The sequence below is a fragment of the Arthrobacter sp. 05N425 genome (assembly GCF_056397125.1).
The window spans coordinates 335634-391358 of sequence record NZ_JBFTMU010000002.1; the positions used below are offsets into that span (position 1 = coordinate 335634).

Genomic DNA, 55725 nt, shown 5'->3' on the forward strand with positions numbered 1-55725 from the left:
TCGCTGTACGTCAACCGCCGCCGCGTCTGGGTCCGCACCGGCACCCACGAGGACGGCCGCACCATGGTGGAGTACGGTCTCCTGGCCCGCGGCGAGGACCACCGCCTGGCCGGGGAAGCCGCCGCCATCCGGGCCCTGCTGTCGGCAGCCTGGCCGCTCGATGATGGGGCCGCGGACGATTCGGGGGAGGATTCCCAGCCTGTTCCCAGCGCGACAGCGGATAATGACCGGGCGGACACCGGCGCACGCGCCGACGCCGGCGCGCAGGCCTCCACGGACCAACCCGCAGCAGACTTCATCCAGTCCACAGTAGGCTGTCCTGAGTCAAAGAAGGATCAGTAATGTTCCCCATCAACGAAACCATGGGCCAGTACAGCGAGCTCTTTATGCTGCTCGCGGCCGGCACCTACACGGTGGCCTTCATCGCCTTCGCCTGGGACCTGGCCAAGAGCAGCAAGACCCTGCGCGCGGTGGACCTGAAGGCGGCAGAGCTGTCCGGAGCCGAGACGGTCCGTGTCCCGGTGGGCGCCGGCGTCGGTGGCTCCTCCGCCGCCGTTGACCGCGCCGCTTCCGACGTCAGCGGCCCTGTCGGACGGGCCGAGCGCCCGACGTCGTCGGTCTCGGGCAGCCGGGCAAGCGGAGCCGGCGTGACCGCCGACGGCGGCATGCGCTACGGCGCCGAACGCCGGGTTCCGGCCCGGGTCGCCGTCGCCCTCGCCGTGCTGGGCGCCGCCATCCACGCGGCCGGCGTCATCACCCGCGCGATCGGCGCGGGCCGGGTGCCGTGGGGCAACATGTACGAGTTCCTGACCACCGGCGCGTTCGTGGCGGTGGCGGTCTTCCTGCTGGTGCTGATCCGCCGCGACCTGCGGTTCCTGGGCACGTTCGTGATCGGCCTGGCCATCATCATGCTGGTCGCGGCCTCGGTCGCGTTCTGGACGCCCGTGGGCCACCTCGTGCCGGCGCTGCAGAGCTACTGGCTGATCATCCACGTCTCCATCGCGGTGATGTCCTCAGCCCTGTTCACCCTGACCTTCGCGATGTCCGCGCTGCAGCTGGTCCAGTCGCACCGGCAGAAGACCATTGCCGCGGGCGGGGCAGACAAGCTGGGCTTCATGCGCCTGGTCCCCAACGCCCTGAGCCTGGAAAACCTGTCCTACCGGATCAACGCGATCGCCTTCGTCGGCTGGACGTTCACGCTGATGTTCGGCGCCATCTGGGCCGAGAAGGCCTGGGGCCGCTTCTGGGGCTGGGACACCAAGGAAGTCTGGACCTTCGTGATCTGGGTGGTCTACGCCGGCTACCTCCACGCCCGCGCCACCCGCGGCTGGACCGGAACCCGCGCGGCCTGGCTCTCGATCGTCGGCTACCTGTGCGTGGTCTTCAACTTCACCATCGTGAACCAGTTCTTCAACGGACTGCACTCCTACTCGGGGCTGTAAGGCACCGGGAGTTCGCTTCGCCAGGGTTGGGCGCTTAGATTCCTCGTCCATTCGCCACAGATGGCCGCTAAGCCACCCTGCTTAGCGGCCATCTGTGTCAGATCGGCCAAACGGCGCCGCACCAACCAGGCCCGCACCCCGAACCGCCGCGATTCGCCACAGTGGCCGCTAACCCTCGGGCCTGAATCGTCGATTCGCCACAAATGGCCGCTAAGCCACCCCGCTTAGCGGCCATTCCTGTCAGATGGACGCCGTGGTGCGTGCGGAACGTCGCCTCCGGGCCGGGCCACGATCGGGCATCCAGCCCCGCTCCACGAGCGCCGCCCGTACCCTGGTGACCGCTGTTGGCTCCATGCCCGGGCCCAACGGGGTCAAGTCCCACTGGGTCAGCACGACTACCCGCCACCCGGCATCCCGCGCGTTTTCGTCCCGGAAAATATCGCTGCGCCGTTGCGCCGGAGTGGCGTGATGCCCGCCGTCGTATTGGATTGCGACCCGTTCCACTTCATAGGACAAATCAGGGTCCTGGATCCAGCGGCCGGTTTCGTCGAACATGGGCACGTTGACTGCGGGTTCGGGGAGGCCATGGCGGAGAAGAAGCAACCGGAGTTCGGTCTCCTTGGGGGAGTCCGTGCCTGAGCGCATCAGGATCCGAGCCCGCGCGGCCTTCTGGTAGCCCGGCTTTCCTTTTCGTCCTTGAAGGTAGGCGTCTAGCTCGTCGAGGGTGGACAAAGGGTTCCTTCGGCGGAGCAGGAAGTCTCCGGCAATCACAAGATCGTCGAGGCTAAGCATGCTGGCCAGGTCGAACCACGTCCGCAGCGGTGACGTGCAGTGGACCCTGGAGCCCGCCACGATCTCCTCGGGTTCAAACGACTGTTGATGGCCCACGACGTTCTTTCGACGCACAGCCCGATTGCCCGGCCGGCTGGTGAGATGAACGACGTCGACGTTTGCCACGGACGCCGGCAGGGGAAAGCCCCACAGCAGGGCAGCGGTTGCATGGCTCACCACCGCGCACGTCACAGCAACCAGGGCATGCATACGGTCAAGGAGGGTGCTCGGCGTCGTGGCGGCGGTGCGCACTCCGTGACAGGGGCTGACAAGATCCCGGCACCGGGTTCGACGCCGGCTCAATCCCGCCGCGCGGGCGTCCGCGAGCGTGAATGGTTTGTCGTGAAGCTGTGGGGGAAGCTCGCTGGGCTGGCGCATAAGAGCATTCTGCGCCCGCCTGGAGCGGGATTTGACGTTGTCCACAGCCCGGGCAGGGTGTGGGGGAAGAGCGGGCCAGTGGAGGCTGGTTTGCAGGTCCGGGTGCGCGGCGTCGATTTGCCGGCTATGGCCGCTACGAGGGTCCGGATTCAGGCCATTTCTGGCAAATGGGAAGGGGAACGCGCCGGCTGAGAGGGAGCGTCTACGCGCCAGGGGGCAGAGCGGCTACTTGACCTCGTCGGTGCCCTGCGTGGGGTCGCCGCTGCCGTGGGCTTCGCCGGATTCCGTGCCGCGGGCGTCTCCGGTGCCGCTGCCCAGCTCGCGCTCCTTGGCGTCCAGCTCGTCCTTCAGCTTCTTGAGCCGGTCAGCCTCCGCCTGGTTGCGGCGGCGCAGCTCCAGGTTGCGGAGGAAGTCGGGATCGTCGTCCGGGGCGGTGGGGTGGCGGTACGTGGCCGGAGCCGCCGCGGCCTCGCCGCGGGGCCGGCCGATGAGGAACCAGAGGATTGCGCCGACCACCGGGAGAACGATCTGCACCACGATCCAGGCCGGCTTGGAAATGCCCTTGGTCAGGCGTGCGTCAGTCCTGATGAGGTCGATCAGTCCGTAGACAAAGACGACCAGTACAACGATTGGTACCACGACACGGAGCATAGCTTCAGTTTAGCCTCCGCGCGAGCTTCCGGCGCCCGGCACCCGCACGGCAGCCGCCCGGAACCCCGCCGCCCGCCGCCCGCTACCCCGCGGCCCGGCGCCGGGCAGCCGCGCTGGTGCCCGCACTCAGCAGCAGACGGACCGCCGGGTCCCCGCCCCGGCCGGGACGGCTAAACTGGGAGCGTGGCTTTCCTGAAATACTCCCTGATCCGTCTGGCACTGTTTGTGCCGTTGTTCGCCCTGTTTGTCTATTTGCAGCTTGGCTGGCTGCTGGCCGCGCTCTGCGCCGGGATGATGGCCTTCGCCATCAGCTTCCTGTTCTTCCAGAAGCAGCGCGACGCGGCCACCGCCTCGATCCACCAGCGTTTCTCCGGCAAAGCCAAGCCGCTGCGCAGTGCCGGGGAGATCGACGACGCCCACGCCGAAGACCGCCTGGTGGACGAACACCCGGACGTCACCGTGCGCACCGACAGCCGGCCCAAGGACTCCTAGAGCCCGTCAGCACCCCCTGGAACCAGCCGGAACCCGCTGGAACCAGCGGAACCAGCCGGACCCCCGGAACCCGCCTTAGAAGCCGCGGCTCAGCACCAGGCCGAGCGAGAACAGCACGGCGTAGCCAAGGTTGATCAGCCCGGTCTGCTTCAGCACCGGGATCAGGCTCTTGCGGCGCCGGCCCGCGATCATCAGCCAGGACGGCATCAGGATGGCCGGGATGAGCAGCAGCACAATCAGCATCCAAGGCCGACCGGGCGCAAGCACAATCACCAGCAGGATCGCCACGGCGAGCATCAGCACGTAGCTTTCCCGGGCGTGCTTGTCGCCCAGCCGGACAGCCAGCGTCTTCTTCCCGGCCACGCGGTCGGTGGGAATGTCCCGGACGTTGTTGGCCATGAGCAGGGCGCAGGCGATGAGTCCCGTGCCGATCGCACCGATGATGGCCGCGAGGCTGAGCTGGCCGGCCTGCGTGTAGGTGGTGCCAAGCGTGGCCACCAGCCCGAAGAACACAAACACGAACAGGTCGCCCAGGCCCAGGTAGCCGTAGGGGTTCTTGCCGCCGGTGTAGCCCCACGCGGCAAGTACGCAGCCCACACCCACGAGGATCAGCCACCAGGCCTGCGTGATAATGACCAGGATCAGTCCGAACAGCATCGCCAGGCCGAACGCCGCGAACGCTGCCCGCTTGACGTGCTCCGGCTTCGCCACCCCGGAACCCACCAGCCGGAGCGGGCCCACCCGGTCCTCATCGGTGCCGCGGATGCCGTCGGAGTAGTCGTTGGCGAAGTTCACGCCGACCTGGAGCAGCAGGGCCACCATGGCGGCCAGCAGGGCGTTGACGGGCCGGAACGCGTTCATCTCATAGGCGGCTGCAGTCCCGATCAGGACCGGCGCGATTGCGGCCGGCAGGGTGCGCAGACGGGCGCCTTGGATCCATTGTGCCGCTGTGGCCACGTTCAGTACCTCGTTGGTTTGGGTGTTGATCTAGTGGAAAGGGTTGCTTGAAGCTTTTCTATTTTCCCTGATGACGGGTGTCCAGCCGAACGGTCATGCCCATTCGGTCCGGTTTTCCGTTCGGAAGCATCAGCAGTTCCGCGGCGGTGAGCACTGTTTTAGGAACCAAGGCCCCCGCCAACGCCCCCGCGCCGCCGGCGGTGAAACGCGCCGTGAAGGCCTCGGCTGCCTCCGGCGAATCGTCCGCCAGCACCACATAGGCCGCCAGCGCCTGGCCCCACTCGGCGGACGGGACACCCGCCACGAACGCCGCCCGCACGCCGTCGAGCTTCTCCAGTTCCGCCTGCACATGCGCGGCGGACACCTTGACGCCGCCGGTGATGACGACGTCGTCGGCCCGGCCCAGCACGGTCAGCGTGCCGTCCGCGGACAGCGCGCCGAGGTCGTTGGTGCGGTACCAGCGGATCCCGTCGTCCTCGACAAATGCCGAGGCCGTGAGCTCCGGCTCGTCGAGATAGCCGGCCGCAATGGTGGCGCCGCCGAGCAGGATCCGGCCGTCCGCGGCGAGTTTCAGCTCGACGCCGTCCAGCGGCACGCCGTCGTACACGCAGCCGCCGCAGGTCTCGGCGGAACCGTAGGTGGTCACCACCCGGACGCCGGCCTCACGGGCCGCGGCGAGCAACTCCGCCGAGGCGGGGGCGCCGCCCAGCAGAACCGCGTTGAAGCGCCGGAGCACGGCCAGCGTCTGTGCCGAGGGCCGCTCCAGGAGCCGCTGCAGCTGCGTGGGAACCAGGGAGGTGAAACGGATCTTGTCCGTGAGCTCAAGGGCTGCGGTGGTGAAGGCCTCCGGGGTGAACCCGCCGGAGAGGTCCATCGCCCAGGGCCGGGTGCCGGCGAAGAGCGACCGGACCAGGACCTGGACGCCGGCCACGAACTGCACCGGGAGCGCCAGCAGCCACTGGCCTTCGCCCTTAAGCGCCATCGCAGTTGCCATGGAGGAAGCCGCCAGGGCATCCACCGTCAGCACCGTGGCCTTGGGCACGCCGGTGGAGCCGGAGGTCCGCACCACGACGGCGGCGTCCTGGAAGCCGGGGGTTTCCACCAGCCCGACGACGGGGGAGCCGTCCGGGCCGGCGGACAGCTCGACGGCGGGACCCTCCCCGCGGAGGGCAGCCGCGAGGGCAGCGAGGGCGGGTTCGATGTTCACCGCTCCGGAAGTCATCGCGGCAGCCTTAGAAGTAGTACGGGAACTTGGACCAGTCCGGATCACGCTTCTCCAGGAAGGCCTCCTTGCCCTCCACCGCCTCGTCCGTCATGTAAGCCAGTCGCGTCGCTTCGCCGGCGAACACCTGCTGGCCGGCCAAGCCGTCGTCGGCGAGGTTGAAGGCAAACTTGAGCATCCGGATGGCCTGCGGGGACTGCCGGGCGATGTCCGCGGCGTAGTCCAGCGCCACCTCCTCGAGCCGCTCGTGGTCCACGGCCTCGTTCACGGCACCCATCCGGACCATGTCCTCGGCGGAATATTCGCGGGCCAGGAAGAAGATCTCGCGGGCGGACTTTTGGCCGATCTGGCGGGCCAGTAGGGCCGAGCCGTAGCCGGCGTCGAAGCTGCCTACCGTCGCGTCGGTCTGCTTGAACTTGCCGTGCTGCCGGGAGGCGATGGTGAGGTCGGAGACGACATGCAGCGAGTGGCCGCCACCGGCCGCCCAGCCGTTCACGACGGCGATGACCACCTTGGGCATGGTCCGCATGAGCCGCTGGACCTCAAGGATGTGCAGCCGGCCGGCGCGGGCGGGGTCGATGGTCTCGGTGGTTTCGCCCTCTGCATACCGATACCCGTCGCGGCCGCGGATCCGCTGGTCGCCGCCGGAGCAGAAGGAGTGGCCGCCGTCCTTGGCGGAGGGGCCGTTGCCGGTGAGCAGGACCGTGGCGACATCGGGGGTCATCCGGGCGTGGTCCATGGCCCGGTAGAGCTCGTCCACGGTGCCGGGCCGGAACGCGTTGCGCACCTCCGGGCGGTTGAAGGCGATCCGGACGGTGGGAAGGTCCCGGACCACGGTGCCGTCCGCGGAGCGCTCCACCTGCCGGTGGTAGGTCATGTCCTGGAAATCGTCGAAGCCGGTCACGGTGCGCCAGCGGGTGGGGTCAAAGACGTCGGATACCTTGGCGGGGATTTCGTTGCTCACAGTCCGAGTCTAGTAATCGGCTCAGCTGATACAGAACTCGTTGCCTTCCGGGTCCGCCATGGTGTGCCAGGAATGCGGGCCCTCGTTGGCGGTCCACAGGTACGTCGCGCCGCGGGCCTCGAGCGCGGCCCGGACCTCGTCCTTGTCAGCGCCGGCCAGGTTCACATCCCAGTGGACGCGGTTCTTGACGGTCTTCGCCTCCGGCGCGGTCTGGAAAAGAATCCGGCGTGAGGCGGGCTTGACGCCCAGGTCCTCGGGCGGCCGGATGGCGGCGCCGTCCCGCCAGACAAGCATTCCGTGGTGCCGCTTGGTCTCCGCGTCCGTCGCGAAACCCTGCTTGATCATGGAACGGATGAAGTCCTCGTCCTGCGGCTCCACGGCCCAGTCCAGGGTTTCGGCCCACCAGTCCGCAAGGGCGTGCGGGTCGACGCAGTCGACAGCGATTTGGATGTTCAGTGCCATGGGAAAAACCTACGACGACGGCGCCCGCGGCGCTAGGGTGCCGCCGGGGCAACTTTCGCTGTTGTTTTTCCGGGCGCTACTGCAGCTGCTCGAGGATTTCCGGCGGGATGGCGTAGATGAAGATGACGGCCAGCAGGTTCTTCGAGGCATGGACGAAGTAGGAGAACATCACATTCTTGCCCGTCCAGACGTAGACGAACACCAGGGTGGCGCCCATGGCGAGATAGGGCATCAGCACGGGCAGCGTCAGCGCCTCCTGGCCCACGACGTGCATGGCCGCGAACAGCACGACGGAGAGCGCGCAGCAGAGCCAGATGTTCAGCTTCCGGCTCAACTTGCCGATCAGCAGGTGCCGGAACATGTACTCCTCCACGAAGGGGCCCACAATCACCAGCAGCGGCACCATTAGCCAGGCCGGGACCTGCTGCATGAGTGCCTGCAGGCCGGCTTGGTTGGCGGAGGTTTGCGGGGTCCCTGCCACGGCCACCAGGATGGCGGTCAGGATCATCGCGGCCACCACGGCCAGCGGCACCGTCAGGAGGGTGAACCAGGGTCTCGTGGCCAGGACGCGGAGATCCCGGCGCGCGACTTGGCGTGCCGCGAACAGGGCGAGCAGGCCGATGACCGCATAGACCAGAAGGTTCACCGCGTAGGACGCCACCGCCGGATTGGGCGAGAGCTGCAGCACGAGCGGCGCCAGCAGGCCTGAGGCGGTGGCGAAGACCGCCCCCACTGCCACGTAAATCCCCGCCGTGATGAGGTCCAGCCGGGAGAATGCGTACAGTTCCGGACGCGGCGCAGGTGGTTGACGGAGAGCGGGACCCATGCCACCAGCCTAGCCCCGCCGCCGAGCGGACACGGCTAACGCCCGGGCCGAGGGCGCCGGGCGTTAGCCGTGTAGCTGCAGAGCCGGGAATCTATCGGAACAGCGCCCCGTAGGTCCCCATGATGATCCGGTCGCCCGGGGTGGACTTGCGGATGTAGTCCACCACCGCCCAGTCATCCAGGGAGATGCAGCCGGCCGTCGGGATCTTGTTCATGTGCAGGAAGATGGCGAAGCCCGCATCCTGGACAATGTTCGGCCGGTTGTAGTTGATGACCACGCCCTGGCGGTAGTAGCCCAGGCTGGCGAACCACCACATGTTCTCGTCCCAGCCAACCCAGGAGGAGGACTCGTGGTACTTGTTGTAGGTGGCCGTCCAGGGGTTGCCGCCCCAGCGTGAGCGCGGGTTGAGCGTGCGGTACGCAAGCTTCGTGCCGGGGTTGCCCAGGCCAAAGGCCTCGGTCACGGAGAACGATCCGGTGGGGGAGAACAGGTTCCGGGTGGGGCCGGACGGAACTCCCGGCGGCTTGAACCCGGACTTACCGACGTACCCGTCAGTCCGCCAGTCCGGCACGTACGTCCCGGCGATCTTCATGCAGTACAGGTTGGTCGCATGGTTCAGTCCGTAGCCCTGGGTCCACGTGAGGAGGACCCGGTTCGCGCCGTAGGTGGGGTACTTGGACTTGCCGTTGTTGAGGTTCTGGCACTCCGACATCCCGAAGACCCGGTATCCCGGCTTCACCGTCCAGCCGATGAACCCCCGCTGGAAGGCCTGGATGCACTGCCCCGGAACGCACTTTTCGTTGGCGAGCGGGTAGCCCAGGCTGCTCCGGGTGGCCCCCACCCGGACGTACCGGGCTCCGAGGCCGCCGCGGGAGATCCAGGACCCGGTTGCCGAGGACCAGTAGACGGTTCCGCCCTGGAACCGCTGCAGGCATCCGCCGGCAGCCTGGCCACAGGTCCTGGGGCCGGTGGGATAGCCCATGACGCCGGCTTGCGCGCCGGCCGCCTTCCACCTGGTGTAGATGGTCCCCTTGAGGACCTGCGCGGGGGTCCTCGGGGACCAGAACACCGCTCCATGGGCGAAGAACTGAGAACAGCCCCGCGCCGTCAGCCCGCAGACCTCGGCGGTGGTCGGCAGCCCGAGCCCGGCGGCCTCACCTTGGGCCCGCCACAGGGCGCCGATGGCGCCGCGTGACCAGATCTGCTGGATTCCCTTGGTGGTCCAGGTGAGGAACCGCCCACTGGAAAACTTCTGGATGGTTCCGCCCGTGACCGCGGTTTCGTCCGTGACCGGATAGCCGTAGAGCGCCAAGCCTCCCTGCGCGTGCCAGCGGGGGCCCGTGTGGCCGGCCGTCCGCAGCACCGGGTGCGCGCCGGTTGCAGCGGTCCAGAAGACGGATCCGCCTTCGAACGCCTGGCTGCAGACGTCGAGAGAGCAGGCCTGGTTGGCGGTCGGTGCGCCGAGGGCACCGGCTGCGCCCTTCAGCGCAGTCCATTTCGCCTGGATGGCGCCCAGGACAACGACGGACGGCGACGTCGGCTCCTCCGTCGGAGTCGGCGTCGGCGTCGGCGTTGGCTCCGCAACAGTGGAGGTCGGCTCCACGGTGGGCTCCGCCGTCGCTGTCGGGGACGTGCTAAGTTCCGGGGCCGGAATGGCGGGGGCCGACGCCGACTCGGTCGGCGCGGCCGTGTCGGKTGCCGTGGGGCTCGCTGTGTCCTGCGGCAGCGATGCGGTCTCGGCGAAGGCCGGTCCGACCGCCAGCGGTCCGGCCGCGAGCCCGAGCACCACCGCTGAGATGACAAGTAGTTTTTTCATGGCGCATCCTCTACGGAGACGACCGGTGTGCAGGTCCCGGCGCTGTCCTTGGTCTTGGCAAAGTTCGGTGCTGCAATCTCGGCCGACTTGCCGGCAGCGACGGTTTTGGTGATGATCGTGTGCCCTGCCACGGCAGGGCCGGCGGTGACCGCGATTGCCACGGTGAACACTTTGTTCTTGTCGCTGCTGTTGACCAGGGTCCCCGTGAAGGACCACGACCCGTCGGCCGTCGCGCGGCAGATGGGCTCGCGCAAGGCCTCGGGTGCGTTAAGCGAAGTGGAAACATCGGCCGGTTCGGACGCGCTCGGCGCCGGAGATCCTGATGATGATGATGATGATGATGATGGTGCCGGCGTTGCTGCGGTGCTGCTGCCGGTGCTGGGTGTGGCCGGACCGGAACCGCCGCTCGAACACCCTGCCAGTACGAGAAGCAGCACTGCGGGCAGTAGCGCTCTCTGTTTCATAGTCCCCCCTGACTCACGGCACTGCTGCCATGGCCTGCAGTGACGTTGCAGGCGAACCAGCGGGAACGTCCCCGCCGGTTCGCTCAGAGTAATGGAAACCTCGGCCTGACCAGCGCTTTTGCGCCAAAACGTTGTTTTAATTTCGTATTTTCGGCGGTTCCGGGTGTAGCCCGCGTCACGGTGCGGCGCCGAAAGCTAGTACTATGGACGTGCCGCGCGACGCTGCGACCCGTTGTGAGTTTCGGTCTAAAACCCTGCCCGTTTCCTGGGCTCAGGGCACAGGCCGGGTCCGTACTTCTGCTCCCGGAGCCGCCTTCCCGTCCCGGCAATACCCCGACCTACAAGGAACTGTTGTGCCACAAAGTACTTCCACAGACGTTAAGAGCGCGCCGGCGCAATCCGCCGTCGTCGACTCGACCCTCAGCGCCGAGGGCTACAAGAAGTCCCTGAACGGCCGCCAGGTCACCATGATCGCCATGGGCGGCGCAATCGGCGTCGGCCTCTTCATGGGCGCCGGCGGCCGCCTGGCTTCGACCGGCCCCGCGCTGATCTTCTCCTACGCCATTGCGGGCGTCATCGCCTACCTGCTGATGCGCGCCCTTGGCGAGCTCATCATGTACCGCCAGACCTCCGGCTCCTTCGTTAGCTACGCCGGTGAGATGTTCGGCAAGAAGGGTGCCTACCTGTCCGGCTGGATGTACTTCATCAACTGGGCCATGACCGGCATCGCCGAGCTGATCGCGATCGGGCTGTACTTCCAGTTCTTCTTCCCCAACGTGCCGGTGGAGCTGACCGCCATCGCGGCGCTGCTGCTCCTCGTCGGAGTGAATCTGCTGAGCGTCAAGGCGTTTGGCGAGTTCGAGTTCTGGGCCTCCGTCCTCAAGGTCGCGGCCATCCTGATCTTCCTGGCCGTCGGCACCTTCATGGTGGTCACCAACGCCAAGGTCGGCGACGGCCACGCCTCGGTGAACAACCTCTTCGCGGCGGACGGCGGCATGTTCCCCAAGGGCGCCCTCGTGATGATCCTCGTGCTGAACGCCGTGATCTTCGCCTACAACGCCATCGAGCTCGTCGGCATCACCGCCGGCGAGATGGAGGACCCGGCCAAGGAGGTCCCGAAGGCGATCCGCGCCGTCGTGATCCGGATCGTCGTGTTCTACGTCGGGTCGGTGACCCTCCTGGCGATGCTGCTGCCCTCGGACCAGTACAAGGCCGGCACCTCGCCGTTCGTCACCGTCTTCGGCCAGATGGGCCTGCCGTGGATGGGCGACGTTATGAACATGATCGTGATCACCGCCGCACTGTCGTCCTGCAACTCGGGCCTGTACTCGATTGGCCGGATATTCCGCACCATGGCCAACAACGGGCATGCCCCGCAGTGGCTGACCCGGATGTCCAAGAGCCACGTCCCCTACGCCGCGATCCTGGCGATCGGCTCGGTCTACCTGGTCGGCATCCTGCTCAACATCTGGCTCGGCGGCTCGCACGCCTTCGACCTCGCACTCAACACCGCCTCGATCGGCGTGATCTTCACGTGGGGCTCGATTTTCGCCAGCCAGATCGCGCTGCGCAAGACCAAGGGCAACGTGTCCTCCCTGCCCATGCCGGGCTCACCGTGGACAAGCTGGGCCGGACTGGTGGCCTTGCTGGCCATCACCGTGCTGATCGGCTTCGACACGATGACCAGCAAGACCGGGGAGGTCTTCCCGCTGGGCCTGTGGACCCTGGCGACCATCCCGTTCTTCGCGGTGGTCCTCTGGCTCGGCTGGCAGAAGGTCAAGAACAACGAACCGAAGAGCCAGCTCTTCAGCTAGGGCTCCGGTCCTGAATGACCAACGACGGCGGCGGCCACCCGAACAAGGTGGCCGCCGCCGTCGTTTGTTCCATCGACTGCTCCGTAACGGCCGTTCCGGGGCTGCAAAAGGCACCGTTGGGGCAGCCGATGCGGGATCTGGCGCCTAGTCCTTCAGGTGCCGGGCGAAATGGTCTTCGATCCTGCGCCAGGCCGCGGGTGCGGCCTGCGGATCGGGCCCGACGCCGAGGACGCGGAACAGCGGACGCAGCGGCCTGGGTTCCGTTTCCTCATCGTTCAGGAACGAGTGGCCGGCGGTCGCGAATTCCTTGATGTCGTGTTCAACGCCGAGGGACTCAAGCACGGAGGTCAGCCGTGCCGCCGCCCCGGAAAGGGAACGGTCCTTCGCGCCGAAGTTGGCCACGATCGGGCAGGCGCCCGCCAGCGCCGTTTCCGGGTCCTTGGGCAGCCTGCCGTAGTTCACCGCCGCGGCATCGAAGCCGTCATTGGCCAGCAGCAGGGCGAAGCCGCCGCCCATGCAGAACCCGATGACGCCGATTTTCCCGGTCGTGCGGCCGGAGTCCAACAGCCACTGCCGCGCCGTCGCCAGGTCCGTGAACGCGCGACCCTGCCCGGCAGCCAGGGAACGCATGGTCGAGACGAGGCAGCGGCGCGCCCCGCCGTCGCTGAACAGGTCCACAGCCAGGGTGAGATAGCCGGCGGCCGCCATCCGCTCTGCGTGCCGGACCGTGATGCCATCCAGGCCAAACGCCTCATGGATCATCAGCACGGCCGGGAAGGGACCGTCCCCTTCCGGTTCCGCCAGGTAGCCGCGGAGCCGCGGGGAGCCGCCGGCGGCGAGGCTGGCCCCGCTGAGGTCGACGTTATGCAGGGCCGGGTCCGGGTCTTCGCCCCGGTTGGCGGCATTCCTGGCCATGGGCACTCCTAGGTCGGGTCGTGCGGGAGTCGTGTTCGGACAGTCTTGCATCCGGGCACAAAAAACGGCGCCGGACATCCCCCAAAGGAATGTCCGACGCCGTCGATTTTTAGGACTAGTCGCGCTTGACGGCGTCCTTGACGTTTTCGCCGACCTTCTTCGCGTCGGCGACGACCTGGTCCTTCTGGCCTTCGGCCTTCAGGCGGTCGTTGTCCGTGGCGTTTCCGGTAGCTTCCTTGGCCTTGCCGCCGAGGTGCTCCGCCTCGTTCTGAATCTTGTCTCCGATACCCATGGTGTACTCCACCTTTCGTTTCCGGTTGAAATTCAACGCAGTTTCACCATAACACGAAGCATGCTTACTAATTCAAGCCCTTTCGCGAGATCATTCGATCCGGTCCGTGCCCAGGGTTTTCGATCCGCCCGGCTAGGCTCGAAACCATGGAGCCCACAACCACCCCTGTCCCAGCCAAGACCGCGGCCAAGGCGGAGTTACAGTGATGGCCAAGCCCTCCGGCGCAGCCAAAGTCACCGCCCCGCGCCTCACGCCGGTCCAGCTGGCGGACCTCGCGGAGGATCCTGCCCCCGATTTCCGCCGCGGGGAGCGCTACGACGGCGTCCGGTACACCCGCGCGGCCGCGGACGGGCTGGAGCTCAGCGGCACGGATTTCGCCGAGTGCGAGTTCTCCGGCGCCTCCTTTAATGAAACCCAGCTGCGCGGCGCGAGTTTCCGCGACTGCGTCCTGGCCGAGATCTACGCCCCGGTCTTCACGGCGGCGCGCTCAAGCCTGCGCGACGTCGAACTCCGCAACCCCCGCTGGGGGTCGGCGGAACTGTATGAAAGCGGCTGGCAGTCGGTGCGGATCGACGGCGGCAAGCTGGACTACGTCAACCTCCGCGGCTCCAAGCTGGTGGACGTGCAGATCAGCGATTGCATCATCAACGAACTGGACCTTGGCTCCTGCACGGCGACCCGGGTGGCGCTGAAGAACTGCACCATCGGCAGCCTGGACTTCAGTGGAGCGCGACTGAAGGACTTCGACCTGCGCGGCACGGAGTTCCGGTCCCTCAGCGGCCTCGGCAGCCTCGCCGGCATCGTGGTCGACGAGCACCAGCTCAGCCTGCTGGCCCCGCTGCTGGCCGGCCACCTGGGCATCACCGTGGCCTGAGTCGACGCCACGTCATCCGGGGCCGTCCGGTTGACCGCCTTGACCCGTTGTGTAATCTTTATAGAACGAACGGTCGGTAATTTACTCTGCTGCCGGCCCTGCTCCCTTGGTGAAGGATGTTCTCATGGTCGAGGCTTTTCTTGTTGGCGGTGCCCGCACTCCCGTGGGACGGTACGGCGGCGCCCTTTCCGCGGTCCGGCCCGATGACCTGGCGGCGCTGGTGGTCCGTGAAGCTGTCGCCCGTGCCGGGATCGACCCGGACGCCATCGACGAGGTCATCCTCGGCAACGCCAACGGAGCCGGCGAGGAGAACCGCAACGTCGCCCGGATGGCCACCATCCTGGCCGGACTACCGCTCCACATCCCCGGCATTACCGTTAATCGGCTCTGCGCCTCCGGCCTGAGCGCCATCATCATGGCCAGCCAGATGATCAAGTCCGGCGCCGCAGATATCGTCATCGCAGGCGGCGTCGAATCCATGAGCCGCGCCCCCTGGGTGCAGGAAAAGCCGCAGACCGCCTTCGCCAAGCCGGGCCAAATTTTCGATACCTCGATCGGCTGGCGCTTCGCCAACCCGCTGTTCCAGAAGGGCGAGCTCTCCCGCGACGGCAAGATGACCTACTCCATGCCGGAGACGGCCGAGGAAGTCGCCCGCGTGGACGGCATTTCCCGCGAGGACGCGGACGCGTTCGCCGTCCGCTCACACGAGCGTTCGCTCGCCGCGATTGCCGCCGGCCGCTTCGCGGACGAAATCGTTCCCGTGACCGTCAAGACGCGCAAGGGCGAGACGGTCGTGGACACCGATGAAGGCCCCCGCGCCGGCACCACCATGGACGTGTTGTCCGGGCTGCGCCCCGTCGTCGCGGGCGGCTCCGTGGTCACCGCCGGCAACTCCTCCACGCTCAACGACGGCGCCTCCGCGATCATCGTCGCCTCCGAGGCCGCGATCCAGAAGCTCGGGCTCACCCCGCGGGCCCGCATCATCGACGGCGCCTCGGCCGGCTGCGAGCCAGAGATCATGGGCATCGGCCCGGTCCCGGCCACCCGGAAGGTCCTCGCCCGAAGCGGGCTCGACGTCGGTGACCTCGGCGCCGTCGAACTCAACGAGGCCTTCGCCACCCAGTCGCTGGCCAGCATGCGCCGGCTCGGCCTCGATCCGGAGATTGTGAACCGCGACGGCGGCGCGATCTCCCTGGGCCATCCGCTCGGCTCGTCCGGGTCCCGGATTGCCATCACCCTGCTGGGCCGGATGGAGCGCGAAGACGCCAAAATCGGCCTCGCCACCATGTGCATCGGCGTCGGCCAGGGCACAGCCATGCTGCTGGAGCGCGTCTAATGGCGGCCCGGCCCGGCGGCCTGGACACCGCAGGCTTCGGCACGCTCCTGGTCGAGGAGCGCGAGGACCGGCTGGTGGTCCTGCTCAACCGCCCGGAGGTCCGCAACGCGATCGACCAGCAGATGGTCGATGAGCTCCACAGCGTCTGCGCGTACCTCGAGCAGACCCCCAAGGTGCTGATCCTTGCCGGCACGGAAGGCGTATTCGCCTCCGGCGCCGACATCGCGCAGCTGCGGGAACGCCGCCGCGACGACGCCCTGCAGGGCATCAACTCCACCATCTTCGTCCGGATCGCCAAGCTGCCGATGCCGGTCATCGCGGCCCTCGACGGCTTCTGCCTGGGCGGCGGCGCCGAATTGGCCTACGCCGCCGACTTCCGGATCGGCACCCCGGGGGTCCGGATCGGCAACCCCGAGACGGGCCTCGGCATCCTCGCCGCCGCCGGGGCCAGCTGGCGCCTCAAGGAGCTGGTGGGGGAGCCGGTGGCCAAGGACATCCTCCTGGCCGGCGCAGTACTCCGCGCCGACCGGGCGCTCGCGGTCGGGCTCATCACCGAGGTGCACGAACCCGCGGAGCTGATGGACGCCGCCCACGCGCTGGCGGACCGGATCGCGCAGCAGGACCCGCTCGCGGTGCGGATCACCAAGTCCGTGTTCCATGCCCCGGCTGAGGCGCACCCGCTGATCGACCAGCTGGCGCAGGGCATCCTCTTCGAATCGCAGGCGAAGTTCGACCGTATGCAGGCTTTCCTGGACAAGAAATCGGACAAGAAATCAGCCAAGAAATCAGCCCAAGAGTCAGCCGCGAAGTGAGCAACAAGCCAGCCGCCACGCCAGGCCCCAATCCAGACCGGAAGAAGTAGATATGAGCAACTCGGTACTCCCCGCCAACCTGCCTGCCACTGGCCTTCCCGACTTTGTCGGGGTGCTCGGCGGCGGCCGGATGGGCGCGGGCATCGCCCATGCCTTCCTGATCAACGGCGCCAACGTGCTCGTCGTCGAGCGTGACGAGGAGTCTGCCGAGGCGGCCCGCGAGCGCGTGGAGTCCGCGGCGGCCAAGAGTATCGAGCGCGGCGCCACCGACGGCAACCTCGACGAGATGGTCTCCCGCCTCTCCGTGACCGTGGACTACGACGACTTCAAGGACCGGCAGTTGGTCATCGAGGCCGTACCCGAGGACTGGGACCTGAAGGTGGCCTCGCTGCGCGGGATCGAGGAGCGGCTCGCCACGGACGCGTACCTCGCCTCCAACACCTCCTCGCTCTCCGTCAACGGCCTGGCCCGCGAGCTGAAGCGCCCGCAGAACTTCCTGGGCCTGCACTTTTTCAACCCGGTTCCCGCGTCCACCCTGATCGAGGTCGTCCTCGGCGAGCAGACAAGCGAGGCCCTCGCCCAGGCCGCCCGCGGCTGGGTCGAAGCGCTCGGCAAGACCGCCGTCGTCGTCAATGACGCCCCGGGCTTCGCCTCCTCGCGGCTGGGCGTCGCAATCGCCCTCGAGGCGATGCGCATGGTGGAGGAAGGCGTCGCCTCGGCCGAGGACATCGACAACGCCATGGTCCTGGGCTACAAACACCCGACCGGTCCGCTGCGCACCACCGACATCGTCGGCCTCGACGTCCGGCTCGGCATCGCCGAGTATCTGGCCTCCACCCTGGGCGAGCGCTTTGCGCCACCGCAGATCCTCCGGGACAAGGTGGCCCGCGGCGAACTCGGACGCAAGACCGGCCAGGGCTTCTTCGACTGGACCGCCTGAGCCGGTCCCGGACGGATGCTCATTGGGGGATCCGTCCGGGCGCCAGCGAGGGGCCGGCATGCCTAGGATGGTGCGGTGACTACCGCCCCGCCGCGCATTGAACCCATCACCCTCACCGGCCAGCACGTGGTGCTGGAACCGCTGAGCCATGCCCACCACGACGGCCTGGTGGAGGCAGTCCGGGACGGCGAGCTCTGGAAACTCTGGTACACGTCCGTCCCCGCCCCGGAGGCCATGGCGGCCGAGATCGATCGACGGCTGGCCCTGCAGCAGGCAGGCTCGATGCTGCCGTTCACCACCCGGCTGCTTGACCCGGCCACCGGCGGCCCCGGGAAAGTGATCGGCATGACCACCTACATGAACATCGACGCCGCCACACCCCGGGTGGAGATCGGTTCCACCTGGAACGCCGCCTCCGCGCAGGGCAGCGGCAGCAACCCGGACTCCAAGCTGTTGCTGCTCCGTCATGCCTTCGAGACGCTCGGCTGCCCCGCCGTCGAATTCCGCACGCACTGGCTCAACCATCAGTCCCGCGAGGCGATTGCCCGGCTGGGCGCCAAACAGGACGGCGTGCTGCGCAGCCACAGCCGCACGGCCGACGGCGTGCTGCGCGACACCGTGGTGTTTTCCATCCTCGAACATGAATGGCCGATGGTACGCAGCGGCCTGGAGTTCCGGCTGGGGAAGCGGCGGGACGAGTCCCGTGGCTAGCCAGCCGGAGGGCGGCGCCGTGAAGCCCATGAACTGGGACGGGGCCGTCAACAGCGACGGGTCTGTCACTTGGGACGGGGCCGTCAACGCGTGGCACGTTGCGGGCAGCGTGTACCGGATGGGCCGCCGCGAATGGCTCACCGAGACCGGCTGGCAGCAGGCATACGGCGGCGGCATCCGGACCGTGATCGACCTCCGCAACCCGGATGAGATCCGCCGCCGCGACACCGATCCACGGGTGGGCGAGGCGACCCTGGCGGCGTTCGACGTCGTGCACGCCCCCACCGAGGATCCCGGCAACGCTGAATTCCGCGCGCTCTGCGTTCCTTACCTGAACAACCCGGCGTCCTATCCGGACAACGCCAGGATCTTCCCCGGCAAGCTCGCCGCAGTGTTCAGGGCCGTCGCGGCAGCCCCCGGCGGCGTCGTGATCCACTGTTCGGCCGGCCGGGACCGCAGCGGCATGATCGCCGCCATGCTCCAGGACCTCGCCGGAGCCGGGGAGGACGCCATCGCCCTGTCCTACGCACGCGCCATGCGGGGCATCAACGAGCACCACCGGCTGTCCGCAACCCCGCATCCGCATGAGCGGTACCTGCCCGAGGAGATCCTCGCGCCTCTGATCGAGGCGCGCCAGGAAAGCCTCCTGCGCTTTGTGCGGCAGCTGAAAACTGCCGAATTTTTGGGCCACAATGGGGTAACGGTTCCTGAGTTGACTGCCATCCGGGGCAAATTGGGGCACTAGAGTAACCGGGTGAAGACTCCCACGTACGCGCTGGTAATCCGGGCAGCGGCGGCTGTCGCCGTTGCGCTCGCGGGGTCGTCTGTGGCTGTCCCCGCCTTGGCAGAGGCCGGGTCCCCCGATCCCGCTACGGCGTCCCCTTCCCCTTCGCCCAGCCCCACTTCGGAGGCGGCCCTCGCGCCGACGGCGCCGGTTGAGCCCGCTGCGTCCTCGCCAGAACCGGGCATCAGCGACGCCGGGCTCGCCGAGGCGATCCGACGGGACCTGGGCATGACCCTGGCGGAGTTCAACGCCGCCGGAGCGCAGGCCAAGCGGGCCGCCGAGGCTGCACCCTCCCTGCGCGGCCTGCCTGGCTATGTCGGGATTGTCCTGCGGGACGGAAAAATCGTGGTCGAAGGCTCCGGCGTGGAGCTCCAAGCCCGGATCGACGAACTGAACCAGGCCGGCCCGGCGGAATTCGCGCTCGAGGCGCCCGCGCTGAAGACTTCCGCGCTGGCCGCTCCCACGGGACCAGGCGCCACGCCGGCCGCAGCCGTGAAGCCGGAACTCGTCGCCGGCAGTGCCGAGCAGCTCTTCCAGGCGTATGTCCGTGAGGTCGGTCCTGCCGGGCTGCAGGCTGTGGCTTACGCCGACGGCCACTTCATCGTCCGCACCGGCGGCACCAACACAGCCGAGGCGTGGACCTCGGCGGCCCTGGCGCCCGGCAGCCTCGACCCGGCGCCGGCGCCCGCCCCCGGAAAGATCTCGGCCGCAGCTTTCGTGTCCCGCTACGCCAACGTGAAACTGGAAAAGGGCGCTCCGATCAAGACCGAAGACGACTACTTCGGCGGGCAGGGTTACGTGATCAACAAGATGACGATCTGCTCTGCCGGCTTCGGGGCTTTTGATCCCGCCGGCCTGCCGCTGGTGCTGACTGCCGGGCACTGCGCCGAAGATGGAACGGCGGCAAAGGCCGACGTCGAGCCGCCCACCGCGGCGCCGGCCGGCGGAGCGACCACCTCACTGCCGGCCGTTCTCGAACCCCTGGGATCGTTCGGGTTCAGCCAGTTCGGCGGACCCGATAACTCGCCGATCACCGGTGCAGAGTCGAGTCCGGGCAACATCGGCACCGACATTGCCGTGATCAAGGATTTGCGGCCCGGGCTCAAGGTGCAGCCCTCCGCCACTACGTGGAAGACCCCGGCCAACCCGGGACAAACCTCCGTCAAGATCATTGGCACCGCAGCGCCGTACCAGGGCCAGGCTGTCTGCCGGTCCGGCCGCACCACCGGATGGTCCTGCGGCGAGGTAGCGGAAACCGGCGTCTACGTGGTGGGAGGACGCACCACCGCGGCAGGAGATGTGAGGGCCTTCAAGGGCTTCTTGTCCTATGACGTCCAATCCAGCGGTGGAGACTCCGGGGGGCCCTGGATCAGCGGAAACTTTGCCGTCGGCACACACTCCGCCGGGGAACCCCGGGGCGCGGCGCAGAACTTTGCGGTCGCGACAACGCTCGACGATGCGCTGGGCTCCATTCCTGGCCCCGTCCAGCTCCAGCTGTTCTTGAACAAGCCCGAACTTGTTGGGACACCGGACACCGGCACGGTGTTGCCGGGCAGCCTCATTCGGGGGCGCGTGCCTGCCGCCCCCGCCTCGGGCGTCGCCGCGAACTCCACGGTCCGCCTGCTTCGCCCGGACCAGGACGCCGTCGAAATCCCGGTGGACGCGGCGGGAAACTGGTCCTTCAACGCGCCAGCGTCGGAAGGAACGTTCCAATTCACGGCTGAGACCGTCAACGGCCACAGCCGGTCAGGGGCCGCAGCGTTCAGGCTCAAGGTCTCCGGGTTGCTCGCGCCGGAGATCAGTGCCCCCGCCTCCGGATCCAGCCTCGCGGCGCTGGATCGCGTCGAAGGAACGGGCACCCCGGGCAACACCGTGGTCCTTTCGGGCCAGCTGACCGGTTCCGCGAAGGTTTCGCCGCAGGGCCGGTGGAGTGTTTCGGTGGGAAGCCAGCGGGTGTACGGCAAGCTCTCGGTCTCGGCGGTCCAGACGGCGCCCGGCCACGTGGACAGCCCGCCAGCCACGCTGGTGTTCACGGTGCCGCCGCCGGCGCCCGCTGTCGCCGGACAGTGGAACGGGGTCTCGTTCCGCCAGGACTTGCTGCCCGATGCGATTTCCGGGACGGGTGTCGACGGCGCAGCGGTCACCGTGCTGATTGACGGACAGCCGATCGGTGCCGTGCAGAAGGGCGGATCTGGCGTGGGGACGAAGTCGGTGTTCCCTTCGCTGGTCCCGCATGTCCTCGTGGCTGGCGGCCGCTGGAGTGTACGGTTCCCCGCCGGCCTGGCCGTGGGGCTGCACACACTGTCCGTAACCCAGTCCGTCGACGGGATCGCCTCGTCACCGCTTAGGGCCAGGTTCACGATCAGCCCGCCGGCGTCCGCAGCCATGGCAGGGAACATTCCTCCGACGGCGGCAGCGGGCGCCCGTGTCTCAACTCCGCAGCAGCCGGGCAGCCCCGCGATGCTCGCCAGCACCGGAGCCAACGGCGTGCTTCCTGCCGCAGCTTTGGCGGCGGCGGCCCTGCTGCTCGGCGGGGCCTGCATCGCACTAGGGCGACGCCGGACGGTGCGTTAGCTGCGCCGGTGCCGGCGGGCGGGGCCGGAAGGCTCCCGCCCGCAGGCGTCCTAACCGAAATCGGCGACGTAGCTGGGCACCCCCACGGCGTCTGTCGAGACGGCTGCGCCGGTGTCATTGACGACGTGGTCCAGGGTCCCGGCGCCGAGGTTGACCGTCAGCAGGCCATGCAGCTTCACGCCGGGCGTTACCGGCACTTCGAATCCGCGGGTGGCGTGGATGGTGGGGTCGACGTTGTTGTAGACGTAGCTGCCGCCGCCCCAGAGTTCGTGCGTCCGAACCGAGTCGGCGACCTTGTAACCAGCCCAGCCCAGTACGCCGTCGTGCTGCCAGGCGGCCTGGTTGGGCGCGTCGTAAGGCAGCTCGTTCTGGAAGAAAATGGTCTTCCCGCGTTCGCCGTTCCAGATCACGTTGTACTGCTGGTAGTGCTCGACGAACAGGCCGGTGGCGGTGACGTTGTCGCCGTTGATGATGACGCCGTTGTCTGCGGTGTTCGTAGTCCAGCCCACGCCGTTTCCGTGGTCGGCGCGCCAGGCCCAGATGTGGTCCAGGAGCACGTCGTCACTGTTGACCTCCAGGCTCAGCGAGGCCTTGCCGACGTGGGGCCCGCCGATCCGGAAGAAGACATCGTGGAGGGTGGTGGGGTTGGCGGGATCGCTCCAGCCGTTGTGGGCGCGGGCGTTGCCTTTTGCGGCACGCTGGGTGCCAACGCGAAGCAGTGCCGGTGAATTCTTCTCGCCGGCGTCCACGGTGACGGCGGCAATTTCGACGCCGGGGACATCCGCGACCGTCAGCGGCACGGAACCGTCGACGGCGGTGAGGGTGGCCATGCCGAGTCCGAGGACGACGGTGTTGGCACGCTTGACTTCGATGCTTCGATCAATGTCGTAGACACCCGGGGTCAGCAGCAGGTTCTTGCCGCGGGCCAGTTGGGAGTTGATGGTCTGGACGGAATCGGTAGGCCTGGCCACGAAGAAGTCGGACAGCGGGATGCTGCGGCCCGCCGTCGGGCCGTTTTCCCACGTGGTTCCTGCGGAATCCTTGCGCACCGAGGGAACAAAAACGTTGTACCCCCCGCCGGAATCCAGCACCAGGTACGGCTTCTCGCGGCTGACCGGGGTGCTGGCCAGGGTGGTGTACGGCGGGTTCGGGAAGGACTGGGCCGGAGCCCCGTTCACCCCGGAGAAGACCTGGTTCCAGACGCCGTTGGACCAGCTGCCAATGCTGCTGTCGCGGACCAGGTATTGCTGCTGCGAACCGTTGATGACCGTGCCGGCTTTTGAATCGGAAATGAAGCCGCCGCTGGCGTACTGCGGGCCGGCGGTGCAGTAGTCCATCAGGGAGAGGTTGCCGCCGGTGATGTTGACCCGCCGCATGGGCGATGCCTGCGAAGCCGCCCAGAAGTTCGCCGAGCTGCGGCAGCCCTCCAGACCGGTGACATTGATGGTGAGGTTGGAGACGGAGCGCCAGAAGTTGTTCAGGGCGATGCAGTTGTCCGCGGTCAGGCACCGGTTGTACGTGTCCACATGGCCGTTGATGGTGACGTCCGTGGGTGAGGCGCCCAGGCCGGCCACTTCGGTCGAATAGCCCACCTGGATGATCAGCGGCGTTTCCGGGCTGCCATAGGTGCCGGGCTTGAACAGCAGGGAATAACGGTTGGTGCCCATCTCGTCGTCGACCTGTTTGGCCGCTATGGCGTCCACCTCGGCCTGGATGGCGGCCACCGGCATGCCGGGATCGAAGATCCGCACGTTGGGGCCGAAGTCGGGGGCCGGCGCAGGCGTGGTCTTCGCCTGGTTCACTGCCGGGTTCATCGCCGGGGGCGGAGCGGCGTTGGCGGCGGGGGCGGCTGCGGCGCCCAGCACGCCAAGCATCACCGCTACCGCGCCGGCCAGCAGCCGTCTCTGGTGGTGCGTTGGCGCCCGGAACGACGTGGATTGGGCCGCGCGGTGGCGGCGGAGGTGGGCTAGCGGCATTGCTTGTCCTGCTCTCGTTGGGGTGCGGTTTTGCACGGGCTGTGGAGTGGAGCAAAAGGGAATCAGGCGCCCGCTGCCGGGAAGGGCACGGTGTGGGAGCGCTCCCGCCGGGAAGCCTAACACCGGCCTCAAGGCCCGGCAAGGGCCCCGATTCCGCCAAGGGCGCCACCTTGACAATTCATTGTGATGTGCGACACCATGCTCGTGGGAGCGCTCCCATGCGAGTCACGGGAGCGCTCCCAGCTCTGGGCGCATCGCCCCGCACTCTTCGTGCCATACCCTGACAAAGGAGTCCCCGCGTGAAATTTTCCCGCAAGCTCGCCGCCCTGTCGGCGTCGGCTGCCTGCCTCACCCTTGCCCTGAGCGCCTGCGGAGCAGACGCCCCCAAAGCCGCGGCACCCACCGGCGAGACGGGGAAGGAGCCTGTAACCCTCACCCTCGCCACGTTCAACGAGTTCGGCTACGAGAGCTTGCTCAAGGAGTACGAATCACTCAACCCCAACGTCAAGATCCAGCACAAGAAAGCCGCCACCACCAACGAAGCGCGCGACAACCTGACCACCCGCCTGGCGGCGGGATCGGGCCTCTCGGACGTCGAAGCTATCGAGGTTGACTGGCTCTCCGAACTCAAGCAGTATCCGGACCAGTTCGTGGACCTGAAGGATCCCGCCGTCGAAGGCCGCTGGCTGGACTGGAAGACCGAGGCGGCGACCACGCAGGACGGCCGCCTGATCGGCTACGGCACAGACTCCGGTCCCGAGGCTGTCTGCTACAACTCGGCACTGCTCAAGGCGGCAGGACTGCCGACGGACCGCGAATCCGTCGCCAAGATGCTCGGCACCACCTGGGACAGCTACTTCGACGCCGGCAAGAAGTTTGTCGCCGCGAAGACCGGCGCGGCCTGGTTCGATTCCGCCGGAGCCATCTACCAGGGCATGAGCAACCAGCTGGAAAAGGCCTACGAAAACGAGGACGGCACTGTCATTGCCGCCGAGAACCCCGCCGTCAAGGACGTCTACACCAAGGTCCTCAACGCCTCGACGAAGGACAACCTCTCCGCGCACCTGGGCCAGTGGAGCAACGACTGGGTGGCCGGTTTCCAGTCCCAGAAGTTCGCCACCACCCTCTGCCCGGGCTGGATGCTCGGTGTGATCGAGGGCAACGCCACCGGCGTCAAGGGCTGGGACGTCGCCAACGTCTTCCCCGGCGGCGGCGGAAACTGGGGAGGTTCGTACCTGACCGTGCCGGCGCAGGGCAAGCACCAGGCCGAAGCCAAGAAGCTCGCCGCCTGGCTGACCGCCCCGGAGCAGCAGATCAAGGCCTTCACCGCCAAGGGCAACTTCCCGAGCCAGGTCAAGGCGCTCGACAGCGAGGCACTGCTGGGGCAGACCAACAAGTTCTTCAACAACGCCCCCACCGGAAAGATCTTCGCCGAGCGGGCCAAGGCCGTGGGCGCCACCCCGTTCAAGGGCCCGAAGTTCTTTGCCATCAACGACGCCATGCAGCAGGCCCTCACCCGCGTGGACGTGGACAAGAAGGACGACGCCGAGTCCTCCTGGGCGAAGTTCCTCACCGCTGTGAAGTCCCTGTAGGTCATGTCGGTAACGGACCGGGTCAGGCCCCAGAGCCAACTGGCTGACGAGGAGATACCCGGCAAGAGGAGCGTCCGGCGGCTCGCGTTCTCGCAACGGATGTCTCGGTGGGACGTCAAACTTTCGCCCTACCTCTACATCTCGCCGTTCTTCCTGCTGTTTGCCCTCACGGGACTCTTTCCGCTGCTCTACACAGCCTGGGTGTCCCTGCACAACTGGAACCTGATCGGCGGGCAGGGCAAGTTCGTCGGGACGGAGAACTTCGGCTTCGTCCTCGCGCAGCCGTACTTCTGGAACGCGGTAGGAAACACGCTGAGCATCTTCCTGCTTTCGTCCGTGCCGCAGGTGGTGCTGGCGCTGCTGATTGCGGCCGCGCTGGACGCCAACCTCCGGGCCAGAACGTTCTGGCGGATGGGCGTCCTGGTGCCCTTTGTCGTCGCCCCGGTGGCGGTCGGGCTGATCTTCAACAACCTGTTCGCCGACCAGTTTGGCCTCGTGAATGAGCTGTTGGCACTCGTCGGCCTTGACCCGGTCCGCTGGCACTCCGAGCAACTCGCCAGCCACATTGCCATCGCCACGATGGTGAATTTCCGCTGGATCGGCTACAACGCACTGATCTTCCTTGCCGCCATGCAGGCCATCCCCCGCGATGTCTTCGAAGCCGCCACCATCGACGGCGCCGGCCGGGTCAGGCAGTTCCTGTCCGTGACGGTTCCGATGCTCCGGCCCACCGTGATTTTCGTGGCCATCACGTCCACGATCGGCGGGCTGCAGATTTTCGACGAGCCGCGGGTGTTCGACCAATCCGGGCTCGGCGGCGCCGACCGGCAGTGGCAGACGCTGACCATGTACATCTGGGAACTGGGCTGGGGACAGCGCAATTTCGGCAGGGCATCTGCGGTCGCGTGGCTGCTGTTCCTGATGATTGTGCTGATTGCCCTCCTGAACTATCTACTCACACGGCGTATCGCCAGCCAGGGAGGCCGCAAATGAGCTCCATCCCCATGATCCGGCAAACCGCCGGCAAAGGTGCGGCCAAGGCGGCGGCCAAGCGGCCGAACCGCATAACCGGCCGGCCGCGCAACCGGGGCGGCGCAGGCGGTCAGCGCCGTCCCGGGGCGCTGACCTACAGTGTCCTCGGCACGGTCCTGCTGGCGTCGCTGTTCCCGCTGTATTGGTCGTTCCTGGTGGGCAGCCATGACAGCACGGTGCTCAGTCGCGGTGTCCCGGTCCTGCCGGGCGGGAACTTCGTGGCCAACGCCGCGAAAGTCTTCGACAGCATCCCGTTCTGGAAGGCCATGGGCAACAGCGTCCTGGTGTCCACGGTCACGGCCGCCTCGGTGGTGGTTTTCTCCACCCTGGCGGGCTTCGCGTTCGCGAAGTTGCGCTTCCGGGGCAGCAGGGGGCTTCTGGTCTTCGTGATCGCCACAATGGCGGTGCCCACCCAGCTGGGCGTGGTTCCGCTGTTCATTGTGATGGCCAAGCTGGGTTGGACCGGTTCCCTCTGGGCGGTGATCCTCCCCGGCGTGGTGACGGCCTTCGGGGTGTTCTGGATGACCCAGTATCTACGGGACGCCCTCCCGGACGAACTCATTGAGGCCGTCCGGGTGGACGGGGCCTCCATGATCCAGGCCTTTTGGTATGTCGGCTTCCCCGCGGCGCGACCGGCCGCGGCGATGCTGGCGCTTTTCACCTTCGTCGCGACCTGGACCAACTTCTTCTGGCCGTTCATTGTGCTGGACCCTTCCAACCCGACCCTCCCGGTGGCGCTGCAGCTGCTGCAGGCCGCACACTTTGTGGACTATTCGGTGGTGCTGGCAGGTGCCGTGCTGGCCACCGTCCCGTTGCTGCTGCTCTTCATCGCCGCCGGTCGCCAACTCGTTTCAGGAATTATGCAAGGAGCAGTCAAAGGATGAGCACCACCGAGCTAACTTTCCCCGACGGATTCCTCTGGGGCGCGGCCACGGCCGCCTACCAGATCGAAGGAGCCGCCCACACCGGAGGGCGGAAGGACTCGATCTGGGACACCTTCGCCCGGGTTCCGGGCGCCGTGGCAGACGGCCACAACGGTGACGTGGCGTGCGACCACTACCACCGCTCGGGCCAGGACGTGGAGTTGATGACGTCGCTGCACCTAAAGGCGTACCGTTTCTCGACGTCGTGGGCACGTTGCATGCCCGACGGCAGGACGCCGAACCCCGAGGGGATCGCGTTCTACTCCCGCTTGGTGGACGAACTCCTCGCCGCAGGCATCACACCCTGGCTGACGCTTTACCACTGGGACCTGCCGCAGGCCCTGGAGGATGAGGGAGGCTGGGCCAACCGCGAGACCGCCCGGCTGTTTGCGGACTACGCGGCCGTGATGCACGAGGCCCTCGGCGACCGGGTCCGCATCTGGACCACGCTCAACGAGCCGTGGTGTTCGGCGTTCCTCGGCTACGCCGCAGGCGTCCACGCCCCGGGACGGCAGGAACCGCGGGCAGCCCTCGCCGCTGCCCACCATCTCCTGCTCGGGCACGGGCTCGCCGTCAGGGAACTGCGCCGGCGTGATCCGGCAGCGAGCCTTGGCATCACCCTGAACCTCACTGTCGCCGATCCTGCCGACCCCGGCTCCGCGGAGGACCGGGATGCGGCCCGCCGGATCGACGGGCTGCACAACCGGATCTTCCTCGACCCGATCTTCCGTGGCCAGTACCCCGCGGACGTGCTGGACGACGTGGCCGGATTCGGCTTCGACACCGTGGTGCAGGACGGTGATTTGGCTGTCATCTCGGCGCCCGTGGATTTGCTGGGGGTCAACTATTACCAGGGCGAGGCGCTGACCAAGGCGGCGGCAGCCGAAGAACGGGTCCAACCGGACACCGTGACCACCACGGCGCAGGCCGCCCCGGCGTCGGCCGACAGGCGTGAGGCAACGCCGTTCGTTTCCGCGGAGGACGTGCACTCCGTGCCGCGCGGGCTGCCGGTGACGGGGATGGGCTGGGAGGTGCAGCCCGAGGGGCTGTACCGGTTGCTGACCCGGCTGCAGCTTGAGTACACCGGCCCGGCCGGCATCCCGATCTACATGACGGAAAACGGCGCCGCGTACCCGGACGCTCCCGACACCGACGGCTTCGTCGATGACCAGGAGCGGTTGGCCTTTTTCGACGCGCACCTGCGCGCAGTGCGCTCCGCGATCGACGCCGGCGCCGACGTCCGCGGCTACCTCGCCTGGTCGCTGCTGGACAACTTCGAGTGGGCGTACGGCTATCACCAACGTTTCGGTCTGGTCCGGGTGGACTATGAAACCCAGCAGCGGATCCCGAAGGCCAGCGGACTCTGGTACTCGGGGGTGGCGGCGGCGAACGCCTTGCCGGCACGGTAGGGCCCGTCCCTGCGGAGACCGGGCATGTCGTATTCTCAAAGTGATGAGCGAACAGAAGCACGCGGGTCTCCGGGCCGGACCGGCGAGACTTAGCCCCACCCTTGAAGACCTCGCGACGGCGGCGGGAGTGTCACGCTCCACCGCCTCCCGGGCCATCAACGGCGGCTCCCGGGTCAGCCCGGAAGCTCAGGCCGCGGTGGACGCTGCGGTCATCTCGCTGGGCTACACCCCGAACCGGGCCGCGCGCAGCCTCGTCACCCGCCGGACTTCCTCGATCGCCCTGGTGATCAACGAACCCGATGCCCGGGTCATGATGGACCCGTTCTTCGCGGCCGTCATCACCGGGGTGACGGAGGCGTTGCGTGAGACCGAAATGCAGCTGGTCCTGCTGATGTCCCGGGCCGGCGGCGATCCCTCCCGGACGCTTCGGTACCTGCGTGGAGGCCACGTCGACGGTGCCATTGTCGTCTCGCACCATAAAGCAGACGGCTGGACCGAGGAGCTTGCCGCCGCGGGGCTGCCCACTGTCTTCATTGGAAGGCCGTGGGATACCGGGCTGGGGATCCACTACGTTGACGTGGACAGCTTCGAAGGCGGCCGCCTGGCCGCGCTTCACCTTGCGGCAGCCGGGCGCACCCGGCTGGCAACCATCACCGGACCGCTCGATATGACGGCAGCCGCGGACCGGCTGGAGGGATGGCAAGCGGGCCTCAGGGAAGCCGGGCTGCCGCCGGGGCCGGTCGCGCAGGGGGATTTCACCCCTGCCGGCGGCACCGAAGCGGCCGAACGGCTGCTGGCCGAGGACAGCAGTGTGGACGGCATTTTCGCTGCGTCCGACCTCATGGCCCGCGGTGCCATAACGGCCCTGCTGGCCGCCGGGCGCACGGTGCCCGGGGATGTCGCCGTCGTCGGCTTCGATGACCACCTGGCCGCGCCGGGCGAGCTGCCCCTGACCACGATCAACCAGCCCACGGTAGAAATGGCAGCCCAGGCGGGCCGCCTGCTTCTTGCGGACATCGAAGATCCGGGGACGGGCCGGGACCCGCTGATATTCCCGGCCCGCCTCGTCGTCAGGGAAAGCAGCACCCCCGGCTAGGCCGGGAATTTCCAGCGAGCAGGCAGGACCGGCCGCTTAGCGGCCGTGCCGGCCGTGATCCCGCCACTTGTCCGAGTCGACTACCTGGACCGCTACGCCGAGGTTGCCCTTCTTGAGGCTGCCCCAGGCGTAGACAATCGTGTTCTTGCCCGCGGCGACCGGAATGTCCGCCGGGCCAATCAGGGGCTTGGTGGTCCCGGCGGCCGCGACCGAGGCGGACACCTTCCCGGCCTTCAGCGTCAGCACTTCCTGGTCCGGGTTCGTCAGGTCCTCGATCACGGCAGTCTTGCCGGCAAGGACGTCGACGGCGGGCGCCGCGGCCACGTGCCTGACCGTCAGCTTCCCCTCACCCCGAGGGCTGGGCGAGGTGTCGTTCTTGAACAGGGTGGCGGTGGGATCCCCGTCCTCATCCAGGTGGGCCACGGCGGTGTAGTTCCGGCCCTCCCTGAGCTTGACCTCGACCGGGCCGATCACCGCGTCGTCGGCGCTCTTGGCGTTGGCGGCCGTGACAGCAATCTTGTAATTGCCGCCCTCGAGCTTCAGCGGGCCCGCGAGCTTGCCGGGCTTGAAGTCGTCCAAGGTGAGCTTGCCATTCACCCATACGTCCACGGTCAGGCCGGGGACTCCGTGCAAAACGGACAGGACGGCATCGTCGCCGTGGTGCCTGCCGCCGTCGTGCTTCCCGCCGGCCTGGGCCGGGGCGGCAAACGCGAGGGCGGCCGCCATCGACACGGCACCGGCGGCATAAACGGTTTTACGCATTTCAAACTCCTCATTGAGTTGCCCGGATCCGGGCGGTGATTTGCTTACACCGTTACTACCGGCCGGCGCCCCTCTTTGGATGCAGACGGTCGGACCTTTTGCCCCGGCCCGCTCAGCCCTTGCGGTCCAGCAGCAGGTTGGTGATCCGCAGCGTGCAGAGCCGCTCCCCGGCCTCGTTGGTGATCAGCACCTCGTGGGTGGTCACCGTGCTGCCGAGGTGGATCGGGGTGGCGGTTATCGTGACCAGCCCCTCGCGGGCGGACTTGTGGTGCGTGGCGGAAACGTCCACGCCCACGGCGGTCTTGCCCAGGGTGCTGGCGTGGATCACCGAGGCCCACGAACCCACGGCCTCGCCGACGGCCAGTGAGGCGCCGCCGTGCAGCAGGCCGAAGGACTGGCGGTTGCCTTCCACCGGCATGGTTGCCACGACGCGCTCCACGGACTGCTCAACGATCTTGACCCCCATCTTCTCGTCAAGTTCACCGAGGGTGATTTTCCACAGCTCGGTACCACTTTGAATGTTGCGGGGGTCGGGCGTCATTGCGTCTCCTCTGGGGCTCTGGCCTGTCATGGGCCGGTCGGGCCCGCCGCTACTAGTGTGCCGCAGGGCTCCTTCATGTACTGTAGACATATTACCGAACGGACGGTCAGTAATGCGCTGGCCGTGTCGATCTTGCCCCGCGTTGGAAGGACCCGTCAACGATGACCACCACTGCAACAGCTCCGGAACCCTCAGTGGGCACCGTCGAGATCGTCCCCAGCTTCATCCGCAACTCGTGGTGGACCCCCGACGCAGCCTCTGCCGCCGGAGCCGCCTCCGTCCTGGACGCCAGCACCGGCGAACTCCTGGCAAAGGTGAGCACCGAGGGCCTCGACCTCGCCGCCGTCGTCGACTATGGCCGCACCACCGGCCAAGCGGAACTGGGGAAGCTGACCTTCCACCAGCGCGCCCTCAAGCTCAAGGAACTGGCGCAGTACCTCAACGGCCGCCGCGACGAGTTCTACGCGCTCTCCGCGCAGACCGGCGCCACCAAGATCGACTCGATGATCGATATCGACGGCGGCATCGGCGTGCTCTTCACCTTCGGCTCCAAGGGCCGGCGCGAGCTGCCCAACGCCCAGGTGGTGGTGGACGGGCCCATGGAGGTGCTGTCCAAGGACGGTTCCTTCGCCGGCGAACACATCTACACCCGGATCCCCGGTGTCGCCGTGCAGATCAACGCCTTCAACTTCCCGGTCTGGGGCATGCTCGAGAAGCTCGCCCCCGCCTTCATCGCCGGCGTCCCCACCATCGTCAAGCCAGCCACCCCCACCGGCTACGTCGCCGCGGCCGTGGTGAAGGCGATCGATGAATCCGGCATCCTGCCCAAGGGCTCGCTGCAGCTGGTCTCCGGCTCGGTCCGCACCCTGTTGGACCACCTCGACTACCGCGACCTTGTCGCCTTCACCGGTTCGGCCTCCACCGCCAACACGCTCAAGTCCCACCCCAACGTGGTCAAGGGTGGCGTCCGCTTCACCTCCGAAACCGACTCCCTCAACGCCGCCATCCTGGGCCCGGACGCGGTCAAGGGGACCCCGGAATTCGACGCTTTCATCAAGTCCCTCGTCACCGAGATGACCGCCAAGGCTGGCCAGAAATGCACCTCGATCCGCCGCGCGATCGTGCCGCAGAACCTGGTGTCAGACGTCGTCGCCGCCGTGGGGGAGCGGATCACCGAACGCGTCGTGCTGGGAGACCCGCGCGCCGAGGGCGTCACGATGGGCGCCCTCGCCTCCCGTGAGCAGCTCGCCGACGTGCGGGCCGCCGTCCAGTCGATGCTCGACGCCGGGGGCGAGCTCGCCTATGGCACCCTCGACTCGCCGAAGGTCACCAGCGCGGACGGGAGCGTCGGCGTCGTCGACGGCGGAGCCTTCATGTCCCCGGTGCTGCTGAGCTGGGCCGACCCCGAAGCCGAGGAGGTCCACTCGCTCGAGGCCTTCGGCCCGGTCTCCTCCGTGATCGGCTACACGGACCTCGCCGACGCCGTCCGCCTCGCCGCGCGCGGTGGCGGCTCGCTGGTCGCCTCGGTCTGCACCAACGATCCGGCGGTGGCCCGCGAGCTCGTCACCGGCATTGCGGCCCACCACGGCCGCGTCCTCATGCTCAACCGGGAGGACGCCCGCAGCTCCACCGGCCACGGCTCCCCGGTCCCGCACCTGGTCCACGGCGGCCCGGGCCGTGCCGGCGGCGGCGAGGAACTGGGCGGCATCCGCTCGGTCATGCACCACATGCAGCGCACCGCCATCCAGGGCTCGCCCAACATGCTCACGGCCGTCACGGGCGTCTGGCACACCGGTGCGGACCGCAACTACACCCTCGAGACCGAGGGCCAGCACCCGTTCCGGAAGCACCTGAGCACGCTGCACATCGGCGACGCCATCCGCTCCGATTTGCGCGAGGTCTCGCTGGAGGAGATCACCAAGTTCGCGAACTCCACCGGCGACACCTTCTACGCCCACACGAACCAGGAAGCGGCGGCAGCCAACCCGTTCTTCCCGGGCATCGTGGCGCACGGCTACCTGCTCCTCGCCTGGGGTGCCGGCTTGTTCGTGGAGCCCGCGCCGGGTCCGGTCCTGGCCAACTACGGCCTGGAGAACCTGCGCTTCATCACGCCCGTCGCGGCCGGTGACTCCATCCGCGTCACCCTGACGGCCAAGAAGATCACCCCGCGCGAGACCGACGAGTACGGCGAAGTGGCCTGGGACGCCGTCCTGACCAACCAGAACGATGAAATCGTCGCCACCTACGACGTCCTGACCCTCGTCGAGAAGTAACCCCTCGCCCCGCCCGTTGCTCTATCACTTATGGCTGCCGCGACGTTCGAATGGCAACCCACAGGTGATAGAGCAACCGCGGAGGGGCGGGTCTTTCCACCTTGCCCCGGCGTAAAATCGTGCTCGTAGGAGGTGGCGAAATGTCCCTAGCACTCAACAAAGCCACAACAGTCCTGCCAGTCGATGATGTAGCGCGTGCCCGGCATTTCTATGCGGACACCCTGGGGCTCCCGCACCGTGGCGTGGCAGACGACGGAAGTGAACTATTTGGTTCAGAAGGCGGCCCGATGCTGCAACTGATGCCAGTCAAGGATGGAAAGCATTCGGAGCACACCACCCTGAGTTTCGAAGTCAGCGAGATCGAACGCACCGTGAGGGAAATGGAAGCCAGGGGCGTCACGTTCCAGGACTACAACCTCCCTGATCTCAAGACCGAGAACCACATTTGCACAACGGATTCCGAGAAGTGCGCCTGGTTCATGGACTCCGAGCACAACATTCTCTGCGTGCACGAGAACATCACCACGGCAGCCGACTACCAGCTCTGAGCGGCGGCTCCGGGCTCCCGGCTGCGGGCTCCCGCTGCAGAACGGAATTGCGGAACGGAATCATAGAACAGCGCCCCGGCCTGCCGGGGCGCTGTTCTATGTCCCGGGCCGGGGCCGCGGCTAGGGCCGGTCGGTCCTGTCCCCGGGACGCACCCCGGGTGTAGCTTGAGACCAGATTCCCGGATGGCGGAGGCGAGGCGCAGACATGACTGAGTCGTCTTCCGGGCCGGTATCCGAAACCCTGGTCCGTCGCGTCGTCTGGTTCCCCACCACCCGGGCCGGCAAGGTGGCTCTGACGCTGGCCTACCTCACGGTGCTCTCGCCCGTCTGGGTGCTCCTGGTCCTGGGGCAGGCCGTGTTCAGGGCGGGAGCCGCCGACGACGTGGTGGTAGCCATGCTGGTGGGTTCCGTCGCGGCGCTCTGGACTGCCCTGCTCCGGGCGAAGGAACGCTCCCTCCTGGTCGCGGCCTTTACCGTGCTGCTGTCGGCTGCGCTGATGTATTTCCTTGGCTGGCTCACTTCGACCCCGGGCGGGGCGGCCCCGTGACGTCGCCTTCCAAGGCGCGCGGCCGCAAGATTGCCTGGCTGCCACGCACCCGCATCGGCAATGTGGCTCTGGTCCTGGACCTCGCGATGGCTGCTTTCCCGGTCTGGGTCCTGCCGTCCTGGTACCTCGTGACGTTACTGGTGGGTGCCGGCGGCATGTTCGAGTCGCCCCGGGCGGTGGTCGCGAACAGCGTTTTCCAGGGCCTCGTGGTGGCCGGCACGCTGGTGGTCAACCTTGCAGCGTTGCTCCGCGCCAAGGACTACTCGATCCTGCTTGGGCTGGCAGTGCTTCCGCTGTCCGCCGTGTTGCTGTACATGGGCTGGTTCGTGGCCGTGAACGGGTTTCCCGGCCTTGCGGGGGCAGGTTGACACGGACCCGCCGGGCTTTGAGGGCGACACCGCCTGCCCGCGGCCGTTAACGGTGCCCCCGGAGGCGGCGTCAGGCTTTGCTGGGGACGTGGAGGCCGTGGAACGCCATGGCGACGACGTCGTCGGCCAGCTTCTCGGGGGAGAGGGACCCGCCGGGCTTGTACCACTCAACGATCGAGTTGATGGTGCCGAACAGCAGGCGGGTGACGGTGCGGGGGTCGATGTCCTGGCGCAGCGAGCCCTCGTCGCCGGCGGCCGAGATCAGGGCGGCCACCTTGTGGTCGAACGTGCGCCGGCGTTCCAGGGCGTCCCGCTCGATCTCGGTGTTGCCGCGCAGCCGCAGCAGCAGGGTGACGAACGGCAGCCGTTCCACCAGGACGGAGATGGTCTCGCGGACCACGAATTCCAGCCGGGCGTCGGCCGAGCCGGTCCGCGCCTCAGGCCGGTCCAGGATGGCTTCGAGGCCGCCGAGGGCATGGTCGAGGGCGAGTTTGAGCAGATCGCCCTTGGACGGCACGTGGTGGTAGATCGCGGACTTGGAGATGCCCAGGTTCTCGGCGAGGATGCCCATCGAGGTGGCGTCATAGCCGTGGCGGTTGAAGACATCGACGGCGATCAGCAGCACCGACTGCTGGTCATAGCCGGGACGGCCGCGCTTGGTGGTGGTTGCTGTGCTGGGCATACTCGCTAGTTTCTCATGAACGGTCGGTCGGCCCGRCAGCGTGGCCTCGAAGGACACTCCTGCCGGGCCGGCCGGTGGCTGGACAAACGGGGCGGGTCAGGCCTTGGGGCGCATGTCGTAGATCCGGCGCAGCTTGCCGTTGGAGCGCTCCAGTGAACCGGGCTCGACGACGTCGACGGTGCAGGAGGAGCCGACGTGGATCTTGATCTGCTGCTGCAGCACCTTCGCCGCCGTCGCGCTGCCCTCGACCGTGACCGACTCGCGGCGTTCGATCTTGACGGTCAGCTGGTCCATCCGCTGCCCCTCCGGACGGGTGAGCTCCAGTTGGAAGTGCGGGCTGAGTTCGGGGATGCGGAGCGCGATTTCCTCGATCTGCGAGGGGAACAGGTTCACGCCGCGCAGGATGATCATGTCGTCGCTGCGGCCAGTGATGCGTCCCATCCGGCGGTGCGCCGGACGGGCGGTGCCGGGCAGCAGCCGGGTGAGGTCCTTGGTGCGGTACCGGATGATCGGCAGGGCTTCCTTGGTGAGCGAGGTGAAAACCAGTTCGCCGGGCTCGCCGTCGCCCAGGACCACGGACGGGTCAAAGGCGTCGATGATCTCGGGCCGGAAGTGGTCCTCCCAGATGTGGCTGCCGTCCTGGGTCTCCACGGCCTCGCCGGCGACGCCGGGGCCCATGACCTCAGAGAGGCCGTAAATGTCGCAGGCCTTGATGTTCATGGTGACTTCAAGCTCGTGCCGCATTTCTTCGGTCCACGGCTCGGCCCCGAGCACGGCGTACTTGAGCGAGGTGGAGGCGGGGTCGATGCCCTGCTTCATCATGGCGTCCGCGATGGTCAGCAGGTACGTCGGGGTGGCCAGGATGGCGTCCGGCTTGAAGTCCTGGATCAACGTGATCTGGCGCTCGGTCTGGCCGCCGGAGATCGGAATGACGGTGCAGCCCAGCGCTTCGGCGCCGGCGTGGGCGCCCATGCCGCCGGTGAACAGGCCGTAGCCGTAGGCGTTGTGGACCTTCATGCCGGGCCGGACGCCGGAGGCGCGCAGCGAGCGGGCGACCAGCTTGGCCCAGTCGGCGAGGTCCTTCTTGGTGTAGCCCACCACGGTGGCGCGGCCGGTGGTGCCGGAGCTGGCGTGGATCCGGGCCACCTCGTGCTGCGGCACGGCGAACATGCCGAAGGGGTACTCGAGCCGGAGGTCTTCCTTGGTGGTGAAAGGGAACTTCCCCAGGTCCGAGAGCTCGCGCAGGTCGGTGGGGTGCACACCGGCCTCATCAAACTTCCGCTTGTACAGCGGGACTCGGTCGTAGGCGTACGCCACGGTGTGCTGCAGGCGGCTGAGCTGCAAGGCCTCGAGCTCGTCGCGGGAGATGGTTTCTTCGCGGTCCAGGACGGCGTCACTGGGGGCGAGGGCAGATTCGGCGGTGGGGGTGGTCATCTGTGTCCCTGTTTCTATTTCTTGGAGATGGTGCGGCTGCGGCCGCGGAACTCGGCGATGAGTTCGCCCGGGGCGATGTCGGAGGGGAGCCCGCCCGGGAGTGTGGTGGCCGGTGTGGAGCCGGCGGGGGAGCCTGCCGGGCCGGGGATGGCAGCGGGGTCGGCGGCGTAGATCTGGATGTCGTACAGCCCGCTGCGGCCGGTGCTGGCGCGGTGGTTGGCGACGGCGGTCAGGATCTGCCCGCGGAAGGCCGGCTTGATGAAGTTGATGTCGACGCCGGACGCCACGGTGATGGTGCCTTCCTCGGCCACGCCCGGCTTCACCGGGTTGCAGGCGAGGGCAAAGGCGGTGTCGCCGAAGGCGAAGATCATGCCGCCGTGGGCCATGCCGAAACCGTTGAGCATCTCCTGGCGGAGCGGCATCCGGATGGTGGCGTGGCCGTCGTCGAGCGCCAGGACTTCAATGCCCATCCATTCGGAGGCGTAGTCGTCTTTCAGGATGGGGTGGGTATCACCGGAAATCGTCAGTTCAGCCATGCGTCATTGCCTCCAGCTTTATTTACCGAATGTTCATTAGGTAATCCCATCCGGGTGCCTGCTGTCAAGGGGTGTAAGTATGCTGGGACACATGGCCAAAGGAATATATGTCAGCGCGACGACGCTGGGATCCGGGAAGTCGCTCATTGCCCTGGGCCTGGCAGACACCCTGCACCGGCACGCGGACCGCATCGGCTTCTTCAAGCCCGTGGTCCACGGCCGCGCCGACGCGGACCCGATGGTTGCGCTGATGAAGTCCCGCTTCGACCTCGACGACGACCGCTGCCGCAGCGGTCTGACCTTCGCCGAGGTCCGGGGCCTGCTCGCGGAGGGAAACCGCGAGGAGATCGACTCGCGCTGCGTCGAGATCTTCGCGGAGATGTCCCGGCACTGCGACGTGGTGATCATCGAGGGCACGGACCTGACCGGCCAGGACGCCGCCGTCGAATTCGACCTCAACGCCCGGCTCGCCAACAACCTCGCGGCGCCGATGGTCGCCGTCGTCGGGGCGAAGGGCCGCACGGTGGCCGAAACCGCGGACGCCGTCGAGGTGGCCCGCAAGGAACTCCTGGCCGAGCGGTGCACCCTGCTGGCCATCATGGTCAACCGTGCCAATCCCGAGGACTTGGAGGCAATCGCCGCGGCGGTGCGCCCGGGCGCCTCCGGCCGGCCGGTGTACGTCTTCCCCGAACTGGAGGACATCGCGCGGCCCACCACCGGCGAGGTGGCCGCCGCGCTGGGCATCGGCCAGGTGGCCGGCTTGCCGGACCTGGAACGCGATGTGCACTCGGTCAAGGTCGCGGCCATGAACGTGGCCAACTTCCTGCACGTGCTCGACGACGGCGCGCTGGTGATCGTTCCGGGCGACCGGGCGGACGTGCTGGTGGCCTGCCTGGCCTCCTCCTTCTCGCCGGAATTCCCGGTGCCGTCGGCGCTGATCCTGACCGGCGGACTGGCCCCGGACCCCACTATCTACTCGCTCCTGGCGCAGGCCCCGTTCCCGATCTTCGCCGCCCCGGACGACACCTACGTGACCGCCAAACGCGTCTCCGAGGTGCGCAGCGAAATCTGGTCCGGCCACCGCCGCAAGGTGGCGTCAGCGCTGGGCCTGTGGGCCAAACGCGTGGACGAGGCGGAACTGCTGGAGCGGCTGCATCTGCCGCGGCCGGAGCGGATGACGCCGCTGCGCTTCCTGCATGACCTGATCGAACGGGCCCGTTCGCAGCGCCGCCACATCGTCCTGCCGGAGGGCACGGACGTCCGGATCCTCCGGGCCGCGGAGATCCTGCACCGCCGGGACGTCTGCGAGCTCACCGTGCTGGGCCGGGAGGCGGACGTGCGCGAACTTGCCGCCACCCAGGGGATCGACCTCGCCGGAATCAACATCGTGGACCCGGCCACCTCCGAGCTGCGCCAGGGTTTCGCGCAGAAATACGCGGAGCTGCGCGCGCACAAGGGCGTGGACCTGGCGAAGGCACTCGAGGTGATGCAGGACGAAAGCTATTTCGGCACCATGATGGTCCAGCTCGGCGTGGTGGACGGCATGGTCTCCGGCGCCGCGCACACGACGGCACACACGATCCGTCCGGCGCTGGAGTTCGTGAAGACCCGCGAGGGCGTCAAGATCGTCTCCTCCGTGTTCCTGATGCTGATGCCGGACCGGGTGCTGGTCTACGGTGACTGCGCGGTCAACCCCGAGCCCAATGTGGAGCAGCTCGCGGACATCGCCCTGGCCTCGGCCGAAACCGCGGCCCAGTTCGGCGTCGAACCGCGCGTTGCCATGCTCTCCTACTCCACCGGCGGTTCCGGGGCAGGCGAAGCGGTCGACGCCGTCCGCCAGGCCACCGAACTCGTGCGCCAGCGGCGCCCGGACCTCGCGGTGGAGGGCCCCATCCAGTACGACGCCGCCGTCGACGCCGCCATCGCCGAGTCCAAGATGCCCGGCTCGTCCGTGGCCGGCCAAGCGACGGTCTTCATCTTCCCGGACCTGAACACCGGCAACAACACCTACAAGGCGGTCCAGCAGTCCTCCGGTGCGGTCGCCGTCGGGCCCGTGCTGCAGGGGCTCCGCAAACCGGTCAACGACCTGTCCCGCGGCTGCACGGTGGATGACATCCTGAACACCGTCGCCATCACCGCGATCCAGGCCCAGTCGGCCCAACCGGCCCAGCCGGCCACGGGACAGGCCGCCACCGGACACGCAACCGTACAGCCCGTCGAAGCCAAGGCTTAGGAGGCCCCATGCTCGTTCTCGTCATCAACTCCGGCTCATCCTCGCTCAAGTACCAGGTCCGCGACGTCGAAGCGGGCAGCGTCCTTGCCGAGGGGCTGGTCGAGAAGATCGGGATGGGCAACGGCGGTGACGTCGACGGCGAGATTGAGGGCCCCCGCGACCACGCGGAGGCCCTGGAACAAGTGGACGGGGCGATCCACGAGGCGCTGGGTGACCGGCCGCTCGACGCCGTAGGCCACCGTGTGGTGCACGGCGGTGAGCGTTTCGCCGAGCCCGTGCTGGTCAATAACGAGATCACCCGCGCCATCGAACGGCTGAACCCGCTGGCGCCGCTGCACAACCCGGCCAACGTCCTCGGCATCCGCGCGATCGCGAAGAAGTGGCCGGAGCTGCCGCAGGTGGCCGTCTTCGATACCGCCTTCCACCGCACCCTGCCCGAACACGCCTGGCGCTACGCCGTGCCGGACGAGCTTTACACCAACCACGGCATCCGGCGCTACGGCTTCCACGGCACCTCGCACGAGTATGTGGCGCACCGGGCCGCGGCGCTGCTGGACCTGCCGGTGGACGAATTCGACGCCGTCATCGCGCACCTCGGCAACGGCGCCTCGGTCACTGCCATACGCGGCGGCAAGTCCATCGACACCTCGATGGGCTTCACCCCGCTGGAGGGCCTCGTGATGGGCACCCGCTCCGGCGACCTGGACCCGTCGATCCTGGTGTTCCTGGGCCGGGCCGGCTGGTCCGCCGAGGACCTCGATTCCATGCTGAACCGCCAGTCCGGGCTCAAGGGCCTCGCGGGGAACAACGACATGCGCTCCGTCGTCGAGGCGGCCGAAGCCGGCGACGCCAAGTCCGCCATGGCCCTCGCGGTGGCCTCCTACCGGCTGGCCAAGTACATCGGCGGCTACCACGTGGCTGTCGGCGGCGCGAAGGCCCTGGTCTTCACCGCCGGGATCGGCGAAAACTCGCACCAGTTCCGGAGCCTGGTCGCGGAACGGCTGGGGGCTCTCGGCGTGGAGCTCGACGCCGGGCTGAACCGAGAGCGGTCCAAGGAACCCCGGGTGATTTCCACGCCCGAGTCGGCCCTGCCGGTGCTGGTGGTGCCCACCGACGAGGAACGCGCGATCGCGGAGGCGACCGCCGCCGTCGTCGCCCGCTCATCGGTTGCTCAGTAACCGCCCTTCTGGCGGCTCAAAACGGCACTGCTGGGCCCACGCCGGCAGGGTTCCCTGACCGAGCTTGCGAGGGGAGGGGGCCGGCGGGGAGCAACCGGCGGGGAACGGGTCCTAGGCTGGGGGCATGACCGAACCGAACCTTTCCTTCCGGCTGCCCCTCCGCACTCGGCGGTTGGTGCTGCGCCGCTTCGAGGCCGGGGACCTGGACGCCTTCCACGCCTACCACTCGCTGCCGGAAACCGCCCGCTTCCTCCCGCGGGAGGCCAAGAGCTACACGCAGTCGATGGAGTACGTGGGTAAGTACGCCAACTTCGTCTTCGAAAAGGAGGGCGACTGGGTGGCGCTGGCAATCGAGGCTGCCGACTCGCCGGGACTGCTGGGCGAGGTGGTGCTCAAGTGGCTCCCCGGCTGCGGCCAGGCCGAGGTCGGCTGGAGCCTGGCGCCGGAAGCCCGCGGAAAAGGCTACGCGGCCGAAGCTGCGCAGGCGATGCTGAAGCTGGGTTTTGAGGACCTTGGCTTCCACCGGATCGATGCCAAGCTGGATGCCTTGAACACCGCCTCCGCGGCCCTGTGTGAGCGCCTCGGCATGCGGCTGGAATCCACCCAGGTGGACAAGTGGCACTACAAGGGCCAGTGGGCCACCGAGGTGGTCTACGCGATGCTCGCCGAGGAGTGGCAGGCCCGCCAGCCTGGGTAGGTGCGCGGGCCCGTACAACCCGGCGATTGCTCCGGCCGACAGCTCCCGACGCTCCCGCCCAGTTGTTCCCGTACCCGCAGCCTCCGGACTCCGGCGGCCCCCGAGGTCCCGCGGCTCGTCTGATCCCGGCCAGGTTCATGCAGCCATGAACTGGGCTGGAGCGTCAACGACGGCGGCCGACAACTCCCGACGGCGGCCTACGGGGCCGGCGGAGCTGAGGTCGTGGTGGCGGGCGAGGCGGTCTCTTCGCCGGGACCCGGCGCGGGGGCCGGCTCGGTGGCGCCGTCCACAGGCTGGCTGGGCTCCGGGTCGAGCGTGGCGTCCGGTGCGGGCGGGACGGTTGCACCCGGGCCGGGCTGGTCCGTCGTGGTAGGCGACGGCGAGGGTGTGGACCCGGGGGTGGCGCCCGGCGAAGCCGTTGCCGGCGCCGTCGGCGTGCCGGCCCCGCCCGGGGTGGCGCTGGGGTCCGTCCGGACGATCTCCATGATCTGTTCCTTGAACCCGTTCAGCTTGCCCTGGATCTCCGAGAGCGGAACGTTCTGCAGGTTCCGCCCGTACTCCGCGATCTGCTGCCACAGCGCGGTGAGCCTGGACATGCCGTCCGGGCTCAGCGGCCCGTCCAGCGTGAGGACCAACTGGCTGGCCAGGGCGTAGGTGAGGCACCTGAGGCAGTTGTAGTTGGCGGCGGCGGAGAGGTTCTCCGGCACGACCACATCCGCCTGGCCCACGATCAGCACCACCTGGAAACCGACTGCCACGGCGGCGCAGTCCTTGCAGCTGGCGAAGGCATACGCCTCGTTGGTGTTGCGGACGTCTTCGCCGTCGTCGGCCCACACCAATGCGAAGGCGACGTCGTACACGACCGAACCGTCTGTGGTGTTGACGGCCAGCGACTGGTTGCCGCCCTCTTCCGGTGCGGCCGGTTTGTCGAAGGGGAACACCCAGGACGGGGCCGCCGTCGTGGTGCCGGATCCGCCGGCTGGGGCAGACCCTTCCCGGGGTACCAACACCATGCTCAGCTGTGGGTCCTCGCGGGTGGGCTTCTTCGCGCCGGCCGGCCAGAGCGCCACGGTACGGCCGGCCTGGCCCTCCTTTATCGCCTTGGTCGAGGCGGCGGGAAACACAGCCGTGGTGATGTCGCTGAGGGTGCCGCGTTCGTAGGGCTGGACCGGGCGGTAGGTCTCGGCGCCGGGCCACCAGGCCCAGGCGAGGCCCGCTGTGACAGCTGCGATGGCGGCCATGGCGACGCCGCGCTGCAGTGCCTTGCCGCGGGTCCGCTGCCAGAGGCCGGTCACGAACTGCCGGCCCAGGCGCAGCAGGATATAGAAGATGCCCAGGACCGGCAGCGCAATGCAGATGATCGCAAGCCCCCGCACGGCAGCATCGGCAAAATCGCCCGAGGCGGCGCTGTGCGAGAGCATGGCCTGCTGCTTCCAACCGTTGTCCCAGGCGGTGCCGAGGATCCGCGGCAGGGTAAGCACCATGGTGACCAGGCTGAAAAGCAGCAAGGGCACGGTGACGAGCACCCAAACGGTGACCACGGCCCGGGCCCAGGGCTTGAGGAGCCGGGCCTCGGGATCGGTTTTGCGCCAGGGAATTAACGCCAGCAGGGTCGGCTTGATCCGCTGGAAGAGGTCCGGGACTCCGGTGGCGTCAGCGAGGATGTGGTACCCGTCGAACCGGACCATCGGCATCAGCTGCCGGACCATTTGCAGGATCTGGGTGACCACCACCAGCAGCAGGGCGTCGAAACCGGTGGCCCACCAGACACCCATGATGGCCACAGCCACGATGGCGTTGAAGTACAGGCCGCCCAGGTCGGTGCGGATCCGGCCGGCGCGGCCCAGCCGGTACGAATCCGTGACGTCGGTGTAGAACGCCGGCCACATCAGGTACAGACCGGTGCCCATGGCGCCCGGCGTGGCCCCTCCGCGGCGGGCCGCGGCGGCATGCCCGAATTCGTGGAAGCCGGCCGACAGTACCGTGACCAGCAGGATCAGCAGCACCAGACCCGGATTGGCAAAGGCCTCATGGGTGGCCGAGGCGAGCCCCTTGACCATCAGCACCCACCAGCAGGTCGCCAGGAAGGCGGCGGTCACGGCCACGACGATCAGCGGGTTGAAGAGTGTGGCGAAGGGGGCGGTAAGTTTCCGCGTGCGTTCCGGGTCCGTCACGGAGTACCGGAAGCGCATGCCCAGGAGCGGGTTGGACTTCTTGACTTCGGGTTGCGAGCCGTCGGCCAGCCGCAGGAGGCCCAGGGGGAGCAGTTGGGAGTCGATCAGTGTCTGGACGTTCCCCGCATTGACTGGCTTGCCGTAGGCGCTGCCGGCGTGCTGCGCGATCTCCTCCAGGCTGCGGCGGCCGTCGATGGCCTCGAGCACCAAGTAGAGCAGGCGAGTCAGCTGGATCGTCTGGCCGTCGGCACGCCGGACCAACGACGGGGCCTGCTTGTAGCCGGAGCCCTTCGTCTCGCCGATCAGCTGGACGCCGTCGGCCAGGGCCGGAGGCGGCAGGGTGCCCGGGGCGGCAGAGACCGGCGGGCCGTCCTGCGCGGACGGCCCGCCATGCAAGGTAGTCATCTAGCTGCTACTGCTGGATGTTCGACTGCTGGTCAGCCGAGGCCGTTGCCTCGCCCTCGATGTTCTGGGTGATGATCGCATCCTGCTGCGACACGGCGAACGCGTTGCTGTCGATCGAGCCGATGTTGGCGGCGACGGCGGCATCGATCGGTGCCGCAACGTTGGCGTTGGCCGCCACCGCACCGTTGATCGGCGCGGTGATGCCAGCGTTGGCGTCGAGGTTGACGTCGACGTTCAGCAGGTTGCCGTTGAGTGCTCCGGTTGCTCCGCCCACGGCGCCGTCCACGGCGCCGCCCAGGTCGGGTGCCGTGCCGTCCGGAAGGACGCCCGTGGCGTCGCCAACAGCGCCGTCCACAGTTCCGTCCGGAAGCACCCCTCCGGCATCGACCGTCGCGGTGGTGCCGCCGTCGGCCGTGGGAGCGGCCGTACCGGCATCGCCGGCGGCGGTGGGTGCGGTGGAGTCGGCGGCCTGGTCGATGCCGCTGTCCTGGACGGAGGTGGCGTTGGCGTCGGCGGTGATGCCCTGGTCGATGATGACGCCCTGGTCGGAGAGGGCCTGCGCCTCCGAGCCAGCGGAGAGGATGTTCGCCGACGCGGCGGCGTCGATCGGGGCCGCGACGTTGGCGTTGGCAGCGACGGCGAGGTCGATCGGCGCGGCGGCCTCGATGCCCAGGTTGAGGTCGGCGTTCAGATCCAGGACCGAGGCAACTTCCTTGTCCGGCAGGGCGGTGGCGCCCTCGGCCATCAGTTCCTCGTCGGACAGCCCGCTCATAGCTTGTTCAGTGCTCACGAATGACTCCAGTTCCGGCACGGTTTCCTGCTGCCCCCAGTGAGCAGTGTCTCCAACTACGTGCCTAGTGCAGGTCAATAGTAAGCATGATGATCAAATTTGGGTACACGGGAGGCTGGATATTCCGTCGGTTGCTCCGTAACGGCCCTTTTGAAGGCTCAAAACGGCGGTTACGGAGCGACCGACGGGGGAGAGGCGACGCCTACTTCAGCCCGGCGCCGGGCAGCAGTTCCGTGGCGCCGAGGGAGTCCGCGACGAAGGCGTAGTCCCAGGCGCGCTCTTTCCACTGCACGTAGCGGCCGGAGGCGCCGCCGTGGCCGCCCTCCATCTCGATCTTCATCACGATCGGCTCGCTGCCGGTGTTCACCTCGCGCAGCCGCTGCACCCACTTGGCCGGTTCCACGTAGAGCACCCGCGTGTCATTGAACGAAGTGACGGCCGCGATCTTGGGGTACGCCGCCGCCCGGACGTTCTCGTACGGCGTGTAGGACTTCATGTACGCGTACACGTCCGGGTCCGTGATCGGGTTGCCCCATTCCTCCCACTCCAGGGCGGAGAGTGGCAGTTCCGGGTCAAGGATGGTGGTCAGGGCATCCACGAACGGGACGGCTGCGACAATCGCCGCGTACTTTTCCGGCGCTAGGTTGGCCACGGCGCCCATCAGCAGGCCGCCGGCGGAGCCGCCCATCGCCGCAATCCGGGCCGGGTCCACCCAGCCGGATCCGGCGAGCCAGTCGGTGGCCGCAATGAAGTCGGTGAAGGTGTTCTTCTTGTGCAGCTTCTTGCCGTCGTCGTACCAGTGCCGGCCCAGCTCGCCGCCGCCGCGGACGTGCGCGATCACGAACACGATGCCGCGGTCCAGCAGCGAGAGCCGGGGAATGCCGAAGCCCGGGTCCATGCTCAGTTCGTAGGAGCCGTAGCCGTAGACCAGCCCGGCCGCGGTCGAATCCTGCCGCACCGAGGCGTGCCGGAGGACCGAGAGCGGGATGCGGGTCCCGTCGGACGCCACCGCCCATTCCCGGGTTGCGACGTAGTCGGCGGACGAGTAGCCGCCCAGCACCGGGCTCTCCTTGCGCAGCAGCAGCTCGCCGGCGGGCGCTTCCGCCGTCGGGAGCACAAAGTCGTAGAACCGCGAGGGCGTGAAGTAGGAGGTGTAGCCCATCCGGATGACGGGGGCCTCATAGTCGGAGCCGGCCACCCCGGCGGTGTACAGCTCCTCGTCAAAGGCCGGCTCCACGGGTGCGCCCTGGTCCGGGGTGCCGAGGCCCGCCAACGGAAGGACCTGCACCCGTTCGATCGTGTCCTTGCGGATGGACAGCACCAGATGGGTGGAGGTGACGCCGGCGCCGTTGACGCGCACCTGGTCGGAATGCGCGACAACCGTAAGCCAGTGCTGCTCGGCGGCGGGCTTGGCGAGTTCGGCCGGGTCCACGAGCGAGACCATCGAGTTGATGGCGTCCTTGTTGTGGGTCAGCAGGATGGTTTCGGACTTGTCGCCGTCCGGGCCGGTCAGCAGGAACGGTTCGGCCTCGTACAGGATGCGCTCGTCGCGGGAAATAACGGTTGTCAGCCCGGCATCGGGGTCATCGAAGCGCAGCAGGCGGGTTTCGCTGAACTCGGAGCAGCCGATGCCCAGGACCAGGTGCCGGCGGTCCGCGGAGAGCTCGAAGCCGAGCCACATGGCGACGTCGTCCTCCTGGTAGATCACCTCGTCCTCGCTGACGGGCGTGCCCAGGACGTGGGACTTCACCTGGTACGGGCGCCAGGACGCGTCCACCACGGTGTAGAAGATCCGGCTGCCGTCGGGGGAGAAGGAGATGCCGTAGAAGACGTTCTCGATCACGTCCGGGAGCAGTTCGCCGCTGCGGAGGTCCTTGATGCGCAGGGTGAACCGCTCGTCGCCGGCGTTGTCCACGGCGTAGGCATACAGGTTCCCGTCGATAGTGACCGCGGAGCCGCCGACGGCGAAGAACGGCTTGCCTTCGGCCTCAATGTTGCCGTCCAGGAGAACTTCCTCGCCCGGGATTTCGACGCCGACCTCGACGGCGGGGGGAGTCCAGTCCGCCACGCGGTCGCCGCTGTCCTGCGCGCGGACGCGGCACTGGATGCCATATTCCTTGCCCTCGACCGAGCGGGTGTAGTACCACCAACCGTCCTTGCGGTTCGGCACGGAGAGGTCGGTCTCCTGGGTGCGTCCCTTGATTTCCTGGAAGATGGCCTCGCGCAGCGGTTCCTGGTGGGCGGTCACGGCTTCCTGGTACGCGTTTTCGGCCTTCAGGAGTTCCACGACCTCGGCGGATTCCTTGTCGCGGAGCCACTCGTAGTCGTCCTCGAACACGTCGCCGTGGTGGGTGCGTGGGGCAGGGACCTTCTTGGCGACGGGGGGCTGCGGGGAAGGCTGCACGGGAGTCTGCGTCATGGACCCAATCTACCCAACCCCCGCGCCGGTCAGTTGCCGTTTTGCAGTTTGTGGGCGGCCACGTAGTTGCTGAGCTTGTTGGCGCGGAGGGCCGCAGCGATCTCTGCGGTGGCGGCGGGATCCTCGAGCACAATGGATTGCCCGTCCGCACTGGTTCCGACCCCCGCCGTCGGCAGCGTGAAGAACACGGCGCCGTTGGCCGGGATGGTGTGGAAGCTGAACGCCAGGCGTGCCAGGGCGTCCAAGGTCAGTCCCGGGGTCACCGTGATGCGGGGCAGTGCAGTGGTCGCCAGTTTGCGGGCGGTGGCGCGGTCGGTTGCGCCCTGCTTGACGACCTTGGTCAGAACGGCCTTGAGGAAGGTCTGTTGATTGCGGACGCGCTGGTAGTCGCCGTCGACGAACGCTTTGCGTTCGCGAACGAAGTCCAGGGCCCGGGCGCCGTTGAGCCGGTTCACTCCGGCCGGAAACCTGACCCCCGGGTCGATGGTCGACTCAAAGGGCAGCTTCACATTAACGTCGACGCCGCCGACTGCGTCCGTCAGGGCGGCGAAAGTCTGGAAATCGACCATGACGGTGTGGTTGACGTGCTGGCCCAGCAGGGACTCGACGGTCCGCGTCACCAGGGGGAGGCCGCCCAGCAGCAGGCTTGAGTTGATCTTGGCTTGGCCGTGGCCGGGGATGTCCACCCACAGGTCACGCATCAGGGAGATGCCGTACGCCTGCTTCCGGTTGGCAGGGATGTGCAGGAACACGATGCTGTCCGCCAGTTGGGTCGACGGCTTGCCCGCAGCGGCCGCGGCCCGCTGGTTGACCCGGCTGTCGCTGCCGACCAGCAGGATGTTCAGCGCGGTGGGCGGAGGCTCCGGCGGCGGGGTGGGCTTGGGCTTCTTGGTCGCCGTTGGTGTGGCGCTCGGGGCCGGGGTCTGCGGCGGGGCCGCGTTCTCCGTCCGCGGTGCCATCAGGAAGGCGGCCGCGGCAATGCCGGCGGTCAGCAGCAGCCCTAGGGCGGCGAACAGGATCCGGCGGCGCCGCCGGCCCGTCGGTGGCGGGGGTGGTGCTGCTGGTGGTTCTGCTGCTTCCGGCGTTGCCATGACCGGACAATATCACCGGCGGCCATGGCTGGTCCGTCTCCTCCGGGCCGCCGGGGCCCCGCGTGTCGGCTGCCGCGGCCAGCGCCGCGGTGCTTGACTCCCTTCCTGCCTTCCGCATATCCTGAACGAACGGTCGGTAATTATTTATCGGAAATGCATAGGAGCAACCATGGCATCGCAGACCCTGCAGTCAGTGCCCGCCGAGCCATCCCCGGCACGGCACGAAACGCGGCATGAAATGAGCCCGGAGGACGCGGCCCGCCGTGATGCCGAGGGGCAGGCCTACTTCGACAAGGTCATGGCGGAGGACTCCCGGATCGAACCCCGTGACTGGATGCCGCCGGCCTATCGCAAGACCCTGCTGCGCCAGATCTCGCAGCATGCGCACTCGGAGATCATCGGCATGCAGCCCGAGGCCAACTGGATCTCCCGTGCCCCGAGCCTCAAGCGCAAGGCCATCCTGATGGCCAAGGTCCAGGACGAGGCCGGTCACGGCCTCTATCTCTATTCCGCCGCCGAGACCCTTGGCCAGCCGCGCGACCAGATGATGCAGGACCTGATGGACGGCAAGGCCAAGTACTCCTCCATCTTCAACTACCCGGCCCGGACCTGGGCGGATATGGGTGCCATCGGATGGATGGTTGACGGCGCTGCGATTGCCAACCAGGTGCCGCTCTGCCGGGCCTCCTTCGGCCCCTATGGCCGCGCGATGGTCCGCGTCTGCAAGGAGGAGTCCTTCCACCAGCGGCAGGGCTTCGAGATCCTGCTCGAACTCTCGAACGGCACCCCCGAGCAGAAGCAGATGGCCCAGGACGCCGTGAACCGCTGGTACGCCCCGGCCCTGATGATGTTCGGCCCGCCGGATGACGATTCCCCCAACTCCAAGCAGTCCATGGCCTGGAACATCAAGCGCTTCAGCAACGACGAGCTCCGCAACCGTTTCGTCGGCATGATGATGGAGCAGGTCAAGGTCCTGGGACTCACCCTCCCGGACAAGGACATCCGTTTCAACGAAGAAACCAAGAAATGGGAGCATGGCCCGCTTGACTGGGATGAGTTCCACGAAGTCCTGGCCGGCCGCGGACCGTGCAACGCCCAGCGCCTGGAACGACGCCGCGAAGCCCACGAGAACGGTGCCTGGGTACGCGAAGCCGCCGCCGCCTACGCGGAAAAGCAGGCCAAAAAGCACGCAGAGAAGGAATCCGCAGCATGACAACCCCCGAACCCCACGCAGGCAACGTCTGGCCCATCTGGGAAGTCTTCGTCCGCTCCAGCCGCGGCCTCTCCCACGTCCACGCCGGATCCCTGCATGCCCCGGACGCCGCGATGGCCCTGCGCAACGCGCGGGACCTTTACACCCGCCGCAATGAGGGCGTGTCCATCTGGGTGGTCCCCGCCGACGCCATCGCCTCAAGCGACCCGGATTCAAAGGGCTCCTTCTTCGAGTCGCCGCAGGGCAAGGATTACCGGCACGCGACGTACTACACCAAGAGCGAAGGCGTGAAGCACCTGTGAGCACCCCCGAAGCAACGACTGAAGCAAACGCCCACGACGCGGGCCACGGGGACATCTCCGTCGGCGTCACCGGGGCAGGAGCCGGCGGCGACGGCATGGCCAGCGCCACCCGGATCACCCCCGGAAATGCCCTCCGCCCGGAGGACATTGCCCTGGCCGTCAGCCGCGGCACCGCCAAGCCCAGCGAAGACGCCGCCGAATTCGCCCTCCGCCTGGGCGACGACGCCCTGGTCCTGGCCCAGCGCCTGGGCCACTGGATCTCCCGTGCGCCGGAGCTCGAAGAGGACATCGCCCTGGGCAACATCGCCCTGGACCAGCTGGGCCATGCCCGCTCCTTCCTCAGCTACGCCGGCGGATTTGACGGCCGCAGCGAGGACGATCTTGCGTACTTCCGCCGCGAGCCTGAGTTCCGGTCTGTCGAGATTTTCGAAATCCCGAACGGCGACTTCGCGGTCACGATCGCCCGGCAGTTCGTCGTGAGCTATTACCAGTTCGAGCTGTACCGCCGGCTGGTGGACTCCACCGACGCCACCCTGGCCGGCATTGCGGCGAAGGCCGTCAAGGAAGTGGACTACCACCGCGACCACAGCGCCCAGTGGGTGCTGCGCCTGGCCCTCGGCACGGACGAGTCCCGCCAGCGGATGATCCACGGCTTCAAGGTCATCTGGCCCTACGTCGACGAGCTGTTCCGCGACGATGAGCTTACCCACCGCCTCAGCGAGTCCGGTGCCGCCGTCGAGCCCTCCAGCCTGCGCGCCGACTTCGACCGCCTCACCGGCGCGGTGCTCGCGGAAGCGGAACTGGAAGTCCCGCAGGTCCAGCCCGCACCGGGCGGCGGCCGCCGCGGACTCCACTCGGAACACCTGGGCTACCTCCTCTCCGAAATGCAGGTCCTGGCACGCGAATTCCCCGGAGCGAGCTGGTAACCATGCCGGACATGTACGTCAGCCACCCCACGGCCGATTCCATGGCACCCGGGCAGCAGAAGACCGCAGACCAGAAGACTGCGGATCAGAAAGCCTGGGACGTCGCCGCCACGGTCTGCGACCCGGAAATCCCCGTCCTCACCATCGAGGACCTCGGGATCCTTCGCAACGTCCGGGTGACGAAGGAACCAAACGCAGACGACGGCGGCATGGTCCCGGCCGTGCAAGTCACCATCACGCCCACCTACTCGGGCTGCCCTGCCATGGACGCCATTCGCGACGACCTCGTGACCGCCTTCAACCGGGAGGGCTATCCCAGCGTCAACGTTGAGCTGGTTCTCTCCCCGGCATGGACCACGGACTGGATGAGCGAGTCCGGCAAGGCCAAGCTGGAGCAGTACGGGATCGCCCCGCCTTCCGGCCACTCCAACGCCGTCCGGCACGCCGGGCCGATCCGCCTGTCCCTCGCCGTCAAATGCCCGCAGTGTTCATCGCTGAACACCAAGGAACTCACCCGCTTCGGTTCCACGTCCTGCAAGGCGCTGTACGTCTGCCAGGACTGCAAGGAACCGTTCGACTACTTCAAAGTTTTGTAAGGAACAGGTGCCTCCATGACTGTTGTCCGCCAGACCGCCGCCGAGTCGGCCGCAGCCACCGGCCGCCGTCGTGCGTCCTTCCACGCCCTGACGGTGGACGAAGTCCGCCGGCTCACCGATGACGCCATCGAGGTGACCTTCGGCGTTCCGGCTGAACTCGCCGGCCAGTTCGATTACCTCCCGGGCCAGTACGTCGCCCTGCGAACCACCCTTCCGGACGAGTCCGGCGAGCCGAAGGAAATCCGCCGCAGCTACTCGATCTGCGCGGAGCCGCGCAGCTTCGCGGACGGCGGCAGCGAAATCCGTGTGGCCATCAAGAAGGACCTCGGCGGCCTTTTCTCCACCTGGGCCAACTCCGAGCTCAAGGCCGGCGACGTCCTGGACGTGATGAGCCCGATGGGCGCCTTTGTGTCCAAGCACGGCCGCGACGGCAAGCCCGTGGAACAGAACGTCATGAACTCCATGAACCATCCGGAAGAGCTGGCGGGGGAGCCCGGATCGTTTGTCGCGATCGCCGCCGGATCCGGCATCACTCCCGTGATCGCGATCGCCCGGACGCTGCTCGCTGCCCACCCGGATACCCGCTTCGACTTGATCTACGCCAACAAGGCCGCCATGGACGTGATGTTCCTTGAGGAACTCGCGGACCTCAAGGACAAGTACCCGTCGCGCCTGGCGCTGCACCATGTGCTCTCGCGCGAACAGCGGATCGCGCCGCTGCTCAGCGGCCGGATCGACGCCGAAAAGCTCCAGGCGCTGCTGGGCACCGCGATCCACGCCGACGACGTCGACGAATGGTTCCTCTGCGGACCGTTCGAGCTCGTCCAGCTGTGCCGCGACACCCTTGCGGCCCGGGGCGTGGAGCCGGAACACGTCCGCTTCGAGCTGTTCAGCTCCGGCAAACCGGACCGCCCCGAGGGCAACATCGGCCGGCCGGTGATCGCGGACGAGTCCAAAGAGACGTACAAGATCACCTTCAAGCTCGACGGACTGCAGGGCGAGGTCGCCAGCCCCACACACGCCCGCGAATCGATCCTCAACGCGGCCCTGCGGGTCCGGCCGGACGTCCCCTTCGCGTGCGCCGGCGGCGTCTGCGGCACCTGCCGCGCCAAGGTGGTCAGCGGCTCGGTCACGATGGACGAGAACTACGCGCTGGAGCAGGACGAACTGGACAAGGGCTACGTGCTGACCTGCCAGTCCCATCCCACCACCGCCGAAGTCACCGTCGACTTCGACGTCTAAGCCTTCACCCATCCAAGGAGCCGCATGATTTCCCTGACCATCGCCGACGGCATCGCCGAGGTTGTCCTGGACGCGCCGCAGAAGCTGAACTCGCTGGACGAGCAGGCGCTGCAGGATTTGGCACAGGCGTACGACGACGCCGCCGACGCCGCCGCGCGCGGGGAGGTGCGGGCACTGCTGCTGTGCGGCGAGGGCCGTGCCTTCTGCGCGGGCAGGGACATCGCCGGCGTGACTCCGGAGAGCGACGACGCCCAGGCCTACCTGGGCGGACTCGTCCAGCCGCTGCTAAAGAAGATGAGCTCCTTCCCGGCACCCACCTTCGCCGCAGCGCAGGGCGCCTGCCTGGGGGTGGGGCTCGGGCTGCTGCTGGCCACGGACGTGGTCTACGTCGCGGACACGGCCAAGTTCGGTTCCCCTTTCGCCAAGCTCGGCGCCACGCTGGACTCCGGCGGGCACTGGTACTTCACCGAACGGCTTGGGATGCACCGCACCCTCGATTTGATCTACACCGCGGAGCTCATGAGCGGCGCCGAGGCGGTGGCGCAGGGACTGTTCAGCCGCGCCATGCCAGCGGAGGAGCTGCTGGAGAACACCCGGGCCATCGTCGCCAGGGTGGCCGCCGGCGCCACCGGAGCGTTCAACGCCAGCAAGGAACTGGTGGCACATATCCGCGACCAGCGCCTTGGCCTCTGGGAGGCTATGGAGGAGGAGAACGCCGAGCAGGCCCGCCTCTGCAAGAGCGAGGACTACGCCGAGGGTTTCCTGGCCTTCCAGGAGAAGCGCGCCCCGGTTTTCAAGGGCAGATAGCCGCTCCTGCGCCTTACCAAGCCCTGGCTGCGCTAGTACTCGTCTTTGCTACGAAGCATTCTCATTTCCGGAACGCGCTTGTAATGTTCGGTTATGACTTTGGGGAAATCTGTAACTAAGGCTGTCATTCCTGCCGCTGGACTGGGCACCCGCTTCCTGCCGGCAACGAAGGCGATGCCTAAGGAAATGCTGCCTGTGGTGGACCAGCCGGCCATCCAGTACGTGGTCGAAGAGGCTGTCAGGGCCGGGCTCACGGACCTGCTGATGATTACGGGGCGGCAGAAGCGCGCGTTGGAGGACCACTTTGACCGGGCGCCCGGGCTCGAGCGGACGCTGGAGCTCAAGGGCGACACGGAGCGCCTGGCCGCGGTTCACGAGGCCTCCGCCCTCGGACCCATCCACTACGTCCGGCAGGGAGAGGCCAAGGGCCTGGGGCACGCTGTGCTGTGCGCCAGCCAGCATGTGGGCGACGAGCCGTTTGCCGTCCTCTTGGGCGATGACCTGATAGATGAAGCCGAGGACCTGCTCACCACCATGATGGAGGTGCAGCAGAAGACGGGTGGATCGGTGATTGCCCTGATCGAGGTGGATCCTTCGCAGATCAGCGCTTACGGATGCGCGGACATTACGGCCATCGAGGGCGAGGAGTTCGTCCGGGTGAACAGCCTGGTTGAGAAGCCGGCCGCCGGCGAGGCGCCCTCGAACCTTGCCGTGATCGGCCGCTACGTGCTGCACCCGTCTGTTTTCGGCGTCCTGGAGGATACCCCGCCGGGGCGCGGCGGCGAGATCCAGCTGACGGATGCGCTGCAGTCCCTGGCCGTCGGTGAGGGCGAAGGTTCCGGCGTCTACGGCGTGGTCTTCAAGGGCCGGCGCTATGACACCGGAGACAAGCTCAGCTACCTGAAGGCCGTCATCACCATCGCCTGCGAGCGCGTTGAGTTCGGCGAAGAACTCAAGATCTGGCTCAAGGGTTTCGTGAACTGACCGGAGCCCTGCGGCTCGGGGCGGCTAGCGGGTATCCAGGTCCTCGAACACCAGGAACGTCTGCGTGTCCAGGACCCCGGGCATGGACTGCAGCTGGTCGAAGATCACCCGGCGCAGGTCCACGTTGTCCACGGCGCGGACCAGCAGAATGACGTCGAAGTCACCGCCCACCAGGGCGATGTGGTGCACCTCGGGAATCGCGCGGAGCAGTTCCCGAAGCTCCCGCCAGGAATGCTGGCGCACCTTCAGCGTCACGTAGGCGGATGACTTCAGCCCGGCCTTGATCGGATCCACGAGCGCCGTGAACTTGGTAAGGACCCCCTCGCCGGTCAGCCGGGCAATCCGGGTGTACGCGTGGGCGCGGGAAATGTGGACATTCTCGGCCACCTGGGTCACAGACATCCGGCCGTCACGGGTCAGTTCGGCGATGATGTTCCGGTCCACGTCGTCGAGCGGTACCGCCTGGTCCGCTTCCGCCTCTGCCATTTGTCCACAACCTCCGCCGGTAATCCAGCTCACATTTACGTTTTGTCTTTCAGGTTAGGGCAAAATCCGGGACTTCTCCATGATTCCGCCCGGGGGTGGATACGAAACGGTCCCCGGGACCATACTGGGAGCGAATAGTGGCTACAGAAAGACGGACCAATGACGATCTCCGCAGACCACCCTGCGCAGCAGCCTGTGGCCGCGCAGCAGCCGGCCCCCGGGCAAGCGGCCTCCGCCGCGACGGAAAATCCCGCCAGCGAGGCCGTGCGCAAGTTCGGCATCACGGTCGAGGACTACATGCTTCCCGCCCGGCACCCGATCCAGATCGTGGGACCCGACGGCGCGCCGAACGCGCACACGGAGCAGGGCGCCCAGCCCGGCCACGAATACGGCCTCCCGGGGGACGCGGAACTGATGGCCGCCTACGAGCAGCTAGTCGTCGGCCGCCGCGTCAACGACCAAAACTCCGCGCTGGTCCGCCAGGGCCGGATGGCCGTCTACCCCTCCAGCCACGGCCAGGAGGCCTGCCAGGTCGCGGCGGCGCTCTGCCTCTCCGACGGGGACTGGATGTTCCCCACCTACCGCGACTCGGTGGCCGTGATGGCCCGCGGCGTGGACCCGGTCCAGACCATGACGCTGTTCCGTGGCGACTGGCACGGCGGCTACGACCCCGCCAAGCACAAGGTCGGCATCCAGTGCACGCCGCTGACCACCCAACTGCTCCACGCCGTCGGCGTCGCCCACGCGGCCAAACTCCGCGGCGAGGACACCGTTGTCCTGGCCATGTGCGGCGACGGCGCCACCAGCGAGGGCGACTTCCACGAGGCACTGAACTTTGCCGCCGTGTTCCACCTCCCGGTGGTCTTCTTCGTCCAGAACAACCAGTACGCCATCTCCGTGCCGCTC

54 protein-coding genes (2 of these 54 running past the window's edge) are annotated in these 55725 nt (G+C 67.7%); 31 read left to right on the forward strand and 23 right to left on the reverse strand.

Annotation, left to right across the window (positions count from 1 at the left end; genetic code table 11):
* Both resB and ccsB read left to right on the forward strand, forming a co-directional pair.
* Positions 1-342 carry the end of a cytochrome c biogenesis protein ResB gene (gene resB, locus AC1DGE_RS04850; RefSeq protein ID WP_476917013.1) on the forward strand. The gene continues 1488 nt to the left of window position 1, outside the view, so the window shows 342 of its 1830 coding nt (coding positions 1489-1830); its start codon lies beyond the left edge, outside the window; the stop codon is at positions 340-342.
* On the forward strand, positions 342-1442 hold the full coding sequence (gene ccsB, locus AC1DGE_RS04855) for a c-type cytochrome biogenesis protein CcsB (RefSeq protein ID WP_441416841.1): 1101 nt from the start codon (positions 342-344) through the stop codon (positions 1440-1442). Before resB ends, ccsB begins: the two co-directional genes overlap by 1 nt.
* 240 nt (positions 1443-1682) lie before the next feature.
* Here ccsB and AC1DGE_RS04860 read toward each other — a convergent pair whose 3' ends face one another.
* Both AC1DGE_RS04860 and AC1DGE_RS04865 read right to left on the reverse strand, forming a co-directional pair.
* A complete protein-coding gene (locus AC1DGE_RS04860; protein WP_441416842.1) occupies positions 1683-2651 on the reverse strand; it encodes a hypothetical protein in 969 nt (322 codons plus the stop codon).
* A 225-nt stretch (positions 2652-2876) separates the two neighbouring features.
* Positions 2877-3302 carry a PLD nuclease N-terminal domain-containing protein gene (locus AC1DGE_RS04865; protein WP_441416843.1) on the reverse strand — a complete coding sequence of 142 codons (426 nt, stop codon included), beginning with the start codon at positions 3300-3302 and terminating at the stop codon, positions 2877-2879.
* Positions 3303-3485: 183 nt separating this feature from the next.
* Here AC1DGE_RS04865 and AC1DGE_RS04870 point away from each other — a divergent pair, with 183 nt between their 5' ends.
* The gene (locus AC1DGE_RS04870; protein WP_441416844.1) at positions 3486-3794 is read left to right on the forward strand and encodes a DUF4229 domain-containing protein; all 309 of its coding nucleotides are present in this window, start codon (positions 3486-3488) and stop codon (positions 3792-3794) included.
* A 75-nt stretch (positions 3795-3869) separates the two neighbouring features.
* On the opposite strand, the gene AC1DGE_RS04875 is transcribed toward AC1DGE_RS04870, so the two are convergent.
* From AC1DGE_RS04875 to AC1DGE_RS04910, 8 genes are all read right to left on the reverse strand, one after another.
* Entirely contained in the window at positions 3870-4751 is an 882-nt protein-coding gene (locus tag AC1DGE_RS04875; RefSeq protein WP_175321447.1) for a 1,4-dihydroxy-2-naphthoate polyprenyltransferase, read from the reverse strand.
* 58 nt (positions 4752-4809) lie between these two features.
* Positions 4810-5973: an AMP-binding protein gene (locus AC1DGE_RS04880; protein ID WP_441416845.1), complete on the reverse strand. Its 1164-nt coding sequence runs from the start codon at positions 5971-5973 to the stop codon at positions 4810-4812.
* 10 nt (positions 5974-5983) lie between these two features.
* Complete coding sequence (locus tag AC1DGE_RS04885) at positions 5984-6937, reverse strand: 1,4-dihydroxy-2-naphthoyl-CoA synthase (RefSeq protein WP_476917014.1); 954 nt, start codon at positions 6935-6937, stop codon at positions 5984-5986.
* A gap of 21 nt (positions 6938-6958) precedes the next feature.
* Complete coding sequence (locus AC1DGE_RS04890) at positions 6959-7399, reverse strand: VOC family protein (protein WP_476917015.1); 441 nt, start codon at positions 7397-7399, stop codon at positions 6959-6961.
* A 76-nt stretch (positions 7400-7475) separates the two neighbouring features.
* Positions 7476-8225, reverse strand: a complete 750-nt coding sequence (locus AC1DGE_RS04895) for a CPBP family intramembrane glutamic endopeptidase (protein WP_441416847.1) — start codon at positions 8223-8225, stop codon at positions 7476-7478.
* Positions 8226-8316: 91 nt separating this feature from the next.
* Positions 8317-10041: a hypothetical protein gene (locus AC1DGE_RS04900; RefSeq protein WP_476917016.1), complete on the reverse strand. Its 1725-nt coding sequence runs from the start codon at positions 10039-10041 to the stop codon at positions 8317-8319.
* A complete protein-coding gene (locus AC1DGE_RS04905; RefSeq protein WP_441416849.1) occupies positions 10038-10295 on the reverse strand; it encodes a hypothetical protein in 258 nt (85 codons plus the stop codon). Before AC1DGE_RS04905 ends, AC1DGE_RS04900 begins: the two co-directional genes overlap by 4 nt.
* A 13-nt stretch (positions 10296-10308) precedes the next feature.
* Positions 10309-10455: a hypothetical protein gene (locus AC1DGE_RS04910; RefSeq protein WP_476892021.1), complete on the reverse strand. Its 147-nt coding sequence runs from the start codon at positions 10453-10455 to the stop codon at positions 10309-10311.
* Between the two features lie 403 nt (positions 10456-10858).
* Between AC1DGE_RS04910 and AC1DGE_RS04915 the strand changes: the two genes are divergently transcribed.
* Positions 10859-12319 (forward strand): amino acid permease, encoded by a 1461-nt coding sequence (locus AC1DGE_RS04915; protein ID WP_441416851.1) that lies wholly within the window; start codon positions 10859-10861, stop codon positions 12317-12319.
* A 144-nt stretch (positions 12320-12463) separates the two neighbouring features.
* On the opposite strand, the gene AC1DGE_RS04920 is transcribed toward AC1DGE_RS04915, so the two are convergent.
* Together AC1DGE_RS04920 and AC1DGE_RS04925 are read right to left on the reverse strand one after the other, a co-directional pair.
* Complete coding sequence (locus AC1DGE_RS04920; RefSeq protein ID WP_441416852.1) at positions 12464-13234, reverse strand: dienelactone hydrolase family protein; 771 nt, start codon at positions 13232-13234, stop codon at positions 12464-12466.
* Positions 13235-13349: 115 nt separating this feature from the next.
* A complete protein-coding gene (locus AC1DGE_RS04925) occupies positions 13350-13526 on the reverse strand; it encodes a CsbD family protein (protein ID WP_138768393.1) in 177 nt (58 codons plus the stop codon).
* Between the two features lie 205 nt (positions 13527-13731).
* On the opposite strand from AC1DGE_RS04925, the gene AC1DGE_RS04930 reads away from it, so the two are divergent.
* The 7 genes from AC1DGE_RS04930 to AC1DGE_RS04960 all read left to right on the forward strand — a co-directional run bounded on the left by AC1DGE_RS04930 (position 13732) and on the right by AC1DGE_RS04960 (position 21557).
* On the forward strand, positions 13732-14400 hold the full coding sequence (locus tag AC1DGE_RS04930; protein WP_441417829.1) for a pentapeptide repeat-containing protein: 669 nt from the start codon (positions 13732-13734) through the stop codon (positions 14398-14400).
* Positions 14401-14524: 124 nt separating this feature from the next.
* Entirely contained in the window at positions 14525-15736 is a 1212-nt protein-coding gene (locus tag AC1DGE_RS04935; RefSeq protein WP_441416853.1) for a thiolase family protein, read from the forward strand.
* Positions 15736-16548 carry an enoyl-CoA hydratase/isomerase family protein gene (locus tag AC1DGE_RS04940; protein ID WP_441416854.1) on the forward strand — a complete coding sequence of 271 codons (813 nt, stop codon included), beginning with the start codon at positions 15736-15738 and terminating at the stop codon, positions 16546-16548. The genes AC1DGE_RS04935 and AC1DGE_RS04940 overlap by 1 nt, the downstream gene beginning before the upstream one ends.
* A gap of 52 nt (positions 16549-16600) precedes the next feature.
* A complete protein-coding gene (locus tag AC1DGE_RS04945) occupies positions 16601-17488 on the forward strand; it encodes a 3-hydroxyacyl-CoA dehydrogenase family protein (RefSeq protein ID WP_441416855.1) in 888 nt (295 codons plus the stop codon).
* Between the two features lie 75 nt (positions 17489-17563).
* Positions 17564-18199: a GNAT family N-acetyltransferase gene (locus tag AC1DGE_RS04950; protein WP_441416856.1), complete on the forward strand. Its 636-nt coding sequence runs from the start codon at positions 17564-17566 to the stop codon at positions 18197-18199.
* Between the two features lie 28 nt (positions 18200-18227).
* Positions 18228-18944, forward strand: a complete 717-nt coding sequence (locus tag AC1DGE_RS04955; protein ID WP_476917058.1) for a tyrosine-protein phosphatase — start codon at positions 18228-18230, stop codon at positions 18942-18944.
* Between the two features lie 9 nt (positions 18945-18953).
* Positions 18954-21557, forward strand: a complete 2604-nt coding sequence (locus tag AC1DGE_RS04960; RefSeq protein WP_476917017.1) for a S1 family peptidase — start codon at positions 18954-18956, stop codon at positions 21555-21557.
* Between the two features lie 50 nt (positions 21558-21607).
* Here the strand turns inward: AC1DGE_RS04960 and AC1DGE_RS04965 are convergent, their stop codons facing one another.
* Positions 21608-23431 (reverse strand): adenylyl cyclase, encoded by a 1824-nt coding sequence (locus AC1DGE_RS04965; protein ID WP_441417831.1) that lies wholly within the window; start codon positions 23429-23431, stop codon positions 21608-21610.
* A gap of 401 nt (positions 23432-23832) precedes the next feature.
* On the opposite strand from AC1DGE_RS04965, the gene AC1DGE_RS04970 reads away from it, so the two are divergent.
* Genes AC1DGE_RS04970 through AC1DGE_RS04990 form a run of 5 tightly spaced genes read left to right on the forward strand, consistent with a single transcriptional unit; the run spans position 23833 to position 29585 of the window.
* Positions 23833-25125: an ABC transporter substrate-binding protein gene (locus tag AC1DGE_RS04970; RefSeq protein ID WP_441416858.1), complete on the forward strand. Its 1293-nt coding sequence runs from the start codon at positions 23833-23835 to the stop codon at positions 25123-25125.
* Between the two features lie 3 nt (positions 25126-25128).
* Positions 25129-26118, forward strand: a complete 990-nt coding sequence (locus tag AC1DGE_RS04975) for a carbohydrate ABC transporter permease (RefSeq protein ID WP_441416859.1) — start codon at positions 25129-25131, stop codon at positions 26116-26118.
* On the forward strand, positions 26115-27041 hold the full coding sequence (locus tag AC1DGE_RS04980) for a carbohydrate ABC transporter permease (RefSeq protein ID WP_441416860.1): 927 nt from the start codon (positions 26115-26117) through the stop codon (positions 27039-27041). The genes AC1DGE_RS04975 and AC1DGE_RS04980 overlap by 4 nt, the downstream gene beginning before the upstream one ends.
* Positions 27038-28489, forward strand: a complete 1452-nt coding sequence (locus AC1DGE_RS04985; RefSeq protein WP_441416861.1) for a glycoside hydrolase family 1 protein — start codon at positions 27038-27040, stop codon at positions 28487-28489. Before AC1DGE_RS04980 ends, AC1DGE_RS04985 begins: the two co-directional genes overlap by 4 nt.
* Before the next feature lie 43 nt (positions 28490-28532).
* Positions 28533-29585, forward strand: coding sequence for a LacI family DNA-binding transcriptional regulator (locus AC1DGE_RS04990; protein ID WP_441416862.1), 1053 nt, complete (start codon positions 28533-28535; stop codon positions 29583-29585).
* A 36-nt stretch (positions 29586-29621) separates the two neighbouring features.
* Here AC1DGE_RS04990 and AC1DGE_RS04995 read toward each other — a convergent pair whose 3' ends face one another.
* Together AC1DGE_RS04995 and AC1DGE_RS05000 are read right to left on the reverse strand one after the other, a co-directional pair.
* A complete protein-coding gene (locus AC1DGE_RS04995) occupies positions 29622-30347 on the reverse strand; it encodes a DUF4397 domain-containing protein (RefSeq protein WP_441416863.1) in 726 nt (241 codons plus the stop codon).
* A gap of 112 nt (positions 30348-30459) precedes the next feature.
* Complete coding sequence (locus AC1DGE_RS05000; RefSeq protein WP_441416864.1) at positions 30460-30888, reverse strand: PaaI family thioesterase; 429 nt, start codon at positions 30886-30888, stop codon at positions 30460-30462.
* 161 nt (positions 30889-31049) lie between these two features.
* Here AC1DGE_RS05000 and paaZ point away from each other — a divergent pair, with 161 nt between their 5' ends.
* From paaZ to AC1DGE_RS05020, 4 genes are all read left to right on the forward strand, one after another.
* Positions 31050-33161, forward strand: a complete 2112-nt coding sequence (paaZ, locus tag AC1DGE_RS05005) for a phenylacetic acid degradation bifunctional protein PaaZ (protein WP_476892023.1) — start codon at positions 31050-31052, stop codon at positions 33159-33161.
* 140 nt (positions 33162-33301) lie between these two features.
* A complete protein-coding gene (locus AC1DGE_RS05010; RefSeq protein WP_476892024.1) occupies positions 33302-33709 on the forward strand; it encodes a VOC family protein in 408 nt (135 codons plus the stop codon).
* Positions 33710-33914: 205 nt separating this feature from the next.
* On the forward strand, positions 33915-34256 hold the full coding sequence (locus AC1DGE_RS05015) for a hypothetical protein (RefSeq protein WP_476892025.1): 342 nt from the start codon (positions 33915-33917) through the stop codon (positions 34254-34256).
* A complete protein-coding gene (locus AC1DGE_RS05020; protein WP_476892026.1) occupies positions 34253-34624 on the forward strand; it encodes a hypothetical protein in 372 nt (123 codons plus the stop codon). The genes AC1DGE_RS05015 and AC1DGE_RS05020 overlap by 4 nt, the downstream gene beginning before the upstream one ends.
* Positions 34625-34694: 70 nt before the next feature.
* On the opposite strand, the gene AC1DGE_RS05025 is transcribed toward AC1DGE_RS05020, so the two are convergent.
* From AC1DGE_RS05025 to AC1DGE_RS05035, 3 genes are all read right to left on the reverse strand, one after another.
* The gene (locus AC1DGE_RS05025; protein ID WP_441416869.1) at positions 34695-35306 is read right to left on the reverse strand and encodes a TetR/AcrR family transcriptional regulator; all 612 of its coding nucleotides are present in this window, start codon (positions 35304-35306) and stop codon (positions 34695-34697) included.
* Positions 35307-35402: 96 nt separating this feature from the next.
* On the reverse strand, positions 35403-36740 hold the full coding sequence (gene paaK, locus AC1DGE_RS05030; RefSeq protein WP_441416870.1) for a phenylacetate--CoA ligase PaaK: 1338 nt from the start codon (positions 36738-36740) through the stop codon (positions 35403-35405).
* Positions 36741-36754: 14 nt separating this feature from the next.
* The gene (locus AC1DGE_RS05035; RefSeq protein WP_441416871.1) at positions 36755-37276 is read right to left on the reverse strand and encodes a hotdog fold thioesterase; all 522 of its coding nucleotides are present in this window, start codon (positions 37274-37276) and stop codon (positions 36755-36757) included.
* A gap of 91 nt (positions 37277-37367) precedes the next feature.
* On the opposite strand from AC1DGE_RS05035, the gene pta reads away from it, so the two are divergent.
* From pta to AC1DGE_RS05050, 3 genes are all read left to right on the forward strand, one after another.
* On the forward strand, positions 37368-39509 hold the full coding sequence (gene pta, locus AC1DGE_RS05040; protein ID WP_476917018.1) for a phosphate acetyltransferase: 2142 nt from the start codon (positions 37368-37370) through the stop codon (positions 39507-39509).
* An 8-nt stretch (positions 39510-39517) separates the two neighbouring features.
* Positions 39518-40687 carry an acetate kinase gene (locus AC1DGE_RS05045; protein ID WP_476917019.1) on the forward strand — a complete coding sequence of 390 codons (1170 nt, stop codon included), beginning with the start codon at positions 39518-39520 and terminating at the stop codon, positions 40685-40687.
* A gap of 124 nt (positions 40688-40811) precedes the next feature.
* On the forward strand, positions 40812-41384 hold the full coding sequence (locus tag AC1DGE_RS05050; RefSeq protein ID WP_441416874.1) for a GNAT family N-acetyltransferase: 573 nt from the start codon (positions 40812-40814) through the stop codon (positions 41382-41384).
* Positions 41385-41581: 197 nt separating this feature from the next.
* Here AC1DGE_RS05050 and AC1DGE_RS05055 read toward each other — a convergent pair whose 3' ends face one another.
* The 4 genes from AC1DGE_RS05055 to AC1DGE_RS05070 form a co-directional block, all read right to left on the reverse strand.
* Positions 41582-43963: a hypothetical protein gene (locus AC1DGE_RS05055; protein ID WP_476892028.1), complete on the reverse strand. Its 2382-nt coding sequence runs from the start codon at positions 43961-43963 to the stop codon at positions 41582-41584.
* Between the two features lie 7 nt (positions 43964-43970).
* Positions 43971-44735, reverse strand: a complete 765-nt coding sequence (locus tag AC1DGE_RS05060) for a peptidoglycan-binding protein (protein WP_441417832.1) — start codon at positions 44733-44735, stop codon at positions 43971-43973.
* A 220-nt stretch (positions 44736-44955) separates the two neighbouring features.
* On the reverse strand, positions 44956-47172 hold the full coding sequence (locus AC1DGE_RS05065; protein WP_476892029.1) for a S9 family peptidase: 2217 nt from the start codon (positions 47170-47172) through the stop codon (positions 44956-44958).
* Positions 47173-47201: 29 nt separating this feature from the next.
* A complete protein-coding gene (locus AC1DGE_RS05070; RefSeq protein WP_476892030.1) occupies positions 47202-48263 on the reverse strand; it encodes an LCP family protein in 1062 nt (353 codons plus the stop codon).
* 169 nt (positions 48264-48432) lie between these two features.
* Between AC1DGE_RS05070 and paaA the strand changes: the two genes are divergently transcribed.
* The 7 genes from paaA to galU all read left to right on the forward strand — a co-directional run bounded on the left by paaA (position 48433) and on the right by galU (position 54333).
* Positions 48433-49476 (forward strand): 1,2-phenylacetyl-CoA epoxidase subunit PaaA, encoded by a 1044-nt coding sequence (gene paaA, locus AC1DGE_RS05075; RefSeq protein ID WP_476892031.1) that lies wholly within the window; start codon positions 48433-48435, stop codon positions 49474-49476.
* Complete coding sequence (gene paaB / locus AC1DGE_RS05080) at positions 49473-49778, forward strand: 1,2-phenylacetyl-CoA epoxidase subunit PaaB (protein ID WP_028265291.1); 306 nt, start codon at positions 49473-49475, stop codon at positions 49776-49778. Before paaA ends, paaB begins: the two co-directional genes overlap by 4 nt.
* Positions 49775-50704, forward strand: coding sequence for a 1,2-phenylacetyl-CoA epoxidase subunit PaaC (gene paaC, locus AC1DGE_RS05085; RefSeq protein WP_441416879.1), 930 nt, complete (start codon positions 49775-49777; stop codon positions 50702-50704). The genes paaB and paaC overlap by 4 nt, the downstream gene beginning before the upstream one ends.
* A gap of 41 nt (positions 50705-50745) precedes the next feature.
* Positions 50746-51300 (forward strand): 1,2-phenylacetyl-CoA epoxidase subunit PaaD, encoded by a 555-nt coding sequence (gene paaD / locus AC1DGE_RS05090; RefSeq protein ID WP_476892289.1) that lies wholly within the window; start codon positions 50746-50748, stop codon positions 51298-51300.
* A 15-nt stretch (positions 51301-51315) separates the two neighbouring features.
* On the forward strand, positions 51316-52542 hold the full coding sequence (paaE, locus tag AC1DGE_RS05095) for a 1,2-phenylacetyl-CoA epoxidase subunit PaaE (protein ID WP_476892032.1): 1227 nt from the start codon (positions 51316-51318) through the stop codon (positions 52540-52542).
* Positions 52543-52566: 24 nt separating this feature from the next.
* Positions 52567-53349: an enoyl-CoA hydratase/isomerase family protein gene (locus tag AC1DGE_RS05100; RefSeq protein ID WP_476917020.1), complete on the forward strand. Its 783-nt coding sequence runs from the start codon at positions 52567-52569 to the stop codon at positions 53347-53349.
* Positions 53350-53442: 93 nt separating this feature from the next.
* Complete coding sequence (galU, locus tag AC1DGE_RS05105) at positions 53443-54333, forward strand: UTP--glucose-1-phosphate uridylyltransferase GalU (RefSeq protein WP_441416882.1); 891 nt, start codon at positions 53443-53445, stop codon at positions 54331-54333.
* Between the two features lie 24 nt (positions 54334-54357).
* Here the strand turns inward: galU and AC1DGE_RS05110 are convergent, their stop codons facing one another.
* Positions 54358-54819, reverse strand: a complete 462-nt coding sequence (locus tag AC1DGE_RS05110; protein WP_441416883.1) for an Lrp/AsnC family transcriptional regulator — start codon at positions 54817-54819, stop codon at positions 54358-54360.
* A gap of 159 nt (positions 54820-54978) precedes the next feature.
* Here AC1DGE_RS05110 and pdhA point away from each other — a divergent pair, with 159 nt between their 5' ends.
* Positions 54979-55725 carry the 5' portion of a pyruvate dehydrogenase (acetyl-transferring) E1 component subunit alpha gene (pdhA, locus tag AC1DGE_RS05115; protein WP_441416884.1) on the forward strand. 513 nt of this gene lie beyond the right edge of the window, so the window shows 747 of its 1260 coding nt (coding positions 1-747); the start codon lies at positions 54979-54981; the stop codon falls past the right edge of the window.

Excerpts from the sequence above, each read along its gene's own strand:
- AC1DGE_RS04940 (WP_441416854.1), top strand. The coding sequence starts at position 15,736 with ATGGCGGCCCGGCCCGGCGGCCTGGACACCGCAGGCTTCGGCACGCTC.
- galU (WP_441416882.1), top strand. The coding sequence starts at position 53,443 with ATGACTTTGGGGAAATCTGTAACTAAGGCTGTCATTCCTGCCGCTGGA.
- AC1DGE_RS04930 (WP_441417829.1), top strand. The coding sequence starts at position 13,732 with ATGGCCAAGCCCTCCGGCGCAGCCAAAGTCACCGCCCCGCGCCTCACG.
- pta (WP_476917018.1), top strand. The coding sequence starts at position 37,368 with ATGGCCAAAGGAATATATGTCAGCGCGACGACGCTGGGATCCGGGAAG.
- AC1DGE_RS05050 (WP_441416874.1), top strand. The coding sequence starts at position 40,812 with ATGACCGAACCGAACCTTTCCTTCCGGCTGCCCCTCCGCACTCGGCGG.
- paaB (WP_028265291.1), top strand. The coding sequence starts at position 49,473 with ATGACAACCCCCGAACCCCACGCAGGCAACGTCTGGCCCATCTGGGAA.
- AC1DGE_RS04935 (WP_441416853.1), top strand. The coding sequence starts at position 14,525 with ATGGTCGAGGCTTTTCTTGTTGGCGGTGCCCGCACTCCCGTGGGACGG.
- AC1DGE_RS04990 (WP_441416862.1), top strand. The coding sequence starts at position 28,533 with ATGAGCGAACAGAAGCACGCGGGTCTCCGGGCCGGACCGGCGAGACTT.
- AC1DGE_RS04980 (WP_441416860.1), top strand. The coding sequence starts at position 26,115 with ATGAGCTCCATCCCCATGATCCGGCAAACCGCCGGCAAAGGTGCGGCC.
- AC1DGE_RS05100 (WP_476917020.1), top strand. The coding sequence starts at position 52,567 with ATGATTTCCCTGACCATCGCCGACGGCATCGCCGAGGTTGTCCTGGAC.
- AC1DGE_RS05060 (WP_441417832.1), bottom strand. The coding sequence starts at position 44,735 with ATGAGCGGGCTGTCCGACGAGGAACTGATGGCCGAGGGCGCCACCGCC.
- AC1DGE_RS05065 (WP_476892029.1), bottom strand. The coding sequence starts at position 47,172 with ATGACGCAGACTCCCGTGCAGCCTTCCCCGCAGCCCCCCGTCGCCAAG.
- paaK (WP_441416870.1), bottom strand. The coding sequence starts at position 36,740 with ATGACCACCCCCACCGCCGAATCTGCCCTCGCCCCCAGTGACGCCGTC.
- AC1DGE_RS05000 (WP_441416864.1), bottom strand. The coding sequence starts at position 30,888 with ATGACGCCCGACCCCCGCAACATTCAAAGTGGTACCGAGCTGTGGAAA.
- AC1DGE_RS04965 (WP_441417831.1), bottom strand. The coding sequence starts at position 23,431 with ATGCTTGGCGTGCTGGGCGCCGCAGCCGCCCCCGCCGCCAACGCCGCT.
- paaD (WP_476892289.1), top strand. The coding sequence starts at position 50,746 with ATGGCACCCGGGCAGCAGAAGACCGCAGACCAGAAGACTGCGGATCAG.
- AC1DGE_RS04865 (WP_441416843.1), bottom strand. The coding sequence starts at position 3,302 with ATGCTCCGTGTCGTGGTACCAATCGTTGTACTGGTCGTCTTTGTCTAC.
- AC1DGE_RS04925 (WP_138768393.1), bottom strand. The coding sequence starts at position 13,526 with ATGGGTATCGGAGACAAGATTCAGAACGAGGCGGAGCACCTCGGCGGC.
- AC1DGE_RS05035 (WP_441416871.1), bottom strand. The coding sequence starts at position 37,276 with ATGGCTGAACTGACGATTTCCGGTGATACCCACCCCATCCTGAAAGAC.
- AC1DGE_RS04920 (WP_441416852.1), bottom strand. The coding sequence starts at position 13,234 with ATGGCCAGGAATGCCGCCAACCGGGGCGAAGACCCGGACCCGGCCCTG.
- AC1DGE_RS05055 (WP_476892028.1), bottom strand. The coding sequence starts at position 43,963 with ATGACTACCTTGCATGGCGGGCCGTCCGCGCAGGACGGCCCGCCGGTC.
- AC1DGE_RS05010 (WP_476892024.1), top strand. The coding sequence starts at position 33,302 with ATGTCCCTAGCACTCAACAAAGCCACAACAGTCCTGCCAGTCGATGAT.
- AC1DGE_RS04995 (WP_441416863.1), bottom strand. The coding sequence starts at position 30,347 with ATGCGTAAAACCGTTTATGCCGCCGGTGCCGTGTCGATGGCGGCCGCC.
- AC1DGE_RS04880 (WP_441416845.1), bottom strand. The coding sequence starts at position 5,973 with ATGACTTCCGGAGCGGTGAACATCGAACCCGCCCTCGCTGCCCTCGCG.
- paaA (WP_476892031.1), top strand. The coding sequence starts at position 48,433 with ATGGCATCGCAGACCCTGCAGTCAGTGCCCGCCGAGCCATCCCCGGCA.
- ccsB (WP_441416841.1), top strand. The coding sequence starts at position 342 with ATGTTCCCCATCAACGAAACCATGGGCCAGTACAGCGAGCTCTTTATG.
- AC1DGE_RS04895 (WP_441416847.1), bottom strand. The coding sequence starts at position 8,225 with ATGGGTCCCGCTCTCCGTCAACCACCTGCGCCGCGTCCGGAACTGTAC.
- AC1DGE_RS04945 (WP_441416855.1), top strand. The coding sequence starts at position 16,601 with ATGAGCAACTCGGTACTCCCCGCCAACCTGCCTGCCACTGGCCTTCCC.
- AC1DGE_RS05110 (WP_441416883.1), bottom strand. The coding sequence starts at position 54,819 with ATGGCAGAGGCGGAAGCGGACCAGGCGGTACCGCTCGACGACGTGGAC.
- AC1DGE_RS05025 (WP_441416869.1), bottom strand. The coding sequence starts at position 35,306 with ATGCCCAGCACAGCAACCACCACCAAGCGCGGCCGTCCCGGCTATGAC.
- AC1DGE_RS04890 (WP_476917015.1), bottom strand. The coding sequence starts at position 7,399 with ATGGCACTGAACATCCAAATCGCTGTCGACTGCGTCGACCCGCACGCC.
- paaZ (WP_476892023.1), top strand. The coding sequence starts at position 31,050 with ATGACCACCACTGCAACAGCTCCGGAACCCTCAGTGGGCACCGTCGAG.
- paaE (WP_476892032.1), top strand. The coding sequence starts at position 51,316 with ATGACTGTTGTCCGCCAGACCGCCGCCGAGTCGGCCGCAGCCACCGGC.
- AC1DGE_RS04860 (WP_441416842.1), bottom strand. The coding sequence starts at position 2,651 with ATGCGCCAGCCCAGCGAGCTTCCCCCACAGCTTCACGACAAACCATTC.
- AC1DGE_RS04975 (WP_441416859.1), top strand. The coding sequence starts at position 25,129 with ATGTCGGTAACGGACCGGGTCAGGCCCCAGAGCCAACTGGCTGACGAG.
- AC1DGE_RS04955 (WP_476917058.1), top strand. The coding sequence starts at position 18,228 with ATGAACTGGGACGGGGCCGTCAACAGCGACGGGTCTGTCACTTGGGAC.
- AC1DGE_RS05070 (WP_476892030.1), bottom strand. The coding sequence starts at position 48,263 with ATGGCAACGCCGGAAGCAGCAGAACCACCAGCAGCACCACCCCCGCCA.
- AC1DGE_RS05015 (WP_476892025.1), top strand. The coding sequence starts at position 33,915 with ATGACTGAGTCGTCTTCCGGGCCGGTATCCGAAACCCTGGTCCGTCGC.
- AC1DGE_RS05045 (WP_476917019.1), top strand. The coding sequence starts at position 39,518 with ATGCTCGTTCTCGTCATCAACTCCGGCTCATCCTCGCTCAAGTACCAG.
- AC1DGE_RS04985 (WP_441416861.1), top strand. The coding sequence starts at position 27,038 with ATGAGCACCACCGAGCTAACTTTCCCCGACGGATTCCTCTGGGGCGCG.